We start from the raw sequence: 57,025 nt of genomic DNA, 5'->3' as shown, positions 1-57,025 counted from the left end.
TGGTCAACAAACCGCGCGGCCTCGTCGTTCATCCTGCACCCGGCCATCTGTCCGGGACGCTCGTGAACGCGTTGATGTACCACTGCAAGGACTTGTCAGGCATTAACGGCGAGCTTCGTCCCGGAATCGTGCATCGGATCGACAAAGACACATCGGGACTGCTCATGGCGGCCAAAAACGATCGTGCGCATGCTTCCCTGGCTGCACAGCTAAAGGAACACAGCGTAAATCGGCGTTACATTGCGCTTGTGCACGGCCATCTCAGCCACGATCAAGGCACGATTGATGCCCCGATTGGCCGTGACCCTCATGATCGGAAAATGTATACCGTCACGGAACGAAACAGCAAGCATGCAGTGACTCACTTCACTGTTACAGAGCGCATCAATGATTATACGTTGCTTGAACTGAAGCTGGAAACGGGACGTACGCATCAGATCCGGGTGCACATGAAATTCATCGGGCATCCGCTGGTCGGCGATCCGGTATACGGTCGCAACAAAGGTATTAAAATGCAAGGACAGGCATTGCATGCGGCAGTGCTTGGATTCGTGCATCCGACGAGCGGGGAATATATGGAATTCACGGCTCCGCTGCCGCAGGACATGGAGGATGTTCTCGCCTCATTGCGCAGCCGTTAGGACGCTGAAAGTACAAATGTTCGGGTGTTTTGTCCATGGATAAGACCATGTAAATGCTTCATAGTGGAATAGAAACTTGCGTCAAAACGAGGAGATGAATATCGCTATGAGTATCGACAAATATCAAGAAACCTACATCCAGACCAACTTCGCTGACCGCATCGGTGGCGCTAACTATGGCAAAGACACGAACATCTATAAATTCGAAAAAATCAAACGCGCCAAAGCTTCCGCCAAAAAGGATTTTCCGGATGTTGAACTGATTGACCTCGGCGTTGGCGAGCCTGACGAGATGGCAGATGCAGGCATCGTTGCCGCATTGGCTGAAGAAGCAGCCAAACCGGAGAACCGCGGTTATGCAGACAACGGTATTCCTGAATTCAAGGAAGCCGCTGCGGCCTACCTGAAAAACGTTTTTAACGTGGACGGCATCGATGCCGCAACGGAAATCGTGCACTCGATCGGTTCCAAGCCGGCTTTGGCCATGATGCCTTCCTGCTTTATTAATCCTGGCGACGTGACCATCATGACGGTTCCGGGCTATCCGGTTATGGGTACACACACGAAGTACCTCGGGGGAGAAGTGTATAACGTTCAATTGACGAAAGAGAACAACTTCCTGCCTGACCTGTCCTCCATTCCGGAAGATATCGCTAAACGCGCGAAACTGCTTTACTTGAACTATCCAAACAATCCTACGGGTGCAGCCGCAACGGTTGAGTTTTTTACTGAAGTGGTCGAGTGGGCCAAAAAATACAGCGTTGTCGTCGTACATGATGCTCCGTATGCAGCATTGACTTACGACGGAAACAAACCGTTCAGCTTCCTGTCCGTACCTGGAGCGAAGGATGTTGGCGTGGAGCTGCATTCCTTGTCCAAATCCTACAACATGACAGGCTGGAGAATCGGGTTTGTGGCAGGCAATCCGCTTGTTGTCAAAGCGTTCAGCGACGTAAAAGACAACAACGATTCCGGTCAGTTCATCGCGATCCAAAAGGCTGCGGCCTATGGCTTGAGCCATCCGGAAATTACCGAGAAAATCGCGGAGAAATATTCCCGCCGTCACGATTTGCTCGTGTCCGCGTTGAACGAACTTGGCTTCAAAGCAGAGAAACCGAAAGGCTCCTTCTTCCTGTATGTCGAAGCTCCTAAGGGTGTTGTTGGCGGACGCCGTTTCGAATCCGGCGAGGATTTCTCCCAGTTCCTGATTCGCGAAAAACTGATTTCGTCGGTGCCTTGGGATGATGCCGGCAACTTCGTGCGTTTCTCGGTTACCTTCATCGCTCAAGGCGAAGAAGAAGAGAAGCGTGTCATTGCTGAAATCAAACGCCGCCTGAGCGACGTGCAGTTCGAATTTTAAAATGTCAAATCATTCGTTGATATGAAAAGAGACCGAAAAGGTCTCTTTTTTGTTTTGTCTCGCAATTTCTTAGTTTTGTCTTTACAAAAAGTACCAAGTGATTTATTATTTATTTTTCGTTTATTATTTGTGTAGTAAAATGAATGTTAATGGAGTTTTTTGGGAAGGGAGACGATGAGGTTGTTATCATCACGTCCAAATATTTCATCATCTGCAAGCAAAACGGACGAAAGCGTGGTGGCGGGGTATATCCGCCTGCTGCGCCCAAAGCAATGGACGAAAAATTTGCTGCTTTTTGCCGCTTTGGTTTTTTCTTTTGAGGAAATCCGAACAGAAACGGTCATCGCCACACTCGTCGGTTTTTTCCTATTCAGTCTGGTGGCAGGCTGCGTATATATTTTGAACGATTACGTGGACCGCGAACGGGATCGCCAGCATCCCGTGAAAAGAAACCGCCCGATCGCATCGGGACAAGTGAGCCCCCGTCAGGCGCTTGGGTTTGGAATCGGGTTGCTGGTCTTGTCCGTAGGCTCGGCAATGATGTTAAACCCATTATTCGGCGTGTTGTGCATCGTCTATTTTGCGCTTAATGTATCGTATTCGTTTGTGCTCAAACATATAGTGATCATGGATGTCATGACGATTGCCGCCGGGTTTGTGCTGCGTGCGATTCCCGGGGGTGTGCTGATTCATGTTCCTTTTACGCCATGGTTTCTGATCTGTACGATGCTGTTGTCGCTATTTTTGGCTATCGGTAAACGGCGTCACGAACTCGTACTGCTGGAAGGCAATACGGGATCGCATCGTAAGGTTTTGGATCATTATTCTGTTACGCTGCTCGATCAATTCAACACGATTGTGACTACGGCGACCATTATCAGTTATTCGCTGTTTACGTTCACGTCCAACCGGACGATTCATTTGATGTGGACGATCCCGCTTGTCATTTACGGCATGTTCCGTTATCTATATTTGGTTCATATGAAGAACAAAGGCGGCTCTCCCGACCGTGTTTTGTTTGAGGATAAGCCTATATTGATCACCGTCATTCTGTATGTGGCTGCGGTTATCGTTATATTTTCCATTTTTGAATAACCATCCGTAACAAGGAGGAACAAGGTTGAGTTTGAAAAGCACGAAAATTGCCATTTTCGATATTGATAAAACGATTATACGCAGCGATTCCATGTTTCAGTTTGTAAGTTATGGCATTCGCCGTTTTCCGGCACTGGCGTTGCAGCTTCCGATGATCGGACTACATACTATGCTCTACAAAGCGGGATTGATGAAAGTGGAGCGGGTCAAGCGCTCTTATTTTAAAGGAATTGAACGGATGTCCGAGGCTGATCTGGAGCATTTCTTTGAAAGTCGGCTCCGCACAGCGATGTTTGCTGAGGCCAATATGGAGATGATGCAGCGCAAGAAAGAAGGGTACCATGTGCTGCTCGTGACGGCATCTCCCCATGCCTACATGAAGTATTTTCAGACCTTATCTTGGGTCGATCATGTGATCGGTACCGAACTTGCGCGCCGGCCCGATGGGACAGGGTACAAATGTTCTATCGAGGGAAGCAATTGCAAGGGAGAAGAGAAAGTGCGCCGCATCCTGTCCTATCTGGAGGAACAAGGGATGACCATTGATTATGAACATTCATGCTCCTATTCTGATTCACTTTCAGACCTGCCTGTGATGAATTTGGTGGCTCGGCGATATTTCATCAACAGGAGCGTGCCAGATATGGAGGAACTATCATGGGGAAAATGACAGGACGCCATACAGGCAAAATGTTCATGCTGTTTTCGGCGTTCCTTACGGCAACGGGCCAGCTCTTCTGGAAGTGGGGGCTGGAGGAGTGGATCTACCTTGGGTTTGGATTCGCGTGTTACGGATTGGGAGCGGTGCTGATGATCAAGGCTTTCTCGCTGGAAAAACTGTCGGTCGCCTATCCCCTGATGTGTACGAGTTATGTATTCGCACTGCTGTACGGCCATTTTTTGCTGGGGGAGGACATTACGCTGCAGAAACTTGCTGCCGTCCTGCTGCTTGGAATCGGGGTGACGTTAACCAGTGTGGAACGATAGCTGGATGGCGGTTGTGCTTGTTGTCATGACGCTTTGCGGAGCGATTGGCGGAGCCGGGCTCAAAGCATACGCCGACAGTCGCAAACGGCTGCATGTGTTAGGAGGACTTGGATTTTACGGGGTTGGGGCGTTGCTTAACATTTTGCTGCTGCGCTTCCTTCCGCTGACCGTAGTTCTTCCGGCTAATGCGCTGACGTATGTATGGACACTCTTGATTGCCCGATGGGTGTTCAAAGAAAATGTAGGACCGCTGCGCTGGGTGGGTGTCGCTTGCATCATGGGCGGGTTGTGCTTTTTGGTGTTTTAAAGACCAGACGAAAAAACAGGATGTGAAATAATGAATTTTCTGGATTACATATTTTCCGACCGCAGGGCGAACCGTGCAGCGCTTCTGTTATTTATTGGTTTTGCTCTTTTTTACGGACTGATCAACATTCCTTACGTCAATTATATGGCCGAAAATGCCGGACTTCTTGGAGATCGGAGCCCGTTTAACACAAGGGATTTTCCGCTGAACCTGTTCAATTTTGATCCATCCATGTATTACGGCATGAACAGTTCGTCCGTCATTCATCCGTTGATTTCTTACTTAACGGTTGTATTGGGGGGAGGCGCAGCGCTGCTGGGCGGCAATGGATTCTTTCTTGTGCTGCAGTCGCTTGTCAATGCTTTGTCCGTCATGCTTGTGTTTTTGTTCCTTGCCCGCAAAGGGAAGGAATTAACGGTTCCGCTGCTTGTAGCGCTGATGTTCGGATTCAGCTCGTACCTCATGTTTACTGCATTGATTCCGGATTCTTATCCGTATGTGCAGCTTTTCATCTTGATTTCGGTAGTTTACTTGCAATATTCTCGAGAGCGGGAAGAGGTTAGCTACTCCGCGAATGCGGCGATGGCTGCCGTCAATTTTGGCCTGACGTCCACCAATATCGTTCCTTTTGCGGCCAGTTTGTTCGTTAATATGCGAGCTTGGCGGAATCGAGGGAGCTTCAAAAAATACGTTGGCATCATGGTTTTGGCTGTCGGCATGATTGCCGCGCTGACCGTCATCCAGTACGTGGCATTCGGCGGACGGAGCTGGGTTAGCAACTGGCTGCTCGGTATCCAGAACGGGGGAACCAGCTATGCAACGCCATTCCAGTTTGCTGCACATTGGAAGGCGCTTGGGCTTCTGACCATCAACCCGATGCTGTCCCCGAAAGTTCATTTATTGGACCCGGGCATGATGGCGTTTGTATCGGATTTGTCCCGACCAACGCCTCTGTATTCCCTGTTCGTCGGCGTGTTCATTCTGGTGCTTGCGCTTGCAGGCTTTATCGCGGGCGTTCGGAAGAGAGAAGTGTGGACGCTGGTTCCGTACGTTTTGTTTGCATTTTTGCTGCACATCGTAGTGGGCTTTGGGCTTGCAGTATTCCAATACGATATGTACCTGTATGCAGGACATTACCTGTTTGCGTTTTTCTTGTTGGCCGGAGGATTCGTCATTGGTCTTCGTCCTGGCATAGGTAAATCCGCGCTTACCGTTTTGCTCGCCGTGTCCGTTCTGGTGATGGCCGCCAATAATGTGTACCGCCACTTCGAGACGTTGACGACGATTAAGCAATCTTACGAGCAGCTGGATTCAACTTCCGCGATGAACGAATTCATTTCGGCACCGAACCAATTGTGAAAAAATGAATGAAGTTATATAAACCGCAAAAAACAAACACACGTTAACGGAGAGGCAGAACTAATCTGGAGAAGCAAAGCGTTCGCATTTATCACCGGATTTTCCCCTTAGAAAGGGGGATCCAAAAAATCTGGGGATAACAGCGATCGGAAGATGGTACTGCACTCGCAGTGCTCTAGTGTGAATGATTAGTGCGGTTTATATAGATTAAAAAAAGACCATGAATCCATGAAGGATTTATGGTCTTTGTTGTGGTTCTGCTTGATCGTCTCAAGCGATGATTTTCGTTTTTTTGGCATTCTCCGCAGATCGTCGGGTCAGGCTGCTTAGCGGCCGCTTCAACGCAAGAGCGATAACCAGGCTAATCGCGATGAATATGCATAACCACAGAATATCCTTCCACGCGGTCTCCCACAAAATGCCGCCTACAGCCTCGCGCAGCAAACTGATGGCATACGTGAACGGCATGAAAGGATTGAGGGCCTGAAAAAACGGAGAGGTCATGCTGATCGGGAACGTGCCGCCCGAACTGGAAAACTGGAATACCATGAAAATGATCGCAATGCCTTTCCCGATATTGCCGAAGACGGACAACAAGGTATACGTGATCGTGACGAAAACGGCGCTCACCAGCATGGCAAACAGCACAAACCACCATTTATCCGCCACATAGGTGCCGAGCAGCCAGATGTCGCCCAGCGTGACGCAAACGGCTTGAAGCAAACCTACCGTCAGGAACGTCGCCAGACGTCCCAGGTAGAGCTGATATCCCCTGAACTTTCCATCCGGATTTTCGGCTTCCGCCCGCAGCAGTGAAATAAGCAATGTAGATCCGACCCATAACGACAATACGCCGTAAAAAGGGGACATGGCCGAACCGTAGTTGGGAATCGGGTATAACTGGTTTTCCTTGATGTGTACCGGGCTCGCAAGAAAGGCGCTCTCTGCTTCAATGTCACCCCGCAGCAATTTCGCCAGCTCCGCAAAATGGTTGTCCCGTTCCACTTCCCTGAGCTTGTCGGCGGCCTGCCTGATGGCATGCTCCAATGCCGGCAGGTCGGTGCGAACCAGTTCGGCGGCGCGTTTCACGCCTGTTTGTACTTCGGGCAGCTGGTTTTTCACAAAGTCCGCTGCTCTGCCGATTTGTTTCTCCGCCTCGGGCAGATCGTTTTGCACAAAGCGGGCAGCTTCATCCAATTTGGCTTTGACTTTGGGCAAGTCATTCCGGATGATCGGGGCCACCGCATTCAAGGCGCGAATGAATGCATTGCTCTTGCTCTGCAAGGTTTGTGAGATCTCATGGACCTTGGCTTGAATTTCCGGCAAATTCTGCTGCAGTTTTCTCAATTCACTCTGGCCAAGCGTAATGCCTTCTTTGGCTGTTGCAAGTATGCCCGCAACATCTGGTAAGGCGTCCTGCGCGGTTTGAAGGGCAGCCGCGGATGAAGATAACATCGTTCTCAAATGATCCGACCCGGCGGCCAGTGCCGGCGCGATTACATTGTCATAAGCCTTCAACGCTTCGCCGATGCCGTTTCCGACATCCCTCGATAATTCGTGCAATTGGGCGACGACGTCGGCAGGCGGGGTAGCGTTGCGCCGCAATGCGTCACTCACGATTCCGGCCAGACGAATCTGCAGCTGCAGTTTGTCCGATACCGCGTTCAGTTTGGAAATCTGGTTACTCAACGGGTGAGAGGGCAGAAAATCATTGATTTTGCTGAGCAGTGCGGACGTATTGTCCGTCATTCTAAGCGCGATCCCCAATCTTGATGCGAGATGATCCAATTCATCGGCCGTGGGCAGCTTGCTCAGGTCCGTGCTTTGCAAGCGCTCGAACACATCTCCTGCCGCATCGCTAATCTGCTGCACCAGCAGCAGGTTTTGTCTGATGGCCGGGCCAATGCTGTTCATTGCTTTTTCGCTTGAAGCGATGAATTGGTTGACTCCTTCCGTTAATGCCTTTCCGTTTTCTGCAATTTGGGCAACGTTGTCCAAATTTTGCTCCGCTGTCGTTACGATATTCAGCGCCTTGTCCGATTGCTCCAACGCAGTCTGAATGATGCTCCCCACCTTATCGAAATGCTGGTCCACATCGTGCACGAAGCCAGCGGCTTTTTGAAGCTCGGGAATTCGTTCCTGGATGGCCAGAATTTCCGAGGCGGCGGATTGAATTTGAGGCCAATGCTGCTGAACCTTTACTACATATTGCGCAGCCTCGTTGATTTCCGGCAGCTTTTGCTGGAGATCGACGATTTTCTGCGCCTTCTGCACGATCTCGGGCATCGCTTGATCCACTTCGAGAATTTTCTGACCCGCATTTTCGATTTGCGGGAGGTTGTTCTCCAGCGTAAAAATGCCATTCTCCATTTTTCGCAGCGTTGGCAGCTGTTCATTGACCTGCACTCCGGCTTCTTTCAGCTTGGTGAGAACGGCCTCGCTGACGGCTTCGGTGAAATTTTCATTGATTTGAGTCGTGATTGCCGACACGCCTGAACCTGTAATTTTGGGCGCGATGGCGTTGACCTTTTCATTCACCGTATATATGACCTCCGGACGTTCAAGCTTTCCGTCGACAATGCTGGTTATTTTGGCGGAAAAGTCTTGGGGAATCAGCAGACTGGCGTAATATTCTCCGGTCTGTACGCCGTGAGAAGCCTTCTCCTCGTCAACAAACACCCACCCGAGTTTTTTGTTTTGCTTCAGGCTCGAAATGAGCTCGTCTCCGATATTGAGCGTTTGGCCTGCGACGGACGCACCGTGATCTTCGGAGGTAACGGCGATTTTGATCCCTTGGGTATTGCTGTAGGGGTCCCAGACGGATTTGACATTAACCCAATCGTACACGCCGGGAAGCAATATGATGGCCACAATCAGAAAGATGCCGGTGGGCACCTTGAGGATGTGAAGCCAGTCTGTTTTGTAAATGTGCCAAATATTTCGCATAATGCCCTCCTGAACGTAAGTATGCAGCAAACATGAAGCAGTTCCTGTATTGGATGGAAGAATGATTGTACCATCCATCATTGTACCCGGGAAGCGTTGAAAGGGAATGATGCATATGGCGTACTTACATGTTTTACATACCCTCTTATATCGGATTCCATTCATGAGAAGTAAAGGAGTCGTGCAGCTTACCCGACTATATCCTGCCCGTTTTTCTTTTTTCGCCTGCGATGAGGAGGAATAAGAAAAGGAAACGGATTATTTTGCCTGAAAGTCTTTCCACATTTCCTATGGATAAATATGCAGGATTATTGTATAATTATTAATGATATGAGATGTGCTGTGCACGGATGTTATTCAGCCAGATTGCTGATGATAAGGGGAACGCAGCAGAATCTTTTCGCCTGCGATGGTGAGGTGTTGACAGGAGGTTTCCTTTCTGTCATAATTCATGAAGATCGACGGACATACGGTACGAAAGTGCACTGTGAGGCGCTTTACCGTATGGACGACATGAATAGCACCTTTAAATCAGTCCCGTGAGACTGGCAAGGTAACGTGAACGATACATCGTCTTTTTGCTGCGGCAAAATAGGACGGTGCATCCCGAGAGTAAACTTTCTTCAGCGCGCGCTGAAGTTCGGAGACTCCTTGCCAACGACACGGCAAGGAGTCTTTTTTGTTCTCCTCGTCACGGGGCCATGATCTGAAGGGAAATCCTGAGGAGGCTGAACGCATGAGCACAGAAACGCATGTCATTATGGATGAAACGGCGATCCGCCGCGCTTTGACACGGATTGCCCATGAGATTTTGGAAAAAAACAAAGGAATCGAAGGTTGTGTAGTTGTAGGCATTCGGACTCGCGGGGTATACCTCGCTGAACGCATTGCTGCCAAGATTGAGGAGATTGAGGGAACGAAGGTCCCCTGGGGAGAACTGGATGTGACCCCTTACCGCGATGACCGCTCGGATGAGAATAGAGCGCAGCGCAAGGAGGTCTTGAAGATGATTCCGGAGTCTCTGTCCATCCATGACAAAAAGGTCATTTTGTTCGACGATGTGCTGTATACCGGCCGCACCATTCGCGCAGCGATGGACGCCCTGATGGATTGCGGAAGGCCGCAGAACATCCAGCTGGCCGTACTCGCTGACCGCGGGCACCGGGAGCTTCCGATCCGCCCTGATTTCATCGGCAAAAACGTGCCGACGTCCAAATCGGAGGAGATCGAAGTGGCGTTGAAGGAAACGGATGGGCAGGACGAGGTCAAAATCATTCAGAACCGGGGGGAGCAAGCATGACGATTACGCAGCCAGCATTGAAGGACCGGAGTTTGCTTGGACTGAAGGATCTTGACCGGAGCGAGATCGAGTCGATTCTGAACCGGGCGGCGCACTGGGAGTCGCAGACGAACAAACTGGTGCCCGTACTGGAATCCCGATTCGTAGCCAACATGTTTTTCGAGAACAGCACGCGTACCCGCTTCTCGTTCGAAATGGCCGAGAAACGCTTGGGCGCCCAGGTGATGAACTTCACCGCAGCGGCATCCAGCGTGGAGAAGGGCGAATCGATCTACGATACGGTACGAACGCTGGAATCGATGGGCATCGACGCAGGCGTGATTCGGTTGAAACCGGCTGGCGTACTGCAGCAGCTGGCTCAAAAGGTAAATGTGCCGCTGGTTAATGCCGGAGACGGAAACAACGAACATCCGACGCAGGCGCTGCTGGATCTGTACACGATGCGCAAAACGTTCGGCGAGTTGAAAGGTTTGCGCGTATCGATTATCGGAGATATCCTTCACAGCCGGGTCGCCCGCTCAAACCTGTGGGCTTTGCAAAAATTCGGTGCGGACGTGCGCTTCTGCGCTCCGCAAACGATGCAGGCACCGGAACTGGCCGAGCACGCTCCATACGTAAGTCTGGAGGAAGCGCTGGATGCGGATGTCGTCATGATGCTGCGAGTGCAGCTGGAACGCCACCAACATGGTCTGATTACCTCGGCTGAGGATTATCGCGAACACTACGGATTGACGGAAGAACGGGCTGCCCGCCTGAAGCCGGGCACGATCATTATGCACCCTGCTCCTGTAAACCGGAACGTCGAAATCGACGATGCGGTGGTGGAGAGCGAGGCATCGCGGATTTTCCCGCAGATGGCCAATGGCGTACCGATCCGCATGGCGGTCATGGAACGCGCAATGAAGCTGTAACATCGGCAGGGGAATTGCCGGGAGGCGATGACGGACGTTCTTAGAGAGCAACGAGAGGGTACACGATAAAATATTCGCCTCGCTTGCCGAAAAGCGAGGCAGAATCGAAGCGGAGGAATATCATGATGCAAGTTATAAAAAACGCGAGCATGTTGAATCAACAAGGGGAATTGGAACGGAAAAGCATCATTATTAAAGAAGGAAAAATCGCGAAGATCGCTGATGTTGAAGATGCGGCGATCATGCAGGCGGAACGCGAAGCAGATGCAGTAACCGACGCTGCGGGCAAACTGGTCATTCCCGGCCTGATCGACATGCACGTCCATCTGCGCGAACCTGGATTCGAACATAAAGAGACGATCGAAACGGGAGCGCGCTCGGCGGCAAAAGGCGGATATACCACGATTGCTTGTATGCCGAACACCAAACCGGTTACCGATAATCCGGACACGGTGAAGCTGGTGTTGGATAAAGCGAAGGAAGCCGGATTGGTGAAGGTGCTGCCCTACGCTGCGATCACCAAAAACGAGCTCGGCCGCGAGCTTACCGATTTTGCTGCCCTGAAGGAAGCCGGAGCCATCGGATTTACCGATGATGGCGTAGGCGTGCAGAATGCCCAGATGATGAAGGACGCCATGACGCTTGCGGCAAGCATGGATATGCCTGTCATCGCTCACTGCGAAGACGACTCGCTGGTCGTGGGCGGATACGTTACGGAAGGCGAATTCTCGAAACGCCACGGCATCAAAGGCATTCCGAACGAGTCGGAAGCCATTCACGTCGGACGCGATATTTTGCTCGCTGAGGCAACCGGAGTACACTACCATGTCTGCCATGTCAGCACAGAGCAATCGGTAAGGCTGATTCGCCTGGCGAAGTCGATCGGCATTAACGTGACTGCGGAAGTATGCCCGCACCATCTGGTGCTGTCGGACGAAGATATCCCGGGCATGGACGCGAACTGGAAAATGAATCCGCCGCTGCGCTCGCCGCGCGACGTGCAAGCATGCATCGAAGGGCTGCTGGACGGCACGATCGACATGATCGTCACGGATCATGCGCCGCACAGCGAGGACGAGAAAGCCAAAGGCATGCAGCTTGCACCGTTCGGCATCGTTGGATTCGAGACGGCATTCCCGCTGCTGTACACCAAGTTTGTGGAGACGGGACTGTGGACCCTCGATTTCCTGGTGAAACGCATGACGGCCGATCCGGCACGGGTGTTCCGCTTGGATACGGGCAAACTGGAAGAGGGAGCTCCGGCGGATATCGCGATGATCGACCTGAGCGAAGAACAAGCGGTAGATCCCGCGACGTTTGCCACAAAGGGAAGAAACACGCCGTTTACGGGTTGGAAGCTGAAAGGCTGGCCGGTACAAACATGGGTAGACGGAAAAAGCGTGTGGAGCAGCGAAATTCAGCAATAACAAGCGGTTGAGTAACTCAAATCAAATCGAGGCTGATGTAAGCCGAGATTCGAATAGATAAGAGACAAAAAGCCGAAAGCATAAATTTGAATTTTGAGCGCCTGAAGTGGCACGCGGAATGGTCGAAAAAGACCTGGAGAAACGAAGTGTTCGCCTTTATCACCGGATTACAACCTCTGAGAAATAATTACAGTAATCCGGGGATAACAGCGATCGAAAGGTTTTTCGAACATGTAGCCCCCACGAAAGTAAGCTAAGTTCAACGGAAATGCATTTCGGCGGTATAACTAAAGAGGAGTGAAATGGGATGCAGGCACAGGCAAGATTATTGTTGGAAGACGGCACACTGTTCACCGGAAGAGCGTTCGGAGCTGAAGGGGAAACAACGGGTGAAGTCGTTTTTAATACGGGAATTACAGGCTACCAAGAGGTGCTGTCGGATCCTTCGTATTGCGGTCAAATTGTAACGATGACATATCCGCTGATCGGAAACTACGGCATTACGCGCGATGACTTCGAGTCGATTCGCCCGTTCGTGCACGGTTTTGTCGTGCGCCGTCATGAGCCGGTGCCTAGCAACTGGCGCGCGGAATACAGCCTGGACGATCTGTTGAAAGAGTACGGAATCGTAGGCATCAGCGACATCGATACACGCATGTTGACTCGCCGGATTCGCCACCAAGGCACGATGAAAGGAATTCTCACAACAGGATCGAAGCCTGTGGAAGAGTTGCTGGAAATGATGAAAGACACAAGCATCGCCGAACTGCGTAACCAAGTTCCCATGACCTCTACCAAACATGTTTACAGCAGCCCGGGCACGGCAGAACGGATCGTGCTGGTAGACTACGGCGCCAAAACGGGCATTCTGCGCGAGCTGAGCAAGCGCAACTGCGATGTGGTCGTTGTACCGCATGACGTGACTGCAGACGAGATTCGCCGTTTGAATCCGGACGGCATCCAGCTTTCCAACGGCCCTGGGGACCCGAAAGACGTGCCTCACGCCGTGAAAATGATTAGCGAACTGCTTGGCGAATATCCGATCTTCGGCATCTGCCTGGGTCACCAACTCTTCGCACTGGCAGCCGGGGCGGATACCGAGAAACTGAAATTCGGCCACCGCGGCGGAAACCATCCGGTCAAAGAGCTGGAAAGCGGACGCTGCTTCATCACCTCCCAGAACCATGGTTATACCGTGAATGAAGAGTCCGTCAAGAATACCGAGCTTGAAGTGACACATATCAACAACAATGACAAAACGATTGAAGGCCTGAAACATAAAACATTCCCGGCGTTCTCGGTTCAATACCATCCGGAGGCAGCGCCAGGACCTTACGATAACAGCTATCTGTTCGACCGTTTTATTGAAATGATCCGCGAACACAAAATCAACCATCCGCAGAAACCGCGTCAAGCTGTTTTGGCAGCCGCAGTGAAAGGAGCACAATAACATGCCACTTAACAAGGACCTCAAAAAAATTCTGGTGATCGGATCCGGTCCAATCGTCATCGGGCAAGCCGCCGAGTTCGACTATGCCGGCACGCAGGCTTGCCAGGCGCTGAAAGAAGAAGGCGTGGAAGTTGTACTCATCAACAGCAACCCGGCAACGATCATGACGGATACCAACATGGCGGATAAAGTATACATCGAGCCAATCACGTTGGATTTCGTTACGCAAATCATTCGCCAAGAGCGTCCCGACGGATTGCTGCCAACGCTGGGCGGCCAAACGGGCCTGAACATGGCGGTTGAGCTGGCGCGCGCAGGCGTGCTGGAACGCGAAAACGTGAAATTGCTCGGCACGCAGCTGACTTCCATCGAAAAAGCGGAAGACCGCGACCTGTTCCGCGATCTGATGCGCGAACTGGAGCAGCCCGTGCCGGAAAGCACTATCGTTACGACATTGCAGGAGTCGCTCGACTTTGCCAACGAAATCGGATATCCGATCATCGTGCGTCCGGCATATACGCTGGGCGGAACGGGCGGCGGCATCTGCGCCACGGAAGAAGAATTGCGCGAAACGGTGGCGGCAGGTCTGCGCTACAGTCCGATTGGACAGTGTCTGGTCGAGAAAAGCATCGCCGGCATGAAAGAAGTCGAGTATGAAGTTATGCGCGACCGCAACGATAACTGCATCGTGGTCTGCAACATGGAAAACTTCGACCCGGTAGGCGTGCATACGGGCGACAGCATCGTCGTGGCGCCAAGCCAAACGTTGTCGGACCGTGAATATCAAATGCTGCGTTCCGCTTCCCTGAAAATCATCCGTGCCTTGAACATCGAAGGCGGATGTAACGTACAGTTTGCCCTTGATCCGCATAGCTTCCAATACTATGTCATCGAGGTTAACCCGCGGGTAAGCCGTTCTTCGGCCCTGGCTTCCAAAGCAACCGGTTATCCAATCGCCAAAATGGCAGCCAAAATCGCCCTTGGATACACGCTGGACGAAATCGTTAACCCGGTAACGGGCCAAACCTATGCATGCTTCGAGCCGACGCTGGACTATATCGTCAGCAAAATTCCGCGCTGGCCGTTCGATAAATTCACTTCGGCGAACCGCAAACTGGGGACCCAAATGAAAGCGACCGGTGAAGTTATGGCCATCGGCCGGACTTTTGAAGAGTCGATGCACAAAGCGATCCGTTCCCTGGAAATCGGGGTGCACCGCATTTACTTGAAGGATGCAGAGACGTTGGACGACGAAACGTTGAAAACGCGTTTGGTCAAAGCCGACGATGAGCGCATGTTCCTCATTGCCGAAGCATTCCGCAGAGGATACAGCCTGCAGGAGCTGCAAGATCTGACCAAAATCGACTGGTGGTTCCTCGATAAGCTCGAAGGGCTTGTAAAATTCGAAGACCGCATCCGCGAAGAAGCCGAGTTGACTTCCGAAACGCTGTACCAAGCGAAACGTCTGGGCTTCACGGACCGCGCCATCGCCGAGCTGCGCGCACAAGGACAACCGGGAGGCTCCCTGACGGTTGAATCCGAAGTGAGAACGCGCCGCTTGGAAGAAAACCTGCGTCCGGTCTACAAAATGGTAGATACTTGCGCAGCCGAATTCGAAGCGACGACGCCATACTACTACTCCACGTACGAGACCGAAAATGAAGTGCTGCCTTCGGACAAGAAAAAAGTGGTGGTGCTCGGTTCCGGTCCAATCCGGATCGGTCAAGGCATCGAATTCGATTACTCGACGGTACACGCCGTATGGGCGCTGCAAAAAGCAGGTTACGAGGCAGTCATCATCAATAACAATCCGGAGACCGTATCGACGGATTTCAATACATCCGACCGTCTCTACTTCGAACCGCTGTTCTTCGAAGACGTCATGAACGTGATCGAGCAGGAGCAGCCGGTGGGCGTTATCGTGCAGTTCGGCGGCCAAACGGCGATCAACCTGGCGGCACCGCTGCGTGCAGCAGGCGTGACCATCCTTGGAACCGATCTGGAAAGCATCGACGAAGCGGAAGACCGCAAAAAATTCGAGCGTCTCTTGTCCCGTCTGGACATTGCTCAGCCTAAAGGAACGACGGTTACTTCGGTGGGTGAAGCCGTTGAAGCTGCCAAAGGCCTCGGATATCCGGTATTGGTGCGTCCATCTTATGTACTGGGCGGCCGCGCGATGGAGATCGTATACTCCGATACGGAACTGCTGACTTACATGGAGCAAGCGGTGAAAATCAATCCGGAGCATCCGGTGCTGATCGACCGTTACATGCTGGGCAAAGAGGTTGAGGTGGACGCCATTTGCGACGGAGAAACGGTGCTTGTACCGGGAATCATGGAGCACATCGAACGCGCAGGCGTTCACTCCGGCGACTCCATTGCGGTATATCCTCCGCAGCATCTGTCCGACGAGCTGAAAGCCAGCATCGTGGACATCACGATCAAAATCGCCAAAGAACTGAAAACGGTCGGTCTGGTCAATATTCAGTTTGTCATCCATGATGGCCAAGTATACGTGATCGAGGTAAACCCGCGTTCCTCCCGTACCGTGCCTTTCTTGAGCAAAGTAACGAACATTCCGATGGCGAACCTGGCAACGCAAGCCATCCTGGGCGTGAAATTGAAGGACCTCGGTTACCAAGACGGACTGTGGCCTGAGTCGGACCACGTATCGGTTAAAGTTCCGGTCTTCTCCTTTGCGAAACTGCGCCGCGTGGAGCCGACGCTCGGACCGGAAATGAAATCGACGGGCGAAGTCATGGGACGCGATCCGCAATATGCCAAAGCACTGTTCAAAGGACTGATCGGAGCGGGCATGAAAATCCCGGCGACCGGTGCCATCGTTGTAACGGTGTCGGACAAAGACAAGGACGAAGCGGTGTCCCTGATGAGCGGCTTCTACCGCCTCGGTTACAAAATCATTGCTACCGGAGGGACTGCCGCTGCGCTTGAAGCGGCGAATATTCCGGTAACGACCGTCAAAAAATTGAGCGAAGGATCGCCGAACATTCTCGACATGATCCGCAGCGGCGAAGCGAACTTTGTGTTCAACACGCTGACCAAAGGCAAAACGCCTGAGCGCGACGGATTCCGCATCCGCCGCGAAGCGGTAGAGAATGGCATCGTATGTATGACATCGCTGGATACGATTCGTGCCCTGCTGAGAATGCTGGAAACGATCAACTTCTCCTCCGAAGCCATGCCGGTTTTCGCCGATTAATTGAAGAACCTGCTGATGAAGGACATCAGCCAGCCTGCGGGCTGGCGGGATGTCCTTTATATCGGGCAAAAATCGATAAAATCAACGATGCGGAAGGAGCGGGATCAATGAATCACCCGAATTACGAAACGATGGCCGGCCGCCTGATGGTGGCACTGGATTATCCCGGGCCGGAACAAGCGAAGGGCTTGATCAAGGCACTGGAAGGCATTCCGTGTTATTTGAAGGTAGGCATGCAGCTGTTCTATGCGGCAGGACCGGAATTCATCCGGGAACTGAAGGCAAAAGGATACAAAGTATTTCTGGACGTCAAAATGCACGATATTCCGAATACCGTTCGCGGAGGTGCGGAAAGCATCACGCGCCTGGGCGTAGACATGTTCAACGTTCATGCTGCCGGAGGCGCAAGCATGATGCGCGCAGCGCGTGAAGGTGCGGAAGCCGCGCTGGCTGCGGACCCTGCCCTGCGCAGACCGGAAATCATTGCCGTGACCCAGCTGACGAGCACGAGCCAGACCGTCATGAATGATGAGATCGGCATTCCGGGTACCGTGGAAGGCACCGTGGTTCGTTATGCCGGACTGGCCAGCGAAGCAGGGCTTGACGGCGTAGTGGCATCGCCGCTCGAGGTGCCGGCCATTCGGGCGGCCTGCGGACCCGATTTCCATACCGTAACCCCTGGCATTCGCCCCGCGGGAAGCAGCCTGGGAGACCAGACGCGTGTGCTTACTCCGGGCGAGGCCATCGGGCGAGGCAGCCATTACATCGTTGTGGGCAGGCCGATTACGGGTGCTGCCGACCCGCGCGAAGCGGCAGAAACCATTTTGAAGGAGATGTTGAACGCATGATCGCACTATCCGAAATCCCGAACCATATTGCAGCACAGCTGTTGAAAATCAAAGCCGTGGCGCTGCGTCCGCAGCAGCCGTTTACTTGGACATCCGGCATCAAATCGCCGATCTATTGCGATAACCGCTTGACCATGTCTTATCCGGAGATTCGCGACGATATCGCGGAAGGTTTTGCGGCGATCATCCGCGAGCAGTATCCGGACGCTGAAGTGATCGCCGGAACGGCAACCGCAGGCATTCCGCATGCGGCATGGGTCGCGCAGAAGCTGAATCTGCCGATGGCTTACATTCGCGACAAAGCGAAAGGGCACGGCAAGGAAAACCTGATCGAAGGATTGATCTCCGAAGGGCAGAAGGTCGTTGTCATTGAAGACCTGATCTCCACGGGCGGAAGCTCTCTGAAAGCCGCCCAGGCTGTGAAGGAAGCAGGGGCGGAACCGCTGGCCGTGCTCGCCATTTTCAGCTATCAGCTGGATAAGGGCATCAAGGCGTTCGAAGAAGCGGGCGTTCCGCTTCAGACCCTGTCCAACTACACGGCGCTGATGGACGTGGCTTTGGCTCAGGGCACCATTCAGGAGAGCGACTTCGAGCTGCTCAAGGCATGGCGTGAAGATCCTACTTCATTTGGAAAATAATGAAACGTAAGTTCGGGAACGTTTTTCCCGCGCAACGGTTTCAAAATTGTAATAGTTGCAGCGCTGCAGCCGTTTTTGCGCTAAATTCACCAGGCATCTCCTTTAAGGGGATGCTTTTTTCGTTTTCGCATCAAAATATTAACTTTTTCGGCGAAACGTTGTAAAAAGCTTGTAACTTTTAGCCGATAGCAGTCGTTTATAATGCAGTGTAGTATGGAATAGATTTCTAGTTCAGGTTCTTACTGAAACAGGGACAGAGAGGATGAGCGTGATTGCTGGCATGAAGAAATTATTTTCCAAGATCAAACCAGCCAAAAGCCAATCAGGCGAAAAGAGTGCACTGAAGGGGGAAGAGCAGCATGATCAGGCCGAGTCGGGAGGCCAGGCATACATAACGGATTTACAGAAACCGACGGATCGTTCCGAATTCAATGGAGAGGACATAACTTCCGCTGAAGCCGAAGCTGAAGCTGCGGCGACTGCCGCTGTCTCTGAACCGAAAAAAACCAAGCCTGCCAAGAAAGCGCTGCTGCCTCCCTATGACGGCCCGGTGCTTGAGGTTCGCAACGTGCATCGCAGCTTCCAGACGGGAAGCCGCATCATTCACGTGCTTAAAGGCATTGACATGGAAGTCAGACCTCAGCAGCTCGTCATGCTGAAGGGACGTTCGGGTTCCGGCAAAACTACGCTGCTGAACATGCTGGGCGGACTGGATCAGCCATCGAGCGGGGAGATTTTGTTTTCCGGGCAGCCGCTGCAGGACTGGGGGGACCGAAGAAGGACCGCATTGCGGCGCAGGGAAATCGGTTTTATTTTTCAGGCTTATGCGCTGATGCCCTTGCTGTCGGCTTGGGAAAACGTGGAGTTATCGCTGCGCATGGCCGAAGTACCTCGTTCCGAATGGAAGGACCGGGTAGGCCATTGCTTGGATTTGGTTGGTTTGACCAAAAGGGCGAAGCATCGTCCTTTCGAAATGTCGGGAGGCGAGCAGCAGCGGGTGGCGATCGCAAAGGCGATTGCGCACAGGCCCAGGCTGCTGCTTGCGGATGAACCTACGGCCGAGCTGGATTCGAAGATGGGAGCACAGGTCATGGCCGTATTTCGCAACATTATAGAAGTAGAGCAGGTAACCATCTGCATGACAACACACGATCCTACAATTTTGGAGGTTGCGGACCATGTTTACGAAATGGCGGATGGCAGATTTCTCAAGTAAGGCTGCCGCTCCGAAAAAGGGGAAACGAACAGCGCTGATCCTGCTAGGGGCAATTGTCGCTGTATCCATGTCCGGCTGCTCTTTGCTGCCGGCCGAAAGCGAGGAGGAGGTGCTTCCTCCGATCACGCCGCCGACGATTTCCAAAAAGCCGGAATATGAGGTCCGGACGGAAACGCTGGAACGATCGGTGAGCGGCAGCGGCAAAATGATGAGCCAGCGCGAAGAAAAGGTATATTTCACGTTGGATGGCATGCATGTCAAGGAATTGAACGTCAAGCCCGGAGATAAGGTCAAGAAAGGGCAGCTGCTGGCCGAACTTGACGTTGCGAGCGTGGAGAAGGAAATTCGCTCGAAGAAGCTGCAGATCCGCAAAGCGGAAGTGCAGATGAAGGAAACGCTGCGCAAGAAGGACGAGATGGACCCGGTCGAGTTTGAGGAGGCCACCATTGCGTTCGAGGAACTTCGGCAGGAGCTGGCCGACCTGGAAGAACAGATCGGCAAAGCGACGCTGACCGCACCGTTTGCAGGCACGGTCATTGCGGTTCAGGTGGAAAAAGGGGCGGCCGTGAAGGCGTATGATCCGATTGCCACGATTGCGGATACGTCCAATCTCGTCGTGGCCGCGACGTTTGCGAAGGAAGACCTGGAGAAGATTTCGGTAGGCATGAAGTCCACGGTGGACATCAATGGCGCGGGCAAGGTGAACGGCAAGATCAAAGTGATGCCGGTAGCCCAAAGCGCCGACTCCGGAAACAACAACTCCGGCTCGGGCGAGGGCGGAACGCCGCCGGCCAAGGAAACGCTCGACAAGTACGTCATCGTTTCGCTCGCCAAAATGCCCAAAGGGGTTGAACGCGGAACGCCGCTGACCGTATCGATTGTGACAGAGCGGACCGAGAACGCCATCGTCATCCCGATATCTGCCCTGCGGTCCATCGGTTCACGAACCTACGTGCAGGTTGTGGAAAGTGACGGCAGCAAACGCGAGGTGGATGTTGAAGTCGGGCAGCAGACCTCCACGGACGTACAGATCGTCAAAGGGCTCACCGTAGGACAGAAAGTAGTGGGACGCTAATGGGGCTGCCATTGTTACGACTGTTGTTCCGCAAAATGTGGAATACCCGCTGGATGACGTTCAGCACGCTCGTTGGTTTGATCGTGGCGGTTGCGTTCACCGTCAGCATTCCGATGTATGCCGACGGGGCGCTGAAGCGGGTCGTAGCCCAAACGCTGCAGGATAACAGCGAAGGATTGCCTGCTGGTTCCTTGCTGATGAGTTATCAGGCGCCAGGGGGAACCAAGACGGACACCCTTGGGCTGGAGGAAGTGGATCGCTACATACGCGAGGATGTGCCTCGTGATGTCGGATTTCCGTTCAACACTTACGTGAACATTCGTTCCATTCGCGGTACGGAAGTGAGTCCCGAGGATCCGACGAAAGTGGATGCCAGCCGCTCGCGCAGCATGACAATCGGCACGATGAGCGGGCTGGACCAACAGGTGAATTATTCTGCCGGCATGAAGCCGGGCAATCAGGTCAAGGATGGCCTCATCGAAGCGGCGATGCTTGAAGAGGGCATGTACCGGAACGACCTTCACGTGGGAGACATACTCGAGTACCCGATATATAGCGGGCTCGATATTACGCTGCGCGTAAAAATTACGGGCTCCTTCAAACCGGATGACGAAACCAGCCCTTACTGGGTTCAGGGTTTCGACAGCATGATGAACGGGCTGTATGTGGACGAAGCCGCATTCAATGAAGTGTTGTTGAAGGAACAAGGCATCCCGCTTCAAAATTCGCGCTGGTATTATGCATTCGACCTGAAGGAAATCCAGACCAGCCAGCTGCCCGGTTTGACGTCCATGCTGGAACGGCTGGATATCGAGCTGTACCAACGCTTGAAGGACACCAAGGTTGACATTACCTTCGGCGATCTGCTCAAGCAGTTCCGCAGCCAAAGCCTGCAGCTGCAGACGATGCTGTTTACGCTTGCGGCACCGATGATCGCCATGGTGTTCTATTTTATCGCGATGAACGCCAGGCAGTCGCTGCAGAAGCAGGAAAGCGACATTGCCGTGCTGCGAAGCCGGGGGGCTTCTGCACGGCAAATCTTCTCGCTGTACCTGCTTGAAGGCATGTTCCTTGGCGTGATCGCGCTTGTGATCGGTCCCATGTTGGGATATTTCATGGCCAAAAGCATCGGGTCTGCCAGCGGATTCCTGTCTTTCGTGGACCGGAAATCCATCCCGATCGGCGTGTCCAAGGAAGCGATTTTGCTGGGCTTGGCAGCCGTGCTGGTTGCGATCATTGCTTCATTGATCCCGGCAATCACCTATGCCAGAGCAACGATCGTGTCAGCCAAACGCCGTCAGGCACGCACGGATCGTGCGCCGGTGTGGCAGCGATGGTTCCTGGACATTGCCCTGCTTGGGCTGGCGGGATACGGTTATTATTTGTTCTATGAACGGCAGATGCTTACGTTTCAAACAGGCATGACGACAGACCAGCTGCAGGTGCAGCCGTTTCTGTTCTTTGTGCCCGCACTGGCGATATTTGCCCTGGGGCTGTTCTTTCTGCGGTTGTTCCCGTGGATTCTCAAGCTGATTCAGCTGATCGGCCGCAAGCTGCTCCCGGTACCGTTGTACCTGACCCTGACTCAGCTCTCGCGTTCGTCGGCATCGTATTATCCGCTGATGATCCTGCTTGTGCTGACGCTGGGCCTCGGCGTGTACAACTCGGCTGCTGCCCGGACCATTGACCTGAACTCTACCGAACGGACGCTGTACCGCTATGGTACGGACGTGATCATGCAAACCGTATGGGAAGGAACGCCTGAAGTGAACCCTTCCGGCTCCGGTCCAAATGGAGGCGCCGGCGGCGGTGGAGGACAACAAGGCGGAGGCAGCGGAGGGCAGAACGGAGGCGGCGCTTCCGGCGGCAATGGTGCAGGAGGAGGCCAAGGCGGAGGAGGCGGTGGCGGTGGCGCTCAACAGCCGACCAAAGTGATATACTCCGAACCGCCATTTGAAGTGTTCCGCAGGCTGGATGGCGTTGAGGGCGCCGCCAGGGTGCTGCAAACGAAGGGCAATGTGATCGTTTCTGGCAAATCGGGAGGCCAGGGCATGCTGGTCGGCATCGACAACGTCGATTTTGCCAAGGTAGCCTGGTTCCGCAACGATCTCTTCCCGGCGCATCCGTACAAGTATCTCGATTTGCTCGGGAAGTATGAAGGCGCGGTTCTTGTATCCTCCAAGTTTGCGGACAAATACAAGCTCAAAACCGGGGACCTGGTATCGATCGGCGTTCAGGGGCAGGCCATCGAATTCGTTATTTTTGGCATTATCCCTTACTGGCCTGCCCAATACCCGGATCAGATGCCGTTCTTCATTGCGAATCTGGATTACATCTATGATCAGGTACCGCTGATTCCATATGAAGTTTGGCTGAAAATGGAACCTGATGCCAAGGTAGGCCCGTTGATGGAGAAGCTTGCAGCGGAAGGCATCGAATTGTCTTCTGTGCGCGACGTGCGCACCGAACTCGTAACCCAGGGCAAACATCCGTCCCGCGGCGGCGTTTTCGGCATTCTCAGTCTCGGTTTTCTCGTATCCGTCATCATATCCCTGATCGGATACATCCTGTATTGGTTCTTTAACCTGTCGGGACGCGTCGTGCAGTTCGGCGTCCTGCGGGCAATGGGGCTATCGCGGGCCCAGTTGAGCGGCATGCTGCTCCTGGAGCAGGTTTTCACCGCAGGGCTGTCCATCGCCCTAGGCATCGGCATCGGTCAAGTGGCGAGCCGATTGTTCCTGCCTTTCCTGCAAACGACCGACAACGTATCTGCGCAGGTTCCGCCTTTCCGCATCGTGTTTGAAGAGAGCGACATGCTCCAGCTGTATGGCGTGACGGTAGTCATGCTGATTATTGGAGCAAGCATGCTGCTCTGGCAGATTCGCAGGCTGCGCGTACATCAGGCGGTCAAAATGGGAGAGGAGAGGTAACGTGATCCAGTGTGAAGGACTTGTTAAAATTTTTAAATCCAGCGACGTGGAAGTCGTTGCCCTTCAAGGTCTGAATTTGACGGTGAACCCGGGAGAGATGATGGCGATCATCGGAAATAGCGGAAGCGGAAAATCGACGCTGCTCAACATTCTCGGCGGCCTTGACCGGCCGACAGCCGGTACGGCCATCGTCGGCGACTGGGATTTGCTGAAAATGACGGATGCGCAGCTCGTGGAATACAAAAGGCATACCGTCGGATTTATTTGGCAGAACAACGGCCGCAATCTGCTGCCGTATCTCACGGCCCTGGAAAACGTGGAAACGCCGATGATTCTAGGTGGAAAGCGGGATCGCGCATACGCCAAACAGCTGCTGGAATGGGTCGGGCTCAAGGATCGGATGCATAACAAGCTCCATCAATTGTCGGGTGGGGAGCAGCAGCGGGTTGCGATTGCGATTTCATTGTCCAATCGGCCGAAGCTGCTGCTCGCCGACGAGCCGACCGGTTCGGTCGATTCCGAGACATCGGATACGATCATGAATATTTTTCGCAAAATGAACAAGGAATTAGGCGTCACCATCGTGATCGTAACGCATGACCTGACGCTTGCGGGCAAGGTCGACCGGATCGTTGCCATTCGTGACGGATTAACGAGTACAGAATTTGTGAAACGCAACGAAAATCTGGATGACGAGCATAACTTGCCTGGTTCGGGAACGCCGAGCATTCATGAAGCTTTTGTCATTATTGACCGGGCCGGGCGGCTTCAGGTACCGAAGGAATACCTAGAGGCGTTATCAATCGACAACCGGGCGACGTTGGAATTTGACGGCGAGCGTATCGTGATTACGCCGCCAAGATAATCATGAGGGGGAATTGGGGAATGAAGATGTGGGGAAAACGTGTGCTGGGCATATTGGCTACAGCCAGTCTGGCATTGCCGCTGCTTGCAGGTTGCACGGCAAGCGAATCGAAGGACAACGAGCAGCGCGTATTGCGTGTGGCCACCTTGTGGGGCAATACAGACGATAGCTATTTTCGCCAGCAGTTTACGGATGCCTTTGAGCTGACACATCCGAATATTACGATTGAGGTTGTACCAGCCGTTGAGCAGGGCAGCATGTACGGTTACGGCAACACGGATGAGCAGCAGGAAGTTCCGGATACGATGGAGAGCATCAAAAAAATCATGACCGGAGACAATCCGGTGGACGTGGTTGTGGCCGATACGTCAACGATCAGGTCGTTGATCCAAGAGAACATGCTGAAACAACTTGATCCGCTTATGCAAGAGGATAAGTTCGACACGAGCGATATCGTACCGAGCGTGCTGGAAGGCATCAAAGACATCGGAGATCAGAGCATCTATGCGTTGACGCCAACGTTTTCCTCGTCCGCCCTCTTCTACAATAAGGCGATCTTCCAGAAGGCAGGCGTAGAGCCGCCGACGGATAACATGACTTGGGACGACATCTTTAACCTGGCGACTCGCGTTACCAGCGGCGAAGGCAAGGACCATGTGTTTGGATTTGCGTTCAGCACATGGCAAGGAGGATCGCCCTACTATTCGATGCAACAGTACTATAGCGCGCTTCAACTGAAAATTTTCGACGATAAGGCGGAGAAAATGACGGTCGATTCGCCTCAGTGGGAAAAAGTATGGAGCAAGATCAGCAAGCTCGCCATTGACAAGGTTACCCCGAAAGGGGATGAGCAGATGGACCAAAGCAGTGGCGAAAGATACAACCCGCTGCAGGGCGATCTGTTCCTCAGCAGCAAAACGGCCATGGCTTTAGGCGATTATAGTTACATCAACCAGTTGATCGATGCCAACAAAAACGCCGATAAAATGGAAGGGTTCACGAAAGTGGATTGGGAGGTCGTCACACCGCCCGTGCATCCCGAAGCGCCAGGAATCGGCGGCAACATCTATCTCAGCAATTTGATGGCGATCAACAGTTCGGCGCAAAATCCGGATGATGCCTGGGAACTGATCAAATACATGAACAGCGAGGATTGGGCAAAAATCAAAGCGCGCAGCGCCTATGAGATGGTTTCCCGCAAGAGCTTCATCAAGCCGAAGGATGGCATGGATTACAACATTCAGGCCTTCTATACGTTAAAACCGATTCCGCCGACCAATACGAATCTGGACAAAATGTACCAGAAGATGCCGAATCTGTGGCAAGTTAGCGATAAAGGCATGGAGTACTTCAACCAAGTGCTGGAGAACAAAAAAACACCGAAGGAAGCACTTGCCGAATGGGCTGCTAAGGGTAACGAAATGCTGGCAAAGTTGAAAAAGGACCCAAAAGCGACATTTAACCCATAAGAAGTCATGTTTTAATTTGCTTCATCCTGAAGCTGCCGGAGATTTGGTCTCCGGCAGCTTTTTTTGACTTTAAGCATGCAGGATATAAAATTGGAGCAAGCGGGGTATTCTACATATTGAGCAATGGATTGGAAAGGAGGGTGACCTATGCATTGGATATATTTTAGCAAGCTTTACGCCACCAAATTTCAAGCAGGCTGTTTGGCCAAGCGGCTTGAACATGATGGTTGGTTATATGGATACAGCGACCCGTCAGAGATCGAGATTTTCCGTTCCAAAAAAGGGAGATATGGTGTTCGATTTATTCCCTGACATTACCCCTTGACGTATAGGATATAAATGGTGTATATTAATTAAGTCGCTATTTTGATTTTTTACTGACGCGGGGTGGAGCAGCCCGGTAGCTCGTCGGGCTCATAACCCGAAGGCCGCAGGTTCAAATCCTGCCCCCGCAATCAAGTTTCACTCGATGTTTAAACAGCCATCATGTGAACGTTATACTTTTTTGGTGAGGGTCCTTAGCTCAGTTGGTTAGAGCGGTCGGCTCATAACCGATTGGTCACAGGTTCGAGTCCTGTAGGACCCATTTCCTCAAAGCCCTTGCGCAGCAAGGGTTTTTTTCTGTCTATTAACATATCTTCCTGGATCTGCTCTTCGTCATTATACCGAACGTTCCCTCACGCGATAGCCCTATTTTCCATATTCCATGATTGTCCATAGCTTTCTCGAATCTAGCATATATTATTATCATCCTAAGCAATTGCATGGAATGTGAAACTGATATGAAACTTATGTCGTATATATATAGAATAAAAATCCAAATAGGAAAGAGGCAGGGGCATCGTGAAAAAAATGTTAGCGATTATGATTTATCCTTTCGCCATGATTATGGGAGCATTGGCCGGAGGAACGGCTGAGCTCGGAAGCCCGGAAGGCATCCGGTTTATGCGGGACGTCACAACAGATCGGAGCTATGACGGACAAGAGATATATGATAGAATTGAGCATAGAAAAGCATAATTACATATCAACCTGAACTGTAAAGGCAATGGGATTGAGGCATTTTCTCGGCTTGCGGACCATTGCTCTTGAAGGAGTTGCAGTACGTGACCCAATCGGCGCGTGCTTGCCTTTAAGCCGGTTCGTACCTCTTTATGGGGTATGAACCGGCTTTTTAATGACGAAGAATGGGGGAGTTGGGCTTGAAAATTGTCATCGGTCAACCGAAGCTTGAGGATGGGCTTCTGCAGTTGGAAAAGGAGCTCATGGACAACGATGCGGATATTTTGCTGTTTCCGGAGGGGTATTTGAACCAGAACGTGGACCAAGCGCGTGAGCTGGCGGCAAGGTACGGAACCATGATCGTGTCCGGACATCGCAGGCTGAATGAACGTCCGAAGGATCGTTCCATCGTCATTGACCCAAAAGGCAAGATCGTGTTGGAAAAGGCGAAATATACGCCAGCTGAGGCCGTAGAGGAGCAAGGATGGAGGATCAGTACATTGCTATGCGATGAGCTGGTACTTCAGGGGTTTGAGAATGAAGAAATAGGGAAGGTGGACATCCTGATGCATTCCATCGGGGTGGGCATGTTCAGTGAAGAGCAGTATGAAGAATGGCTGGAAGCCGCTCGCGGCATTGCGGTGAAGAACAGATGCCTCGTTATGGGGTCAAGCCATGGAGACGGCTTCTATCGCGATTCTGAAGTGTCCATCCCGATCGCGTATTGCATTGCTCCGGATGGGACGGTGCTGTTGGCCGCTCGAAACGATACGCGTACTCGCACGGTCATTCTAAACAGCGATGGAGGAAGAGGTCGGATCCGGACGGGAACCGGCAAGCAAGCAGATGTCGCCGTGGAGTAGCGAGACAAACTCCTTGATTTTGGGCGCTGTAGATTGGGATATGGCCCGGTCATTCCAATTGAATTCGCATATCTTATGGCATACCTTGAAATTCAAAGGAGGCCAATCAAATGAGTCAAGTTGGATACGGTTGTGGAAATGGCGGAGTATGGACTTCCACAAGTGCAATTCTGGTGTTGTTCATCCTTCTCGTAATCATCACAAAATCCTTCTGGGTATAAGCTGGATACCCCTGAAATCCTTGTGATTCGGCTGGGCTCCGCCGCTTGACGGCGGAGCTTGGCGCGAAACATGGGGAATGAGCGGCATGCGGGTCATTTGACAACCGAAAAGAATGTGCTTAAAATCACATAAGAGACTATATCAGAGATTGAAGGGATTTGCATGCCGTTTATTCGCTTTAGAGGATTTACAGGTAATCAATTGGAGGAAGTCGTACCCCGAATTACCGAGCAGATGGCTTTTGTATTCAATATTCCGGAAGAGAGAGTAAAGGCGGAACGGTATGATGTACAAGCACTTACGCCTTCGCCGGCGTCCGTCGAAATTTTGATGTTTCAGCGGCATCAGGATGTTCACAACCGTATGGCATCCAGCATACATGGGATCCTGGCTGAGGCCGGAGTGCCTGATGCGCATATCTTTTTTAACATTTTATCTCCTTCGCTATATTACAAACAGGGTAAACCATTGTTGGACTATCCGTTGGACTAAGCTGAAGCGGTCAACCGTGGAGGCGCGAACATAGGGCTTCAGCATGTATGGACGAGCAGCGCAAGCTGCTCGTCTTTTGGTGTGGTGGATATGACAAGAGTTCATTAAAACTGCCGTCTGTCTTCCTGTTTGATCTCGAACCGGGATGCCCTCGATGCACGTTTCGCATAGATGTTTTCCTTTTCCTGGATCAAAAGCACAAACGCGATCGCAAAGACAAGCGTGGTCCACGATAATGCGGCCGAACTCCATAATGTGGACGCGGCCCCCCAATGTACCGTTGCCAAAAAGGTGATAGGCAATCCGACAACGGTGGCGGTATGACTGGAAAAAGAGAGCAGGCTGTTCGCCTTGGCGATTTCGGTTTCCAAAGCATGACCTGCCGACCATGGCAGAGCATGAAGCAATGCGGATTCCCACCCTTCCAGCAGGGATAACAGAAAGGCAGCGGCGAACAGGATGGGAAGATGCTGCTTCAAGTAGGGGAGGCTGGCTGCAATTGCAGACAGCAGCAATGTTTTGGTTGCAAGCATACCGATCAAGAGTCGTGAAGAAGCAAAGTGCTTGATTCGCGATGAAACAGACAAGCCTGCGAAACTCCGTACTGCCACCTGCATAATGGGAAACAAAAAAGCCCAGAGCAAGGAGTCTGTCAGTCCATAAATCATGATGGTGATGACTGTAATGTATATTACATGAACAAAAGAAAGTAGTGTTTTCGCCGCCCAATAAGGATAAAATGCAATGTTCATAAGAATAAGACCCTTTCTCAGATACCGGATGTCGGCAACAAGCCCGTCATTTTATAATAAGATGCCATGTAGCGCCATTCCACAAATAAAATTATCATTTTTTGCTCATTGAACGGCAAAAAGCAGCGATTCCTGGAGGAATGCTGCTTCATCGTTTTATTTTCAGCCGACGGAAAGGGTAAAAGCCACAATCAGCATAACCAAACTTGTCATTCGGACAAAAATCATATGTGAGCTTTCGGGCTCCGATTCCCCTCGCGTGATCCAGCCATAACGCAAATACCAGCCCACTTTAGGGAAACAGAAATTAATGATGCATAATGTCATAAAGATAAAAAAGAGGGTTCGCATACCGTTCATCCTTCCTCATGGGCATGATCCGATTCCCTTAATGACTAGGCGTCAGTATTCGATAGAATAGCCAGGATCGTGCTGTCGGTAACGAGTAAGATGTTTGTGTTGTCTAACGTAATGATATGTTACCACATCGAGCCGGGTTTTGAATCGGTTGGAATAAACGAATTCGCTTGAATGATACATATTAAGGATTGTTTGGCGAACGGACGTTCTGTTATAATGCAAAGGGAATGAGAGGAGGCAGCATGAGCAGAACGCACAGAAAAAAACGAAGAAACAAAGGATTCGGCAGCTTAAAAAAGAAGGGTTTGACGCTTCTTACTTTGATGGTGGTGCTGTTCTTTGCCTGGTTTAAGGGAGAGATCCCGCTGGATTTGCCTGCATGGCTTGATCAGGGCACCACTCAGGGTGTGGATCACACGATTACGTTTCCGTCCGAACGCTACCCCGAGACTGCAGCGCATATTAAATCCGCCATTAAAGCAGGGCATTCCGATGTCTGCACCATCGATCGGGACGGAGCCGAAGCCAATCGGGAATTGTCGCTTAAGGGCGTGCCGGTCAAAAAAGGGTATGATCGCGACGAATGGCCGATGGCCATGTGCGCCGAAGGCGGCGCGAATGCGGATATCCAATATATTACGCCAAAGGATAACCGTGGAGCAGGATCTTGGGTCGGGAATCAACTCAGTACATATCCGGACGGGACCCGGGTTCGATTCGTAGTCAAATAATATTCAAAAGAGCTGATTTCAAGGAGACAAGCCCCTTGCGAATCAGCTTTTTTCCTGAAATTTTTGGATGAAGAAAAAAACGTCCCGAAAGTGCCGGAGTGTTCTGGTCCATCGTTACAGGTCGGCAGCTGTCATCTGCAGGCCGTTCAGATGGTGTGACCGGATGCTCAATATCCGGGTAACCTGTTCCACTTCGTCAAAGGGAATCCACAGGTTTCCCTGCACAGTTCTAAGGGTCAATATGGATGAGTCGGCCGAACGCTCGGGAGTTCCGGTAACGGTTTGCCCGCTCGTATTGCGAACCACGATTTGCTGTTTGCGGCGAATGGCAATATCTACCTCTTTTTTCATAAGACATTACTCCTGAACATGGGATATGAAAACATATTCTTTAATATCAATGGTTAATTGGGCTTCTTTATGTAGTCTATCAGAACTAGGTATCGATTTCCAGAAATGCATGCCGTGAATTCACCGGAAAATGAAAGACATGAAGCGCAAAACGGGTAAATGAACATAAAGAACTCATAATGAGATAGCGGTCCGAGGAGGAATGGATATGACTCAATTGCTGATTGGCATGGCAAGCACAGAAAATGAAGCGATACTGATGCTCAACAGGTTAAAGCTTGTCGGGATCGCGAAGGATCGTCTTGGCGTCGTGGCGAAGGAACAACTGGATTTGGAACGGGTAAGCGAGCAAACCGAATTGCCTAAGCCTTTGAAAGGAGGCGGCACAGACGGTGCGTTTGGAGCGCTCAAAGGAGTATTGGCCGCGTTGGATGAGCGCAAGGACCAGATTCAGACGGTGGGGCAAGCTGTCCGGCGTTTGGCAGGCAATCAAATTGGCGAAGGCACGGACGATCTGGTGCTGATGCTGACCGAAGCGGGCATATCCGAGACGAAAGCGCAGATGTATGAAACTTTTTTGCTTGACGGTGGCTTAATCGTTGTAGTGGAGTGTGATGACTCCGAGTTGGATGAAGTTATTCCGATTCTAAGTATGGAGGAAAAACCGCAGGCTTGAAAGCTTGTATTCTTTTTAGTTTAATTTAAGGCGCATTTTAGGTTCTTTTAATGTTGGCGATGTATTCTTTACTCACACCTCCCTTAATATAGATGGTTGATCTGAAAATTCGAGACCGCAACTCGGATTTTCCAGAGGGACTGCCGGCTTTGTCCGGCAGTCCCGTTTCCATGTCATGAGACAAATATGGGGCGATGGTTGTGCACTCACGTTTATTCATTACAATTATAAAAAATATGTTGCATAATGATTAATAACATGATATTATATTTCTTGTCGCCTCAAGTAATTAAAGAAGGACATACATATGCCGGGGTGGCGGAATTGGCAGACGCACAGGACTTAAAATCCTGCGGTAGGTGACTACCGTACCGGTTCGATCCCGGTCCTCGGCATCCATTAAAAAAAGGAAATCCCTTAATACATAAGGGATTTCCTTTTTTTGTATTTTGAATGAACTCTCCCGATTCAAAGGGAACGAGTGCATTATTTCTTCTTTGGGGGGCGGATTGGGGGCGAACTTTAGGATCGAAGCAAGCAGTATGCAAAATTGCCCGATGCAATAGCTGTACGGAAGGCTAATCTCATAATCGCAAAACTCCAAACATAGGATCTAAGACGGCGTTCTGTCGGGAAAAAACCTCGGTTAGGAAGACGGCGAGTGATCGTGTATAATGAGGAAATAGTCATTAATTACCTTTATCTTGCGGGATAAATTACAGAGATTTTTACAGGCACAAACCATTTCTGATGATGGAGGACTCGGTATATGTTGAAAAATCTTCAGGCTTACCAAGTATTGCAGGAGCGCAGGATTGAGGAACTCAAAGCGGACGCCTATCTGTTGGAACATACGAAGTCGGGCGCCAGAATTTTGCTGCTGTCCAACGAGGATGACAATAAGGTGTTTAATATCGGGTTCAGAACGCCGCCGAGCGACGATACGGGCGTACCGCACATTTTGGAGCATTCGGTGCTCTGCGGGTCGAAGAAATTTCCGGCCAAAGATTCCTTTGTAGAATTGTTGAAAGGCTCACTCAATACATTCTTGAACGCTATGACATATCCGGACAAAACGGTATATCCGATTGCGAGCCGAAACGCGCATGATTTTCACAATCTGATGGACATCTATCTGGATGCGGTACTGAACACCAACATTTATGAAAACGAAAAAATATTTTTGCAGGAAGGCTGGAATTACAACCTGGCTTCCCCCGAAGACGAGTTAACGTACAACGGGGTCGTATACAACGAAATGAAGGGTGCTTTCTCGTCGCCGGAACGCGTCGTGCGCCGTGCGGTGCTGAATTCCCTGTTCCCGGATACGACATACTCCAACGAGTCAGGCGGCATTCCCGATGCCATTCCGGACCTTACATACCAGGGTTTGCTGGATTTCCACACCAAGTACTACCATCCGTCCAACAGTTACATCTATTTGTATGGCGACATGGACATGGAGGAAAAGTTGAACTGGCTGGATGAAGCCTATCTGAGCCATTATGATCGGACAGAGCCGGATTCGGCCATCGGCCTGCAATCCCCTTTTGCAGAACGCGTGGACGTCGTGACGAGTTATTCTGCCGGCAGCACCGAATCGGAAACCGACAACAGCTTCCTGACGTACAATGCGGTCATTGGAACGACGTTGGACAAAGAATTGAACATTTCGCTCGAAATTTTGTTGTACGCACTCCTTAACGCGCCAGGCGCTGTTCTCAAGCAGGCCCTTCTGGACAAGGGCATCGCGAAGGATGCATACGGTTCATACGATGACAGCTTGTACCAGCCTGTGCTGACGATTGGACTCAAAAAGAGTAATCTGGAGAGCAAACAGGTGTTCCTCGATACGGTGCGCGAGGTGCTTGAAAGCGTTGTGCGGGACGGGATCGATCCAAAGGCACTGCTCGCGGGAATCAATTCCTATGAGTTCAACCATCGCGAGGCCGATTTCGGCAGAATGCCGAAAGGACTCATCTACGGTCTCCAGACATTGCAGAGCTGGTTGTACGATGATCAGGCGCCGTTCATGTACCTTGAAGCCAATGAGGTGTATGACGCACTGAGAACAAAGATGAAGGAAGGATACTTTGAACAACTGATTCAGCGCTATTTGCTGGACAATACGCATGTTTCTTTCGTTGCGGTGACACCCGACAAAGGGTTGAATTTGCGCAAGGAGGAGGCGCTCAAGGCGAAGCTGAAGGCGCTGCAGGCCGGACTGAGCGAGACGGAAGTTCAAGAGCTGGTACAGCGGACACAGGCGCTCGCAGACTACCAGAATGCACCGTCGACGAAAGAACAGCAGCAAGCGATCCCGACGTTGTCGATCGAGGATATTGAACCGAAAGCCTCTGTCCTGCATCAGACGCTGAAACAGGCAGACGGCACCACGATCGTTCACCATAATTTGTACACCAACGGGATCGGATACCTGAAACTGTTGTTCGACGTCAAATCGGTGCCGGAACGTCTCTTGCCCTACGTCGGCCTGCTGAAAAGCGTGCTTGGTTACGTCAATACGGCGAACCACACGTTTAGCGATCTGTCTAACGAAATCCATATTCATTCCGGCGGCATTTCGGCCAATGTAAGCGCGAGCGCCGATGCGAAGCAGTTTAACGCCTATAAGGCAAACTTTGAATTCAGCGCAAAGGTGCTGTACAGCAAATTGGGATTTGCCTTTGACATGATCGAGGAAATCATTCTGACCTCCAAGTTCGATGACTCCAAACGTCTGTACGAAATCATCTCCCAGTTGAAGGGCCAGCTGCAGCGCAGCTTGATCAACAGCGGCCATTCCGCCGCCATGGGCAGATCCTCGGCCAAACACTCTGCGGTAGCCTCGTTCCGGGAAGCCGTGGGCGGCATTTCTTTCTATCAGTGGCTGGAGGAGGTTCAGGCCCATTACGAGGAACGGAAAGAGGAGCTTGCCGACCGTTTCAGGGAACTGACCGGCATTATTTTCAGGCCGGAAAACCTGCTCGTGAGCTATACGGCGGATGACGAAGGTTATGCCGGACTGGAGCAGCGCGTGTCCCAACTGAAAGGAAAACTGTTCACCCATGATGTGCCCAAGGAAGATCCGTCGTTCAAGCCGGTGAATCATAAGGAGGGGTTCAAGTCTCCTTCGGAGGTGCAGTATGTGGTGCAGACGGGCAATTTCATCGCAAAAGGGTATCGGTACACCGGATCGCTGCGCGTGCTGCAGGGCATTCTTTCCCTGGATTATCTCTGGACGAATATCAGGGCCAAAGGCGGCGCTTACGGCTGCATGACGGGGTTCAGACGGAATGGCGACAGTTACATGGCCTCCTATCGTGACCCCAATCTGGAGAAAACGTTCAAGGTGTATGAGGAAATGCCGCAATACTTGCAGCAGTTCAAAGCGGATGAGCGCGAGATGACGCGGTACATTATCGGTGCTATTCAGGACCTGGATACGCCGCGTACGCCTCATGGCGAAGGCGTGTTCTCCCTGGAGTGTTATTTGTCCAACGTGACGGAAGAAGACCTTCAGCGGGAACGCGACGAAGTGCTGGGCACAACGGAAAGCGACATCGTCGGTTTTGCGCCGCTCGTATCGGCGATCCTGGCAGACGAGTATCGCTGTGTCATCGGCAATGAGAATAAAATTGAAGAACAGCGCGGGTTATTTGATGAAACGCTGGATCTGATACGATATTAAGCTTCAGCAGGCTTTTGCACGGTGGAGCTAAAGGACGGATCAAGTCAAGGGATTTCTCGGGGTGGATTTATTTCGCTTCGGGGAATCCCTTTTTTCATTGATTTTTCGGGGGGAATACACGATGCATACGTCAACAATCCGATGCTGTATCCTTCTTTCTGGCTAGCTGTCTTCCATTATGTTAAAATGGTGGATAGTTTATGTGCCGTTGGATCAAACAAACGGCTGCGCAGGCAGCAGGACCCGGTGTGGACTGCACGGATATGCATTCATCAAGGAAAGGAGTCCATGCAATGTTTGGAAACGATTGGGATACGGTGCTTCAACAAGAGATTGAGGCGGACTATTTCAACGATATTCGTTACGCGCTTGCGGCGGAGTATAAGACACAGACCGTTTACCCGTCCAAGGAAAACCTGTTTTCCGCGCTAAAACTGACCCCGTACCATAAGGTCAAAGCGGTCATTATTGGCCAGGATCCGTATCATGGGGCGGGTCAGGCTCACGGATTAAGCTTTTCGGTCATGCCGGATGTGCGCATCCCGCCGTCTTTGCAGAACATTTACAAAGAACTTCACGCCGATCTCGGCTTGCCCATTCCGAAGCATGGGTATTTGGTGCACTGGGCGGAGCAAGGCGTATTACTGCTCAATGCGGTGCTTACGGTGCGTGAAGGTCAACCCAACTCCCACCAAGGTCTTGGATGGCAGCGTTTCACGGATGCGGTAATTCGTGCCTTGAACGAGCGTTCAGAGCCTATGGTATTCATGCTGTGGGGCAGTCATGCCCAAAAAAAAGGAGCTTTCATCAACCGTGACCGGCATTTGGTGCTGCAATCCGCACATCCTAGCCCGCTTGCCGCCCACCGCGGCTTTTTCGGGAGCAGGCCGTTCTCCAAGGCAAATGAGTTCTTAAGCTCCCATGGCGTCGCGCCGATCGACTGGAGCATACCGCAAATATAGAACGACAGAGAGGTGAGGGCATTGCGGCATTGGGAGGGACGGAAGGTAGCAGTATATCGCGCATCCGGCATACGCGAGCCACTGAAAGGAACGCTGGTGGAATGGGATGAAGAAGCGGAGTGTGTTCGAATTGGACCCAAGCGAATCAAGGTATCGTTCGATAACATCGCCATGATCAGGCCGCTGCCCGAAGAAAGCCTTCCTTTGAAAAAAGCCCGTTCCGACTTGCATAAAGTCGGCTATGTGATGAAGAAGGCATTGCAGTTCGACAATGCCATTTATTTCAAATCACGGGTCATGATCTGGCATCGCGCCAAAATCGTCGCCTACTCGACAACGATCCTTCGCCATGACGAGGACCAGGTCGTCATTGCCGATGGACGGAAGCTTCGCAAGGACAAGCATCTTTTCGTTGTACGTTCAAGGCGGGGCATCCGCTAAATGGCATTACTTGGCGTGTTAGAAATTTAATATGTATTTCATGTAAAGATCATATGGATTTAATCTTCGGCCTTTATATTAAATGTAACAACCCCTTCTAAATGATGTGCAAAGACTGAAAGCCCGGCCGGCTGCAAACGGTCGGGTATTTTTTTGCCAGGAAAAGCCGAACGGAGATAACATGGGAATGACAATAAAGTTGTATACTAAAACAATGGAGAAGAAAAGGAGTGACATCCGTGAAGCGTATATGCGTATTTGCAGGGTCCAACCCTGGTAGACAACCGGAATATACCGAGCAGGCCGTGCAATTGGGCAAATTGATCGCAAGCAGGGGGTATGCGCTTGTTTATGGCGGATCACGAATGGGTTTGATGGGAGCCGTCGCGAATGCCGTGCTGGAACAAGGCGGAGAAGTCATCGGCGTCATGCCGACAGGTCTGTTTCGCGGTGAAATCGTACATAGCGGATTGACCGAGCTCGTTGAAGTAGGGACGATGCACGAACGGAAAGCGACGATGGCCGAACTGTCGGACGGCTTCATTGCGCTTCCGGGAGGCATGGGCACGTTCGAGGAACTGTTCGAGGTGTTGTGCTGGGCACAGATCGGCATTCATCGCAAACCTGTCGGACTGTTGAATGTGAACGGATATTACGAACCGCTGATGAAAATGGTGGAGCATAGCGTGCACGAAGGATTTTCGAATACGTCCCATTTGAGCTTGTGGAGCCTTGAATCGGATCCGGCCGACCTGCTTGCCCGCATGGAAGCTTACGTTCCCGCACCATTGACTCAGAAATGGTCGGAGCTTGGTGCCGATTAAATAAAGTCACCGTTTGTTCACGCCATAGCTTCCGCTTCGCCCAATCAAGTTCAGGACTGACACATAGACTATAGTGTACTTTCGAAGAGGGGAGTGTGTCACTCATGAGCGAAATCAAAGGTACGGACTATGGTTGCTGTGGCTACGGAGACTGGACGTCGACAGGAGCAATTCTCGTCCTGTTCATCCTGCTGGTCATCATTTGTCGCACCTTCATCTGTTAGGGATCACACATTTCGTCAGGGGTATGATCGCAGGCCCCATACATCAGCCTTTCCGTTGAGGCGCCGGTTCGCTGCCGGCTCTCAGGGAACGGTTTTTTTGTTGTTTCGCGAAAAATGGATCAAATCAATGGAAGGTTTCCTGCCCCCGGCTTTTACACGTTTGACGGAAGCAGGACAAATACAAGAGTCGTTCAGCCCGGCTGCATCGATTCATACCACAATGGCCGTTTGGCCGGGGTGGTATAAGGTTTTCCAAGCAATGTATAGACCGAGGATGGCCGCGAGCAGGGAGAGAATGGCGGCAACGACAGCGAGTTTATCCAGCGTATGGTCGGCTTCGGCCATTGTATTTGGCATGGTTGTCGTTGGAGCGGAATAGCTTTTGGTGCGTACGGTAGGTCTGGAGAGCCTGGACGCCGACTTTGACGGGGAGGCATGCGGGCGGGAAGGTGAGCTCCGATTTTTTGGGCTGGAGTACTTCAAAAGTCAACCTCCTTATGGCGGAGTGTACTGCTTTTCTATGGTTTATACCATGTTATGTGGATTTGCAGATTGAGTTCGCAAAAATGAGTGTTTCCCCAAGCCCGCTGAATGACTTCATTATACGTTCTGTTAATACCCGTGTGACAAATCGTCAGTATAGTAGCAATGGGGTGGCAAGGAATGAAAATTTCGAAGGAGCGATTGCGAAATGGTCGAGATTATTGCGCATAGGGGAGCATCTGCTGTATGTCCCGAAAATACGATGGTGGCGTTTGACCGGGCACTGCAACTTGGAGCGACAGGCATCGAGACAGATGTTCAGATGTCAAGCGACGGCAGGCTGGTGCTCATTCATGATGAGACGTTAAATCGGACGGCCGGGGCAGAGGGCTGGGTGAAGGACGCTGCATATGAGCATTTGCGTTCGCTTGATGCGGGCTCCTGGTTTGATGAGCAGTTTGCAGGGGAGCGGATTCCTTCGATTGAAGAGTTGCTCGACCTGATTCGGGGAAAAAATACGTTGCTCAACCTGGAGCTGAAAAACGGTATTGTCGGTTACCGGGGCATGGAGGAAAAGGTTGTGCATGCCGTCAGGGAATGGGGATTGGAAGAACAGGTCATTATCTCCAGTTTCAATCATGCTTCCTTGGTCAAATGCAAGCGTCTTGCGCCGGAGATTCGTACGGCCTTGCTTTACATGGAAAAATTGTACCGTCCGTACGATTACGCGGCCAAGCTGGAAGCTTCGGCCCTCCATCCGTACAAATGGGCCGTAACGCGGGAAGAGGTGGCTGCGGCTCTGGCGCACGGAATTACGGTTCATCCATTCACCGTAAATGACCCGGCCGAAATCCGGGCCATGATGGATATGGGTGTACAGGCCATCATTACGGATGTGCCGGACGTCATGGCTGCGCTGATGGGAACATATGCGCCTACACAATAATTTGGAAACTATGATGCATAAGAGAAGCACGGAACTGGAATTGTTCCGTGCTTTTACATGTGTTTGCTCATGGTTTGGAAACAATAAGCCGGAAGCGGCTTCTTTTTTTTGTACGCAATACTCATTTATACATCAAACTTGTCCGATTTATCCATTGCCAGAGTGGCATCGTTGACATACAATGATGTATGGGAATGAGAATCAATATCAATATCATTAAAAGTTCGGCATATGTAGAGAGGTGATTGTTATGTACATAAGGTCTGCAAGCTTCGCTCATAACAAGGGTGGACGAGCATGAGTACAAAAGCTTCAGTCGAAAGTCGCGGCACAAAGGATTCACCGACGGCAAAAATACACACTCGCCCGTGGACGGCCACGCTTATACTGACAGGGGGCATCCTGCTGCTTGTATTCGGCATGGCGTTATCCATTTCGTTCGGTGCAGCCGATATCAAACTCGGCATGGTGTGGCAGGCCATCTTTCATTTCAATCCCGACCTGACACCGCATCAGATCATATGGGAAATTCGATTTCCACGCATTCTCGGGGGTGCCATGGTTGGAGCCTGCTTCGCCGTAGCCGGCGCCATCATGCAGGGCATGACCCGCAACCCGCTCGCGGATTCGGGCTTGCTCGGCCTGAACGCCGGCGCAGGTTTCGCGCTGGCGATTTGTTTTGCTTTTTTTCCGGGACTGTCTTACATGTACATCATCATGTATTCGTTCATTGGTGCGGGGTTGGGCGTTCTGCTGGTGTATGGTTTCGGTGCTGCTTCAAAATCAGGACTTACGCCGATTCGCCTCGTTCTGGCAGGGGCGGCGGTAGCCGCCATGCTGTCCGCGCTGAGCGAAGGCATTGCGTTGTATTTCAAAATCGGGCAAGACTTGGCCTTCTGGACAGCGGGCGGCGTGGCCGGAACAAAGTGGTCCCATTTGCAGGTCATGCTGCCTTGGGTAGTGGCTGCCCTTATTGGTTCATTCCTCATTTCCCGGTCCATTACGCTGCTTAGCCTGGGGGAAGACATCGCGGTCGGACTTGGTCAGCGTACCGGTTTGGTCAAATTGATCGGCTTGATCATCGTGCTCATTCTCGCTGGCACAGCCGTATCCGTCGTGGGTGCCGTCGGTTTCGTAGGCTTGATCATTCCGCATCTCACGCGAAAGCTGGTCGGGGTCGATTATCGCTGGATTATCCCTTGTTCGGCCGTGTTGGGCAGCTTGCTGCTTGTGTTCGCCGATCTGGCTGCCCGCATGATCAACCCGCCTCACGAGACACCGATCGGTGCGCTTATTGCCTTGATCGGAGTTCCGTTCTTCCTGTATCTGGCACGCAATGAAAGGAGGTCTCTGTAAATGATGACTTCCTCAACCAGGGTAGGTGCAGAGCGCAGAAAGAAAACCAAGAATACGATCGTCATCATTGTGCTTGCTGCTTTGATTGTTGCTTCGTTCATAATCAGCATGAACACAGGGCATATCCGGTTAACGCCGTTTGAAGTGCTGCAAACCTTGTTCGGCGGCGGTACGGATAAACAAGAATTGATTTTGTTCGAATTCCGCTTGCCGCGAATCGTCATTGCTGTGCTGGTGGGTGCCGGGCTTGCGTTGTCCGGTGCCATTTTGCAGGGGGTGTCCCGCAATGCGCTGGCAGACCCGGGGATTCTTGGCATTAACGCCGGGGCCGGCCTGGTCGTCATGTTATTTGTTTCCTTTTTCCCGACAACGACGGCTGCTCCTATTTTCCTGCTGCCGGTTCTTGCCTTAATCGGCTCCGCTTTCTCTGCATTCCTGATTTACGTGCTTTCCTACAAAAAAGGAGAGGGCATCGTGCCGACCCGCATGCTGTTGACCGGGATTGGTGTTGCTGCAGGGATCAGCGCGGCAATGATCGTGCTTACACTTCGTTTGAGCCCGGAGAAATACCAATTTGTGGCTACATGGATGGCCGGCAGCATTTGGGGCTCCAACTGGAAGTTCGTCACGGCGCTGCTGCCGTTTATTCTCATTCTTGTGCCTGTCGTACTGTATAAGGCGCGGGTGTTGAATGTCCTGAATCTTGGCGATCAGACCGCGACCGGTTTGGGCGCACCCGTCGAACGAGAACGGCTGGTTCTGCTTGCTGCCGCAGTCGGTCTTGCCGGTTCGTGCGTATCCGTCAGCGGCGGGATCGGCTTCGTCGGTTTGATCGGACCGCATCTGGCTCGTCGTCTCGTCGGTCCCAAACACCAGTTTTTGCTGCCTGCCTCGGCACTGATCGGCTCATTGCTCGTCTTGGTGGCTGACACGCTGGGACGCGTCATGCTGGAGACGTCCGAAATTCCGGCGGGTATCCTGGTGGCTATTCTGGGTGCGCCGTATTTCCTGTATCTGCTCAGCAGAACGAGATAGGAGCGTCTACTGACGCGCATTTCAAGAAAACAAACTGCACATAGCAGAAGCTTTTCTTACAATGATCAGGAAGATCACGCTCTGAAAGTGCACTCTTTCCGAACGGATAAAAAATTCATCCATTGCCCTTGCGATGTGGTAGCGATAAGGAGGACCTTCGTCCATGCTACGCCGTTTCTTTGCCTATTACAGGCCCTATAAAAAGCTGTTTATACTGGATTTTACCTGCGCCATTCTCGTTGCTGCCCTTGAGCTGGCGTTTCCGCTAGCCGTGAACAAAGTGGTCGACGAGCTGCTGCCCGGCGGGCGCTGGGACTGGATTCTTTGGGCATGCTTAGGCTTGCTGGCCGTCTATCTGCTGAGCGCCTTCATGAACTATGTGGTGACGTATTGGGGGCACAAGCTCGGCATCAACATCGAGACCGACATGCGCAAAGCGTTGTTCAACCATGTACAAAAGCTGTCCTTCCGGTTTTTCGACAATACCAAAACAGGTCACCTCGTATCCCGCATGACCAACGATTTGATGGATATCGGAGAGATCGCCCATCACGGTCCTGAGGACGTATTCATCGCGATCATGACTCTGGTAGGAGCGTTCGGCATCATGTTCAGCATCAATGCGAAGCTTGCCGTGCTGACGTTTATCATCATTCCGCTCATCATTTATTTATCCATGTATTTCGGAAGCAAAATGTCGAAGGCGTTTCGCCGGATGTTCGGGGACATTGCGGATTTCAATGCGCGTGTAGAGAACAACGTTACGGGAATTCGCGTCGTTCAAGCGTTTGCCAACGAAGAGCATGAAATGGCGCAATTCGCCGTGAATAACGGCCGCTTCCGCCAAACGAAACTGCTCGCTTACAAAATCATGGCCTGGAACTCCTCCATCAGCTATGTGTTGATGAAGCTGGTATCGCTGTTCGTGCTTGTATGCGGTACATGGTTTGTATTGAACGACAGCATGAGTTATGGCGAATTCATCGCGTTTATCATGTTGTCCAACGTGTTCCTGACACCGATCCAGAAGATCAACTCCGTCATTGAGACGTACCCGAAAGGAATCGCTGGGTTCCGGCGTTACATGGAGCTGCTGGACACGGAGCCTGACGTTCAGGACCAACCGGGCGCGTCCAGCGTGCCGCATTTACAAGGAGATATCCGTTATGAAAATGTCACCTTCGGTTATTCCGATCAGGAGCCTGTGTTGAAAGGCATCGATCTCCGCATTCAAGCCGGAGAGACGGTAGCCCTCGTCGGCCCTTCGGGAGCAGGCAAAACCACGATGTGCAGTCTGCTGCCGCGTTTCTACGACGTGTTAGGCGGCCGTATTACGATCGATGGACACGATATCCGGCAAATGAAGCTCGAATCGTTGCGCAGCCATATCGGGATCGTGCAGCAGGATGTGTTCCTCTTTGACGGCACGATCCGTGAAAACATAGCCTACGGCAAACTGGACGCCACGGAGGAAGAAATTTGGGATGCGGCACGCCGTGCCCAAATGGAAGCATTGATCAGCTCCATGCCCGAAGGGCTGGATACATTGATTGGCGAACGCGGCGTGAAGCTGTCAGGGGGACAGAAGCAGCGACTGTCGATTGCCCGGATGTTCCTGAAAAATCCGCCGATCCTCATTCTGGATGAAGCGACATCCGCGCTCGATACCGAGACGGAAGCCGCCATTCAGCAGTCGCTTTCCGAGCTGTCCGAGGGACGCACCACGCTGGTCATTGCCCATAGGCTTGCTACGATCAAAAATGCGGACCGCATTATCGTCGTTGCCGAACAAGGCATTACCGAGCAGGGCCGTCACGATGAACTGCTTGCCGCAGGAGGCGTATACAGCCGCTTGCATTATGCGCAATTTGGCGCGTAAGCCCTTTGCTCTAGAGTCGTCCTGTGTTTCATCCTATGTTTTCAAACCAATACACCACAAAACGCCTTCAGCCGGTTCGGGAAGAACCGTGAAGGCGTTCTTAGCGTTTAGGCCATGTTGGGGGAGGCCGGCCCATACTTCCCGCGAAAGCGGATGTTTTATGAGTCTGGGCATGACAACGGCAGGCCCTCCCCGGTGATTGGATCATCGAAAATCCATTCACCGCACCCGTTTGTTTTGGATTGCAGGCATGCCGTTTCGAATGATTTCGGGAAAATCATGATCTACCCGTGGATATTCCCGGCGATTTTCAACCGGCGTGCGATTTCTTTGAAATCTTCCTCGGAGATGCCTGGCGCGAATTCCTCTTCGGCTGCGGGATATTCCTTGATGGGCACACCTTCGGGTGCGCCTTGAATGACCTCCAACGGCTGATCGTCCTCGGGATGCGTACCCTTCCAAATCTGTCCAAGGGTATTGAAATCCTGTTCGCTCCATGTGTACAGCTTGCGATGGACGCCTTTGTCCTCGAATTTTCGGGCTTCGGTGAAAGCTTTGTTGTTTAAGGAAGGGATCGGCACCAGTTTGGTCACGTTGACTCCTGTTGCCACTTCCAAAGCTTTGGCATATGCCACGACATGAACGCCGCCGCGGACCAGCAGGTAGCCGACCACTTCCCGTGCCGCGGGATGGTCGGTCATTTCATAAACTTTCATTTTGTGGGTTCGCGCCCCGCATTCGAGAAAAAAGTTGTGCAGCAGGTCTTCCACCAGATTGCCGCTGTTGAATACGTTTGCTCCGGTCCACGGATGGCCCATTGAATCTACGGGCATGGCTCCTTGTGCGCCGGCGAGGTAATGATAGGAAAGCCTTGCGTCTTTAACCGGGTCCAACGGCGTTTGATCCGGGGTTTTGTGTTCGGTGGAGCCGCGCAGGATTTTGTTGATGCCATGCGAGACCAGTTCAACATGGCCAAGCTCCTCGGCCGTAATGCTCATCACCAAATCATAAAAGGGTTTGAGTTTGTCTTTTGCGCGGAAATTAAAAGATTGGTAAAGGTAATTGTTCAAGGTGGACATTTCGCCGAACTTACCTCCCAGCAGCTCTTGCACGGCTGCTGCGGCGTTCGGGTCGGGCTTGTGGACGTCAGGAATTTCAATGGCGATTTCATCCATACGTTTGAACATACCGAGATAGCCTCCTCATCATCATTTTGCGAAATGAAGGATCGTTCCGACAAGGGCTATTACACTTGAAATGATGGGAATAAACCATTTATTGGAGGATTGAGTCGGGAGTCGCAGTCCTGAAGAACCTATGTTTGTTATTTCCAAGCCGGTTGAATTTTCGATACAATGAGATGAAATGCCTTATTGGCTTTAAAGGATTGAATGGATAGGGATGAGGGGGATTTCAGTGAGAAAACATAAATTATGGCGAGCTGCCATGATCCTTTGGACGGTACTTGTGATCCTTTTGGGGGCTGAGATTTCGAGCACAGAGGTGACGTTTGCGTTTGAACAAGGCGGTGTTGACCAGGAGACGGCAGATCGGCTTGCCGAAAAATACGGGCTGACCCAAGATACGGGAACATCCCCGTCCGCCATGTCGGTGGATTGGGGAATAAGTTTTGGAGACGAGCTTGTTTCATTGGGTGGAGCAGTAAGTATGGTCAGGGCATTCACGCATCCGATGGTGTTCTTGGTTCGTATGTGGCTATGAATTAAACAGCTTGGGCACGCTAATAGAAATGCGGTTATGGAGGGAAAATAATGAGGACACTCTTTATTACTCTTATTGCAGTATTGCTTGGCGCGACTAGCGGTGGGACAGGATCGGCTTCTCCGATTCCCGATTATGCGAAATGGGGATTGATTGCAGTCAAAGAGACGCAGGCCAAATATGATGTCGACATTTTGGATTACAAACATATCGGCCGTTCGCCGCTTGCGGGCGGTTTGTCCCAGGAACAGTTCAAGCTGTGGGTGAAAGACAAAAACGGAAAGGAATTTGCCGTAAATGTACGCGTCAATTTCAATCCGGATACGCAAATGTTGAAAAACGTGGAGTTTACGGTTGAAAATCAATAGTGTGAAACAGGCGGGATGGAAGCCGGTTACCCTAAGACGGGGGTTCCGGCTTTTTTATATGGCGTGAGCATCCTTTTTTTGGAGGTTGAATAAAGAACCTATGTTCGCATATAATAAAAGCAAACAAATGTTCTTATTGGAGGGAATGGCATGATTGACAAATATGTCGGTCAGATGATCGAACTCGTTTACATGGATCGGGCAGGACGCATCACGCAGCGCGAGATCCGGATCAATAGCGTCAAGAGCGGGAAAATCCGAGCATCTTCCGGGGCCGACGGTTCGCCGCGGACGTTTCTGGAGCAAGGCATATTGGCATGGCGTCCTATTTCCGGTAAGGACAAGGAGGCGGGAGTATGCTGAATGATTTTGAACGAAAAATATTGCGTATTATCGTGAATTACGCTGGACAGCGGCGCCGTATGCCAAGGATGGATGAACTGGAGAACAAAACGGGCAGAAGCAAGGCGTTGATTCGCGAGTCCTTGCTGGAGCTTGAACGCAGGCAGCATATTTTGTGGGAGGATAAATCCTCGTTGGAGGGCATTCGCATATTGCAAGCATGGGAGCAGCCGCCGCAGCCTGTACGTAAGAGCGAGCCTGCCGGCGACCTTGCGGTCAAGTATTTTATGGAATACTGAACGTCCTATCCATAAGAAAACAAGCACCGATCCAATATCCAAGAGGATGGAAGGGTGCTTGCCAGTGGAATGCATGACTGCATCCGGGCTTTAGAATGGGGGAAGTTGATCCAGGTTGTTGGTTGGATCGCCATCGGCGTCGCCGCGGATGTACATTTCTCCATCCCTGCCTTTAAAGACGTTCACGCCCGCAATGGCACCGGACTTCACCTCAGCCAATGCTTGTTGATAATCCAGCACGCGCCCGGTGGAAGTCTGGAAAGCGGTCAGGTCGCCATCGCCGTTTTTCTGCACGGCCACGAACGTTTCACGATTCGTTGCATCCATCTGTACACTCTCCTTGTCTGCTGCGAATGGAATACTTCCTTAGGTAGGTTGGCCCCATTGCATGAATAATATGCGTAAAGAGAGCGATTGGCGATCTGCTTGCATGGGGAGCAATGGTGCACCTCTGGCGGGAGCAAGCAAGTTGTTACAGGCTTTTTCTCATCCGCACGTGCAAAATGCCTGCATCGTAAAAAGGCTCCGCGGAGATTACTTCATATCCCAGTTTTTCGTAAAAAGCTTGTGCTTGGCACTGGGCATCCAGCACGGAATAAGCAAGGCCCAGCTCACGCGCCCGCTCTTCCATGGCCAGCAGAAGCACACGGCCGTAGCCGAACGAGCGATGGGATTTAAGCACGGCGATGCGCTGCATTTTGGCCGTATCGTCAGCATAATAGACCAAACGGCCCGTCGCAACGGCTTGTCCGTCCACATGAAGCAATGCGTGATGCACGTCGGCGCTAATGACGTCATAATCGTCGATCTCGATTTCAGCCGGGACCTGTTGTTCTACCACAAATACATCATGGCGAATGTCCAACGCTTGTTGAAGTTGTTCCTCTGTCTGTGCATAGCTAATCTCCGCTGCCAATTCCATTCCTTCTTTCTTTCAATTCTGGCATAACATATCCGACTGAAATTATACAAAAAACGGCGGATGCTGTATAGTTGAGGGAATATATGGGAAAGTGGTGAGGGCGGGGTATGGCGGGAGTTGTGGTCATTGCCATTTTGATGTCGCTTGGAATGATGGTTCTTATGTACTTTGTTACCAAGAAGGCCTATTCTCGAAAATGGGATGAGGAGGAGTGAAGCCTTCCGAATCGTTCATGATTATTGCCTGTTCAAGGCAGAGATTCGACATGTCCTTGCGGGGAGTAAACGTCATGCTGAACGGATTTGGAATAAACGTCCCGCCACACAGGTAGATCGTTCGTTTCGTTGGGCTGCATCAGCTGCTGGATTTGCACCGTGCGTTCATCCTTCTCCAGACTGCAGCCCGTAATAACAATGCACATCAGCAGGGAGATTGAACCGAAGCACAAACGGGCAATGATCGGATGGGAAGTGGTTTTGGATTCCGGCATATTATTCAAAGGTTGGACCTCCATTACTTAATTGGTAATCTTACCATAGTGTGCTCAAAATCAGCGAAAATATAACGTTAAAAAAAAGGATTGACAGTGTACGCGTTTACTTGGTATGATACTGATACTTGATCGATACAACATTTAATATTTGATCTGATCTGTTAGCTCAGCTGGGAGAGCACTATCTTGACAGGGTAGGGGTCAGTGGTTCGAGCCCACTACAGATCATACACAAGAAGCCTTGCGCAGCAAGGCTTCTTTTCTTTTGCCGATCCAGATAATAAGCTATGAATAAATGAAGTTGGGGGACGAATCAACAAGTTCGAACGAAAGCTCCGAAACCCCATGTCGACGTTTTCCTCCGCTTGGCTGACTTTTTGATGATTGAAATATACCCTATATGGGTATATTATGAAAAGTGATTCCAACTCTATTCATTAAAGGAGATTACTCATGAAAAAGACGGCCAGCATCGGACTTGCTATATTGCTTCTCAGCACGATTGTGTTCAGCGGATGCGGAAAAAACGAACCGCAGCCAGTTAGCAGTTCGAACCATGAAGGAAACATGGAGGAGATGCATCATTCCGGCTCGGGCGAGCTGCCCGCGAATCTGAAGGAGAAAAGCCATCCGACCTTTCCGATCGGGAGCAAGGCAACGATGAATGCAGATCACATGCCCGGTATGAAGGGGGCTAAAGCTACGATTGTCGGTGCATATGAAACCACTGCTTACGCTGTTACGTATAAACCGACAACGGGTGGCCATCCCGTAGAAAACCATAAATGGGTTATACACGAAGAAATAAAGGACTCTGCCGATCAGCCGTATAAGCCTGGCGACGAGGTCATTCTCCAAGCCGACCATATGCCAGGAATGAAGGGGGCCGCAGCGACGGTCGAGACCGCCGAACCAACGACCGTTTATATGGTTGATTACAAGTCGACAACAGATGGAGAGATGGTTCGCAACCATAAATGGGTGACCGAACAAGAGCTGGCTGTTGATTGAGTTTCGAATTATTCCAAATTTGAAGTGATCTGGTGTTTAGTAGAGATTCAAAAACGACTTAGTAAACAGGAGGAGAATGGATATGATGGACTTCAGTAAGCCACCCCATGGCTCCGAAAGTTACACGCACCAGCAGCGTCACGAGGAGAATGAGCAAAAGTTGCTAGCCGGAGGCACCAGCATTTGGACAGAAATCAGTAACTGGCTGATTGTTGCCGGGATTTTTGTGGGCATTTTCCTGTTGTTTATATATGTGTTCTAAGCACTAAACAACTAAACTGCATTTGCTGCGAAGCCTCTGGACAGAGGCTTTTTTTGCGCCTGAACGTCGAACCATGGTTCAATCCTCATACTAAGCGTTGTGATCGACTCGTATACCGACGCCCTGCTCGCCATCACATTTGATGCATGCACACCTCTAGGCGAATTTCCATATAATGCTGTACTTCAACAAGCAATATGGGAAGCGGGGGAATCGGAATGGCAAAAGCAAAAGGCAAAAAGGCTTCGGCAGCAAAGAGTGACAAGGTTCGCGTATCGATGAAGTTGGTCACTTCGGATGTATGCGAACGATGTAAAACCCCTTGTGCCCGAGGGACGGAGTATGCTGCCAGAATGAGACTGGGTGGAGCGGTTGGCAAAGGCGTGCCCTGCATCCTGACTCGTCATATCTCCTCATAACGCTTATTTATCTACGCGCAGCATACGTTCAATATGCGCCGAATGGATGTGAAACGATGATATGGATCAGTCGGGAAATTTCCGGTTGATCCTTTTTGTATGCGTTTTAGCCTATGGGCTCGCGATCAGCTCGGGTTCAGCATGGATATTCCCGTTCCAACTGAATCGAAATTGTGTCCTATGCTTGGATCAGAGCGCTGTCTTTGCCATTTTCGTGCAACTTCGAGATCATTGATGATTGATGGTGACAAAAAATAAAATTTGTCATTCGTCATTCGCTGTGGTATTCTATCTGCAACGGAGGTGAGCGAAGAAGGCTGGGGCCATCTTGCAAACAAATGACCAAACAGAAAGCAACTGAATTTTTGACCAAAGAGCAGATTATGGAGGCTACGCAGGATACGGTAAGGCGCTACGGAGCGGCCAAATCCTCAGTGACGGATGTCGCCAAACGTCTTGGCGTAAGCCACGGTACCATATACAGGCATTACGCGAGCAAACAAGAACTGTTTGAGGCCGTCACCGAGAAATGGCTTGAAGAGGAGATCATTGCCCGGTTGGATGAGATCGTTAACGACCGGGAGCTTTCGGGCCAAGGTATCCGTCACGTTCATGCCTATATTCAAACCTTGGTGCAGCGGAAGCGTCATTATGCCGAGACGGATGCCGAGTTGTTTGATTTGTACGCCAAAGTTACGGAACAATCGGCTGACATTATCCAAGCCCATGTGCGGAACATGATCGCGCAGATCCGGGAAATTCTTGAAAAGAACCACCTTTTTGACGCTGCCGATTCGGGGAATATCGCGGCCGCCGTGTTGCAATCCACTGCCCGTTTTCATCACCCGGCACATGCCTACGAATGGAAACAGGCTGCCATCGAAGCGGAATTCGGCCAGGTATGGAACTTGGTAGAGAAAGGGCTTATCCAATTACAAGCGGAGAGGAAGTAGACTTATGAACCATTTAAGCGGCAAAGTAGCGATCGTAACAGGCTCATCACGCGGCATCGGACGCGCCATTGCGGAGAAACTGGCAGACCAGGGCGCGGACATCGTAATCAACTATACAAGCAATGTTGTCCAGGCTGAGGCGGCGGCACAGGCCATTCGGCAAAAAGGCGTACGCGCAGCCGTTGTCCAAGCTAACCTTGCACGCAAGGAGGAGGTTGAACGGCTGTTTGAAGAGGCGATTGCCCAGTTAGGCAAAGTGGACATTCTGGTTAACAATGCAGGCATCATGAAAACAACGCCGCTTGCCGATGTCACGGAGCAGGAGTTTGACCAACAGTTTGCGATCAATGTGAAGGGGACGTTTTTTGCATGCCAGCAGGCGATGAAACATATGACGGAAGGCGGAAGCATCGTCAATTTCTCCACCTCGGTAGTGGGGCAAATGTTTCCGGCTTACAGCGTGTATGCTGGCACGAAAGGAGCCGTGGAGCAATTCACGCGCCAATTGGCGAAGGAATTCGGGTCCAGGCAAATCACGATTAACGCGGTGGCGCCGGGTCCGGTCCTTACTGAATTGTTTACTGAGGGAAAAACGGAGCAGCAGATAGAAGGCATGCGCAAATTGAATGCGTTTGGGCGGCTGGGGGAACCGGAAGACATTGCCGACGTCGTTTCTTTCCTAGTCGGGCCTGAATCCCGGTGGGTTACCGGGCAAACGCTCCGTGCCAATGGCGGCTTCATTTGAGCATGGGCATGTGAATTTGCTTCGGCTGAGAAGGGGTTGGCAACAACGAGATCATGGAGGTTTCCTGACACACAGGAAATCTCTTTTTTTCAATCCATGGAGTGGAAAAAATGTTGGATAAAAAATGAAAAATAATGAAAAACGGCGCAACTTTGTGAGCGAATCTGCAGTATAAATGTACAACAGCAGCAGCAGGGGAGGGAAATTGGCGCATGAAGTGGAAGAGGGTCTTGCTCTGTGTCAGCATATTTTCCTTGCTTGGCGGATCTCTACTGTTTGCAGATTCCGTGAACGAGAAGATTCGGGTACTCATCAATGGCAAGGAAGCGGCTGACGGCGGTTATTTGATTGATGGAACCACCTATGTTCCTGTGAGGGAAGCGGGCGGCATCGCCAAATGGGACAACAGTAGCAAGCGGGTGACGGTGATTAAGCCCAATGTACATATTTTTCTGTTCAAAGGAGACACTGTATTTGGCAACGTGAACGTGGGCAAGCTGAAGTTCAACGTGTTCTCACAAGTCGACAGTCTGACGACCGACGTGGCTGCCGTGAAGTTGACGATTACGAACCCGAGCGGGCAGGTGAAGGATATTCAGTCCCAGGAGCTGACAACCCAGAAAGATAACTTCTGGTTCCGCACGTATGATTTCACGTATGATTTCAGCCGCGCAGGCAAATATTCAATCGGTTTTCATATTAAGGAAAATGCAAACAGCAATTACGTGCAGGTCGCCGAGAAAGTCATTACCGCACTAAACGAATAAACCCGAATCACGCCCGCGGTCGAAATTGACCTGGCACTATGAACATGTTACGATATGCAAGGTTACACAATTTCAATCGATGAAGCGAGGTATATCAATGAGCGATCACACACATGAACACGGCGATGCCTGCGGCTGCGGTCACGATCATGACCACGACCACGAGCATGAAGAAGTTCTTCTGACGCTGACAGACGAGAACGGAAACGACGTGGAGATGGTTTTGGTGGAGACGTTTGACGTGGAAGACCATGTTTATGCGCTCCTGCTGGAACGTAACAATCCTGAAGCTGACGGTATCATTTTCCGCATGGAAGAAGAAAACGAGGAAATGGTACTCTACAATATCGAAGACGAAGCAGAGTGGAGCCGTGTTGAAGCGGCTTATAACGAACTCGTTGCAGGACAGGAATAAGTCAGGCTCCAACGACGAACAGACAGGCCCCTTTTGCAAGGGGCCTTTTGTGTTGCGCAAAAGTGCGAGATGAAAAAGACCAGGCCTGATGGCCTGGTCTTGAGCAGTCTTGTCGTGAGAGAAGCATGAGAATCGATTAGAAAATCGCGTCGGCTTCCACGATCACCTTAACATTCGTAACGCTGCGGTCCTCAGGTCCTTTTACGGGCAGGCCCACTTCGACGTGATCGACAATGTAGTCGATATTTTCCTGCGTGATGACCTCGCCCGGCAACAGAATCGGAATGCCCGGAGGATACACATAAATAAATTCCGCTATAATGCGTCCCGCAGACTCCTTGAACGGAATAACTTCCGTGTCGCCGTAGAAGGCATCACGCGGAGTGAGCATCAATTGCGGGATGTCAGGTACTTTGACGACCAGTTCATGCGCCGGGTTGACCTGGTAATACGTACGGGACAGATCCTGCAGCGCGTTCAGCAAAATGTCGACCGATTCGTCCGTATCACCCGGAGTGATGAGACACAAAATATTGTACATGTCGCTAAGCTCGACTTCGATATTGTAATGCTCACGCAGCCAATTTTCGGTCTCATAACCGGTAATGCCCAGATGACGAACATGGATCGTAAGCTTGGTCGGGTCCATGTTGAAGGTTGCTTCCGTTCCAAGCAATTCTGTGCCGAAACAGTGCAATCCGTCGATGTCGTTGATGGCTCTTCTGGCGAATTCAGCCAGATCGATGGCTTTCTGTGCCATAGCGTGGCCATTCAGTGCCAGATTGCGTCTGGACGTGTCCAATGAAGCCAGCAAAATATATGATGTTGAGGTTGAAGTCAGCATACTGAGGATCGTCTGTACACGCTGCGGGTTCACGAACCCGTTTTTGGTGTTCAGGTTCAATACAGAGCTCTGTGTCATGGAACCGCCCAGCTTGTGAACGCTCGTTGCGGACATATCGGCTCCGGCAGCCATCGCAGAAAGCGGCAGGTCCTCGTGAAAATGAATCAGCACGCCATGCGCCTCGTCGACAAGCACAGGAACCTGGTAGCTGTGCGCCAGCTCCACGATCTCCTTCAGATCTGTACATACGCCGAAATACGTCGGATTAATGACAAGCAATGCCTTGGCGTCTGGATGACGCTCAAGCGCACGCCTGACCGAACGAACGGTTACTCCGTGGTCGATGCCCAGATTTGCGTCTTGTGCGGGAGAGACGAATACCGGTTTGGCTCCCGAGAAAATAATGGCTGACATGACCGATTTATGCACGTTACGGGGTACAATAATTTTATCGCCCGGTTCGCATACTGACAAAATCATGGTCATGATGGCACTGCTTGTGCCCTGTACGCTGAAATAGGTATAATCGGCTCCGAAGGCATCCGCGGCCAGCATCTGCGCTTCCTGAATGACGCCTGTAGGCTGATGGAGATCATCCAATGGAGCGATATTGATCAAATCGATGGACAGGGCATTATCGCCGATAAATTCACGAAACTCGGTATCCGTTCCCAATCCTTTTTTATGTCCCGGAATATGAAATTGCACCGGATTGAGTGCCGCGTGATTGGTTAAAGCGGTAAACAGCGGCGTACGGCGGTGATCCATCAGTGCTGTCACAACCTTTCTTCATTAAAATGGGTTCAGTTTCATGAGGAAACTTTATATCAAACAAAAATGAGTATAGCAAATGTGGGACCGAATGCAAGCAATCCTTATGACAAAATTTCAAATTACAAGGATTTGGGCGAATTTGTTCGCCTGAGGCGGGTCCATAAGCCAACGAATGAACGCTGAAAGGGGAAAAACATGCAACCACAACCAGCAACCAAACCGACCAACATTTTGCGCACGCCTTTTTTTATCGCCATGTGGCTGACCTTGTTTTTGGTCGAGGTCATTAAAGGGGCGCTGCTCGTCGCCGTCCTTCCCGTATACATGGGGAGCGTCCTTGGATTGTCCGCCGGGATTATCGGCGTAGCCTTTGCTTTGCAATATTTGGGAGATAATTTGTTTCGTGCCCCGTCAGGATGGGCTGCCGAGCGAATCGGTTTTCGCCTAACGATGGTGACGGCATTAGTGTGCACTCTCCTTGCGCTCATCATGATTATTTTTTTCAAAAGCTCATTCGGCTTGTCGATGGCCTGCCTGATTCTCGGCATCGGCACGTCTCCGTTATGGCCGTGCGCCATGACAGGAGTAACGGCAATGTCCGGCCCCCAGAACAAAAACGGGACTGCGATGGGCGCGCTGGAGATGGCTGCGCTTGGCGGCACGGGGCTCGGCCCTGTTGGCATGAATTGGTTGCTTGAGCGGACGCATCACGATTACCGCACCATTTTTCTCGTGCTGTTGGGCTGTGCCGTCTTGGTCATTCTTGTCGCCATGATCTTGCCAGGACATGTAGTCGTGGAGGGAGAGCATTCAGAGGCTGCGAACAAAGGGAGACAGAAAAACGTGCCGGCGAAACCTCATCTGTTCACACCGCTGTTTCGGCTCAAGAAAAGTGTGCAGCAAACATTGCAGAGGGTGCGTGACACTTTAAACGTAAATCCGCTCGTCTATCCGGCCTTGTTCATGCAATCCTTCGTCATTGGATTGCTCAGCCCGGTCATTACGCTGTATACGCGTACGGACTTGCATATTTCGCCGAATCTGTACAGCCTGCTGCTGGTGGCGGGCGGAGGGATTACGGTGCTGGCCCTGCTGCCCGTCGGCAAAATGGTGGACAGGTTCGGTACATCCCTGTTTCTGAACATGGGCTTTTTGCTCGCTGCAGCCAGTTTGCTGGCATTTGCCTCCATCACTTCGATTCCGGTTGTATTCGGCATCGTCATGCTGGTTGGCGTTAGCTATGCCATGATTTTGCCGGCCTGGAACACCTTTGTGGCGACGCTGATTCCCAAGGGAGAGCGAGGGGCCATCTGGGGTTTCTTTCTTACCCTTCAAGGGTCGGGCATGGTGGTAGGCCCCATCGTATCCGGCTTGCTCTGGGACCACGTCGGTCACCCGGCTCCGTTTATCGCCAGCGCGGTGGTGATGGCTTCATTGGCGGCGGTGCATTTTGTGCTTTCGCGGAAGCCGTATCGAACCGTGCCGGCCAAATAAGGCAGGGGACAAACTGGATAAATCAAAAAAGCTTCCGGCCAGGTAAAGGCTCGGAAGCTTTTTTGATTATAAGCCGGCATGTCCGACAGCCGGCTAAAATGACATTTTATACAAAGGCAGCAACGTTTTGAACGTTTGACGCACGGTTTCAAGCAGCTTTTCGCCGTCTGCCGCCAGCGGATCATCGCGCTCAATACGCAGGCCGCACATCACCTCGGCTTTTTTCACCGTCTTCAGCTTGGTGATGATTTTATCGTAATCCTCATCCTGCATATTTTGCTGAAGGGTACCTGTGGGCGACATATGGTCCATGGACCAATAGTAACCCTGCGGCATGAACCGGCGTACTTCCCGCAACTGGCGCTCCAGCCCTTCGGCAAATGCCGCTTTGTTCGGACTCTCGTAGATGATGGCGAAAATGACGAACAGATGCGTGCCAAACAAACCCACTTCAAAGTGTGGCAATGCTTTATATCCACGTTTGGAGGAAGCCCAGGCCACCCATGTATCTATAGGCGGATTGACGGTTCTGCGCGCGTGTTTGGCCACATGCACGAACATTTCCTCCCCGCACAATTCCGTCAGGTACGGCGCAAGCTCTGCTCCGATCGTTTCCAGCTTCGGCCGTACCCGCTCGATCAGCATTTCCATACGCGGTTCCAGTCCAGGTATCTGGAAAACATCAAAATCGTTATCGTTAAACCCCGAAAAAGTCATCTGATTACCTCCGTTTCGCGTCCATTATATCATGAAATCCGGGGGATTGCCCCGGCTCGTCCAATGGATCCACTCCATTCGGGCCGATTGGGCGAAAAATAGTCAACTAACCAAGTACCCTTACATAAAATGAAGTATAAAATAGGGTAAGCCAACTTGAAGAAGGGATGCGGAAACGGCCGGAACAAACCGATATAGATGGAGGGGAATGCCGTGAACAAAAGTTACGAAGTTGAATATTGCAATGTGGAGCTGCGGTTCAACCGTCGGCATATCCAGAACTTGATCAAAGACCTGATCCGAGAAGGGTATTCACTATATTGGAGCGAGGACGAATCCTTCATCATTCTCTCTGTCCGCACAGGGCGCAAGCTCGTGAAGCTCCGTTTTCAACATACGCGCAGCGGCAATTACAAAATGACGGGCGATTACATCATCAAGGACGCCAAGCTGGCCGAGTGGCTGGAGAAGCTGATTGGCGACACGCGCGGGCATGCCGTGGTGAAACGGTTCAAGGACCATCAAATGACCGTGGAAAACATTTTGTTTGGCGAAGTGATCCGGCTTGTCGAGGTGACCGGCTTCAAGCAGCGCGTCATTTTCCAAAAGGGACCCGCCCCGACGGCGGAGGATATGGAGGAAATGTTTCTCTCTCATGAAGGCGAAGAGCGGTTAATGCTGCTGCGTATGGAGGTTGACGATGAACTGGAGCGGCTGCACGCCGCCCTGCTGACAGGCAATGCAGACAAAGCGGCTGCTTGTCGGGAAACGCTGGAACGTCTTTCCAGACAATTGCTGATGATGGAAGGTTAAATATACAATTATTGGATGTATGAGAGTGGCGGGAGGTTTCGATTTATGACTATACGATGAACACCTCAACGGATTGAGGTGTTTTCGCCTTGTCGGCAAGGGGGACAGGGTTCACTTCCATGCATAAAACCGTTAAAATGAGAGTGTTGTCGGGAGACAACTCCAAACCCAAAAATACAGTGGACTAAAGGATGGAGGACCAGATGGCTAAACAACAGATCGGCGTAATCGGACTTGCAGTCATGGGAAAAAATTTGGCCCTTAACATTGAAAGCAGAGGCTTTACGGTGTCGGTATTCAACCGTTCCCCGGAGAAAACGCATGACCTCTT

Annotated in this window: 59 protein-coding genes and 4 tRNA genes (1 of these 63 cut by a window edge); 52 read left to right on the top strand and 11 right to left on the bottom strand. The window is 51.4% G+C overall.

Features of this window, described 5'->3' with window-relative positions; all coding sequences use genetic code 11:
* The 7 genes from RSX24_RS21045 to RSX24_RS21015 form a co-directional block, all read left to right on the top strand.
* A protein-coding gene (locus RSX24_RS21045; protein ID WP_236416740.1) for an RluA family pseudouridine synthase crosses the window boundary here: on the top strand, positions 1–641 show its 3' portion. Its footprint begins 262 nt before the window's first position; 641 of the gene's 903 nt are visible here — the last part of the coding sequence; its start codon lies beyond the left edge, outside the window; it ends in the stop codon at positions 639–641.
* Positions 642–747: 106 nt separating this feature from the next.
* Positions 748–2,001: an LL-diaminopimelate aminotransferase gene (locus RSX24_RS21040; RefSeq protein ID WP_339273836.1), complete on the top strand. Its 1,254-nt coding sequence runs from the start codon at positions 748–750 to the stop codon at positions 1,999–2,001.
* Positions 2,002–2,202: 201 nt separating this feature from the next.
* On the top strand, positions 2,203–3,096 hold the full coding sequence (locus tag RSX24_RS21035) for a decaprenyl-phosphate phosphoribosyltransferase (protein ID WP_343261785.1): 894 nt from the start codon (positions 2,203–2,205) through the stop codon (positions 3,094–3,096).
* 25 nt (positions 3,097–3,121) lie between these two features.
* Entirely contained in the window at positions 3,122–3,766 is a 645-nt protein-coding gene (locus tag RSX24_RS21030) for an HAD family hydrolase (RefSeq protein WP_339273835.1), read from the top strand.
* Positions 3,754–4,083, top strand: coding sequence for an EamA family transporter (locus RSX24_RS21025; RefSeq protein WP_236416602.1), 330 nt, complete (start codon positions 3,754–3,756; stop codon positions 4,081–4,083). Before RSX24_RS21030 ends, RSX24_RS21025 begins: the two co-directional genes overlap by 13 nt.
* A complete protein-coding gene (locus RSX24_RS21020) occupies positions 4,070–4,390 on the top strand; it encodes a permease (RefSeq protein ID WP_236416601.1) in 321 nt (106 codons plus the stop codon). The genes RSX24_RS21025 and RSX24_RS21020 overlap by 14 nt, the downstream gene beginning before the upstream one ends.
* 30 nt (positions 4,391–4,420) lie before the next feature.
* Positions 4,421–5,749: a DUF6080 domain-containing protein gene (locus RSX24_RS21015; protein WP_343261705.1), complete on the top strand. Its 1,329-nt coding sequence runs from the start codon at positions 4,421–4,423 to the stop codon at positions 5,747–5,749.
* Between the two features lie 270 nt (positions 5,750–6,019).
* On the opposite strand, the gene RSX24_RS21010 is transcribed toward RSX24_RS21015, so the two are convergent.
* Positions 6,020–8,695, bottom strand: a complete 2,676-nt coding sequence (locus RSX24_RS21010) for a YhgE/Pip family protein (protein WP_343261704.1) — start codon at positions 8,693–8,695, stop codon at positions 6,020–6,022.
* A 736-nt stretch (positions 8,696–9,431) separates the two neighbouring features.
* Here RSX24_RS21010 and pyrR point away from each other — a divergent pair.
* From pyrR to RSX24_RS20915, 19 genes are all read left to right on the top strand, one after another.
* Positions 9,432–9,995 (top strand): bifunctional pyr operon transcriptional regulator/uracil phosphoribosyltransferase PyrR, encoded by a 564-nt coding sequence (gene pyrR / locus RSX24_RS21005; RefSeq protein ID WP_339273831.1) that lies wholly within the window; start codon positions 9,432–9,434, stop codon positions 9,993–9,995.
* Positions 9,992–10,906: an aspartate carbamoyltransferase catalytic subunit gene (locus RSX24_RS21000; RefSeq protein WP_236416597.1), complete on the top strand. Its 915-nt coding sequence runs from the start codon at positions 9,992–9,994 to the stop codon at positions 10,904–10,906. Before pyrR ends, RSX24_RS21000 begins: the two co-directional genes overlap by 4 nt.
* A 122-nt stretch (positions 10,907–11,028) precedes the next feature.
* Complete coding sequence (pyrC, locus tag RSX24_RS20995) at positions 11,029–12,333, top strand: dihydroorotase (protein WP_236416596.1); 1,305 nt, start codon at positions 11,029–11,031, stop codon at positions 12,331–12,333.
* Positions 12,334–12,640: 307 nt separating this feature from the next.
* A complete protein-coding gene (gene carA / locus RSX24_RS20990) occupies positions 12,641–13,783 on the top strand; it encodes a glutamine-hydrolyzing carbamoyl-phosphate synthase small subunit (protein ID WP_236416595.1) in 1,143 nt (380 codons plus the stop codon).
* Between the two features lies 1 nt (position 13,784).
* Positions 13,785–17,003, top strand: a complete 3,219-nt coding sequence (gene carB, locus RSX24_RS20985) for a carbamoyl-phosphate synthase large subunit (protein ID WP_343261703.1) — start codon at positions 13,785–13,787, stop codon at positions 17,001–17,003.
* Between the two features lie 107 nt (positions 17,004–17,110).
* The gene (gene pyrF, locus RSX24_RS20980) at positions 17,111–17,851 is read left to right on the top strand and encodes an orotidine-5'-phosphate decarboxylase (RefSeq protein WP_343261702.1); all 741 of its coding nucleotides are present in this window, start codon (positions 17,111–17,113) and stop codon (positions 17,849–17,851) included.
* Positions 17,848–18,489: an orotate phosphoribosyltransferase gene (gene pyrE, locus RSX24_RS20975; protein WP_236416593.1), complete on the top strand. Its 642-nt coding sequence runs from the start codon at positions 17,848–17,850 to the stop codon at positions 18,487–18,489. Before pyrF ends, pyrE begins: the two co-directional genes overlap by 4 nt.
* Positions 18,490–18,751: 262 nt before the next feature.
* Positions 18,752–19,705 (top strand): ABC transporter ATP-binding protein, encoded by a 954-nt coding sequence (locus RSX24_RS20970; protein WP_343261701.1) that lies wholly within the window; start codon positions 18,752–18,754, stop codon positions 19,703–19,705.
* On the top strand, positions 19,668–20,780 hold the full coding sequence (locus RSX24_RS20965) for an efflux RND transporter periplasmic adaptor subunit (protein WP_236416591.1): 1,113 nt from the start codon (positions 19,668–19,670) through the stop codon (positions 20,778–20,780). The genes RSX24_RS20970 and RSX24_RS20965 overlap by 38 nt, the downstream gene beginning before the upstream one ends.
* Complete coding sequence (locus RSX24_RS20960) at positions 20,780–23,710, top strand: ABC transporter permease (protein WP_339273825.1); 2,931 nt, start codon at positions 20,780–20,782, stop codon at positions 23,708–23,710. Before RSX24_RS20965 ends, RSX24_RS20960 begins: the two co-directional genes overlap by 1 nt.
* A gap of 1 nt (position 23,711) precedes the next feature.
* Positions 23,712–24,575 (top strand): ABC transporter ATP-binding protein, encoded by an 864-nt coding sequence (locus tag RSX24_RS20955; protein WP_236416587.1) that lies wholly within the window; start codon positions 23,712–23,714, stop codon positions 24,573–24,575.
* A gap of 20 nt (positions 24,576–24,595) precedes the next feature.
* Positions 24,596–26,044, top strand: coding sequence for an ABC transporter substrate-binding protein (locus RSX24_RS20950; protein WP_339273824.1), 1,449 nt, complete (start codon positions 24,596–24,598; stop codon positions 26,042–26,044).
* Positions 26,045–26,191: 147 nt separating this feature from the next.
* Positions 26,192–26,356: a hypothetical protein gene (locus tag RSX24_RS20945; protein WP_236416582.1), complete on the top strand. Its 165-nt coding sequence runs from the start codon at positions 26,192–26,194 to the stop codon at positions 26,354–26,356.
* 69 nt (positions 26,357–26,425) lie between these two features.
* Positions 26,426–26,499 (top strand) — tRNA-Met (locus tag RSX24_RS20940).
* Positions 26,500–26,556: 57 nt separating this feature from the next.
* Positions 26,557–26,630 (top strand) — tRNA-Ile (locus RSX24_RS20935).
* Between the two features lie 257 nt (positions 26,631–26,887).
* Positions 26,888–27,064, top strand: coding sequence for a hypothetical protein (locus RSX24_RS20930; RefSeq protein ID WP_236416580.1), 177 nt, complete (start codon positions 26,888–26,890; stop codon positions 27,062–27,064).
* A 182-nt stretch (positions 27,065–27,246) separates the two neighbouring features.
* Positions 27,247–27,909, top strand: a complete 663-nt coding sequence (locus tag RSX24_RS20925) for a hypothetical protein (protein ID WP_343261700.1) — start codon at positions 27,247–27,249, stop codon at positions 27,907–27,909.
* Between the two features lie 110 nt (positions 27,910–28,019).
* Positions 28,020–28,130 (top strand): YjcZ family sporulation protein, encoded by a 111-nt coding sequence (locus RSX24_RS20920; protein ID WP_236416574.1) that lies wholly within the window; start codon positions 28,020–28,022, stop codon positions 28,128–28,130.
* Between the two features lie 163 nt (positions 28,131–28,293).
* Positions 28,294–28,623, top strand: coding sequence for a DUF1904 family protein (locus RSX24_RS20915; RefSeq protein ID WP_236416573.1), 330 nt, complete (start codon positions 28,294–28,296; stop codon positions 28,621–28,623).
* A 104-nt stretch (positions 28,624–28,727) separates the two neighbouring features.
* On the opposite strand, the gene RSX24_RS20910 is transcribed toward RSX24_RS20915, so the two are convergent.
* Together RSX24_RS20910 and RSX24_RS32420 are read right to left on the bottom strand one after the other, a co-directional pair.
* On the bottom strand, positions 28,728–29,210 hold the full coding sequence (locus RSX24_RS20910; protein ID WP_343261699.1) for a hypothetical protein: 483 nt from the start codon (positions 29,208–29,210) through the stop codon (positions 28,728–28,730).
* Positions 29,211–29,537: 327 nt separating this feature from the next.
* Entirely contained in the window at positions 29,538–29,702 is a 165-nt protein-coding gene (locus tag RSX24_RS32420) for a DUF6199 family natural product biosynthesis protein (protein ID WP_486180157.1), read from the bottom strand.
* Positions 29,703–29,977: 275 nt separating this feature from the next.
* On the opposite strand from RSX24_RS32420, the gene RSX24_RS20905 reads away from it, so the two are divergent.
* Positions 29,978–30,466 carry a NucA/NucB deoxyribonuclease domain-containing protein gene (locus tag RSX24_RS20905; RefSeq protein WP_236416569.1) on the top strand — a complete coding sequence of 163 codons (489 nt, stop codon included), beginning with the start codon at positions 29,978–29,980 and terminating at the stop codon, positions 30,464–30,466.
* 114 nt (positions 30,467–30,580) lie between these two features.
* Here RSX24_RS20905 and RSX24_RS20900 read toward each other — a convergent pair whose 3' ends face one another.
* Entirely contained in the window at positions 30,581–30,817 is a 237-nt protein-coding gene (locus tag RSX24_RS20900) for a hypothetical protein (protein WP_236416567.1), read from the bottom strand.
* 208 nt (positions 30,818–31,025) lie between these two features.
* Here RSX24_RS20900 and RSX24_RS20895 point away from each other — a divergent pair, with 208 nt between their 5' ends.
* From RSX24_RS20895 to RSX24_RS20870, 6 genes are all read left to right on the top strand, one after another.
* Positions 31,026–31,493, top strand: a complete 468-nt coding sequence (locus tag RSX24_RS20895) for a general stress protein (protein ID WP_236416565.1) — start codon at positions 31,026–31,028, stop codon at positions 31,491–31,493.
* Positions 31,494–31,802: 309 nt separating this feature from the next.
* Positions 31,803–31,888, top strand: a tRNA-Leu gene (locus RSX24_RS20890).
* A gap of 374 nt (positions 31,889–32,262) precedes the next feature.
* A complete protein-coding gene (locus RSX24_RS20885; RefSeq protein ID WP_343261698.1) occupies positions 32,263–35,184 on the top strand; it encodes an insulinase family protein in 2,922 nt (973 codons plus the stop codon).
* Positions 35,185–35,477: 293 nt separating this feature from the next.
* On the top strand, positions 35,478–36,146 hold the full coding sequence (gene ung, locus RSX24_RS20880; protein ID WP_236416561.1) for a uracil-DNA glycosylase: 669 nt from the start codon (positions 35,478–35,480) through the stop codon (positions 36,144–36,146).
* A gap of 21 nt (positions 36,147–36,167) precedes the next feature.
* Complete coding sequence (locus tag RSX24_RS20875) at positions 36,168–36,587, top strand: hypothetical protein (protein WP_339273682.1); 420 nt, start codon at positions 36,168–36,170, stop codon at positions 36,585–36,587.
* A 239-nt stretch (positions 36,588–36,826) separates the two neighbouring features.
* A complete protein-coding gene (locus RSX24_RS20870; protein WP_339273680.1) occupies positions 36,827–37,411 on the top strand; it encodes an LOG family protein in 585 nt (194 codons plus the stop codon).
* A 434-nt stretch (positions 37,412–37,845) separates the two neighbouring features.
* On the opposite strand, the gene RSX24_RS20865 is transcribed toward RSX24_RS20870, so the two are convergent.
* A complete protein-coding gene (locus RSX24_RS20865; RefSeq protein ID WP_236416557.1) occupies positions 37,846–38,118 on the bottom strand; it encodes a hypothetical protein in 273 nt (90 codons plus the stop codon).
* 208 nt (positions 38,119–38,326) lie between these two features.
* On the opposite strand from RSX24_RS20865, the gene RSX24_RS20860 reads away from it, so the two are divergent.
* The 4 genes from RSX24_RS20860 (at position 38,327) to RSX24_RS20845 (ending at position 43,334) form a co-directional block, all read left to right on the top strand.
* Positions 38,327–39,064, top strand: a complete 738-nt coding sequence (locus tag RSX24_RS20860) for a glycerophosphodiester phosphodiesterase (RefSeq protein ID WP_236416555.1) — start codon at positions 38,327–38,329, stop codon at positions 39,062–39,064.
* 297 nt (positions 39,065–39,361) lie between these two features.
* The gene (locus tag RSX24_RS20855; protein WP_343261697.1) at positions 39,362–40,420 is read left to right on the top strand and encodes a FecCD family ABC transporter permease; all 1,059 of its coding nucleotides are present in this window, start codon (positions 39,362–39,364) and stop codon (positions 40,418–40,420) included.
* A 3-nt stretch (positions 40,421–40,423) separates the two neighbouring features.
* Entirely contained in the window at positions 40,424–41,455 is a 1,032-nt protein-coding gene (locus RSX24_RS20850; RefSeq protein ID WP_236416735.1) for a FecCD family ABC transporter permease, read from the top strand.
* Positions 41,456–41,618: 163 nt separating this feature from the next.
* Positions 41,619–43,334 (top strand): ABC transporter ATP-binding protein, encoded by a 1,716-nt coding sequence (locus tag RSX24_RS20845; RefSeq protein WP_236416552.1) that lies wholly within the window; start codon positions 41,619–41,621, stop codon positions 43,332–43,334.
* A gap of 284 nt (positions 43,335–43,618) precedes the next feature.
* Here RSX24_RS20845 and RSX24_RS20840 read toward each other — a convergent pair whose 3' ends face one another.
* Positions 43,619–44,521: a manganese catalase family protein gene (locus tag RSX24_RS20840; RefSeq protein WP_339273674.1), complete on the bottom strand. Its 903-nt coding sequence runs from the start codon at positions 44,519–44,521 to the stop codon at positions 43,619–43,621.
* A 229-nt stretch (positions 44,522–44,750) separates the two neighbouring features.
* Between RSX24_RS20840 and RSX24_RS20835 the strand changes: the two genes are divergently transcribed.
* From RSX24_RS20835 to RSX24_RS20820, 4 genes are all read left to right on the top strand, one after another.
* Positions 44,751–45,056, top strand: a complete 306-nt coding sequence (locus RSX24_RS20835) for a hypothetical protein (protein WP_343261696.1) — start codon at positions 44,751–44,753, stop codon at positions 45,054–45,056.
* A gap of 50 nt (positions 45,057–45,106) precedes the next feature.
* Positions 45,107–45,424 (top strand): DUF3889 domain-containing protein, encoded by a 318-nt coding sequence (locus RSX24_RS20830; protein ID WP_339273670.1) that lies wholly within the window; start codon positions 45,107–45,109, stop codon positions 45,422–45,424.
* Between the two features lie 150 nt (positions 45,425–45,574).
* Positions 45,575–45,787, top strand: coding sequence for a hypothetical protein (locus tag RSX24_RS20825; protein ID WP_236416545.1), 213 nt, complete (start codon positions 45,575–45,577; stop codon positions 45,785–45,787).
* On the top strand, positions 45,781–46,065 hold the full coding sequence (locus tag RSX24_RS20820) for a LexA family transcriptional regulator (protein WP_236416543.1): 285 nt from the start codon (positions 45,781–45,783) through the stop codon (positions 46,063–46,065). Before RSX24_RS20825 ends, RSX24_RS20820 begins: the two co-directional genes overlap by 7 nt.
* 90 nt (positions 46,066–46,155) lie before the next feature.
* Here the strand turns inward: RSX24_RS20820 and RSX24_RS20815 are convergent, their stop codons facing one another.
* The 3 genes from RSX24_RS20815 to RSX24_RS20805 all read right to left on the bottom strand — a co-directional run bounded on the left by RSX24_RS20815 (position 46,156) and on the right by RSX24_RS20805 (position 47,486).
* Complete coding sequence (locus RSX24_RS20815) at positions 46,156–46,392, bottom strand: DUF3892 domain-containing protein (RefSeq protein WP_339273668.1); 237 nt, start codon at positions 46,390–46,392, stop codon at positions 46,156–46,158.
* Positions 46,393–46,537: 145 nt separating this feature from the next.
* Positions 46,538–46,981 carry a GNAT family N-acetyltransferase gene (locus tag RSX24_RS20810; RefSeq protein WP_339273666.1) on the bottom strand — a complete coding sequence of 148 codons (444 nt, stop codon included), beginning with the start codon at positions 46,979–46,981 and terminating at the stop codon, positions 46,538–46,540.
* A 253-nt stretch (positions 46,982–47,234) separates the two neighbouring features.
* A complete protein-coding gene (locus RSX24_RS20805; protein ID WP_343261695.1) occupies positions 47,235–47,486 on the bottom strand; it encodes a hypothetical protein in 252 nt (83 codons plus the stop codon).
* Between the two features lie 149 nt (positions 47,487–47,635).
* Here RSX24_RS20805 and RSX24_RS20800 point away from each other — a divergent pair.
* From RSX24_RS20800 to RSX24_RS20765, 8 genes are all read left to right on the top strand, one after another.
* Positions 47,636–47,708 (top strand) — tRNA-Val (locus tag RSX24_RS20800).
* Positions 47,709–47,933: 225 nt separating this feature from the next.
* Positions 47,934–48,491 carry a YdhK family protein gene (locus RSX24_RS20795; protein WP_343261694.1) on the top strand — a complete coding sequence of 186 codons (558 nt, stop codon included), beginning with the start codon at positions 47,934–47,936 and terminating at the stop codon, positions 48,489–48,491.
* An 82-nt stretch (positions 48,492–48,573) separates the two neighbouring features.
* Positions 48,574–48,753 (top strand): hypothetical protein, encoded by a 180-nt coding sequence (locus RSX24_RS20790; RefSeq protein ID WP_236416528.1) that lies wholly within the window; start codon positions 48,574–48,576, stop codon positions 48,751–48,753.
* Between the two features lie 218 nt (positions 48,754–48,971).
* Complete coding sequence (locus RSX24_RS20785; RefSeq protein ID WP_343261693.1) at positions 48,972–49,172, top strand: hypothetical protein; 201 nt, start codon at positions 48,972–48,974, stop codon at positions 49,170–49,172.
* Between the two features lie 338 nt (positions 49,173–49,510).
* Complete coding sequence (locus tag RSX24_RS20780; protein ID WP_343261692.1) at positions 49,511–50,125, top strand: TetR/AcrR family transcriptional regulator; 615 nt, start codon at positions 49,511–49,513, stop codon at positions 50,123–50,125.
* Between the two features lie 4 nt (positions 50,126–50,129).
* On the top strand, positions 50,130–50,870 hold the full coding sequence (locus RSX24_RS20775) for an SDR family oxidoreductase (RefSeq protein ID WP_343261691.1): 741 nt from the start codon (positions 50,130–50,132) through the stop codon (positions 50,868–50,870).
* Positions 50,871–51,082: 212 nt separating this feature from the next.
* Complete coding sequence (locus RSX24_RS20770; protein ID WP_236416524.1) at positions 51,083–51,637, top strand: stalk domain-containing protein; 555 nt, start codon at positions 51,083–51,085, stop codon at positions 51,635–51,637.
* 97 nt (positions 51,638–51,734) lie between these two features.
* Positions 51,735–52,052 carry a DUF1292 domain-containing protein gene (locus tag RSX24_RS20765; RefSeq protein WP_236416523.1) on the top strand — a complete coding sequence of 106 codons (318 nt, stop codon included), beginning with the start codon at positions 51,735–51,737 and terminating at the stop codon, positions 52,050–52,052.
* A 136-nt stretch (positions 52,053–52,188) separates the two neighbouring features.
* Here RSX24_RS20765 and RSX24_RS20760 read toward each other — a convergent pair whose 3' ends face one another.
* On the bottom strand, positions 52,189–53,664 hold the full coding sequence (locus RSX24_RS20760) for an aminotransferase class I/II-fold pyridoxal phosphate-dependent enzyme (protein ID WP_236416734.1): 1,476 nt from the start codon (positions 53,662–53,664) through the stop codon (positions 52,189–52,191).
* Positions 53,665–53,865: 201 nt separating this feature from the next.
* Between RSX24_RS20760 and RSX24_RS20755 the strand changes: the two genes are divergently transcribed.
* Positions 53,866–55,164, top strand: a complete 1,299-nt coding sequence (locus RSX24_RS20755; RefSeq protein WP_343261690.1) for an MFS transporter — start codon at positions 53,866–53,868, stop codon at positions 55,162–55,164.
* Between the two features lie 93 nt (positions 55,165–55,257).
* On the opposite strand, the gene RSX24_RS20750 is transcribed toward RSX24_RS20755, so the two are convergent.
* A complete protein-coding gene (locus RSX24_RS20750) occupies positions 55,258–55,881 on the bottom strand; it encodes a YktB family protein (RefSeq protein ID WP_339273509.1) in 624 nt (207 codons plus the stop codon).
* 213 nt (positions 55,882–56,094) lie between these two features.
* Between RSX24_RS20750 and RSX24_RS20745 the strand changes: the two genes are divergently transcribed.
* Both RSX24_RS20745 and RSX24_RS20740 read left to right on the top strand, forming a co-directional pair.
* Positions 56,095–56,694 carry a YkzI domain-containing protein gene (locus tag RSX24_RS20745; RefSeq protein WP_236416508.1) on the top strand — a complete coding sequence of 200 codons (600 nt, stop codon included), beginning with the start codon at positions 56,095–56,097 and terminating at the stop codon, positions 56,692–56,694.
* A 203-nt stretch (positions 56,695–56,897) separates the two neighbouring features.
* On the top strand, positions 56,898–57,025 hold a 128-nt coding region (locus tag RSX24_RS20740), incomplete at its 3' end, for an NAD(P)-binding domain-containing protein (RefSeq protein WP_343261784.1).

Origin of the sequence: Paenibacillus hubeiensis (assembly GCF_032334105.1) — a bacterium.
Taxonomy (GTDB): domain Bacteria; phylum Bacillota; class Bacilli; order Paenibacillales; family Paenibacillaceae; genus Paenibacillus; species Paenibacillus hubeiensis.
This window is presented reverse-complemented; position numbering and strand designations above follow the sequence as displayed.

Bases quoted from the DNA above. Each gene is read 5' to 3' on its own strand.
- RSX24_RS21040 (WP_339273836.1), top strand. From the start codon at position 748: ATGAGTATCGACAAATATCAAGAAACCTACATCCAGACCAACTTCGCT.
- RSX24_RS21025 (WP_236416602.1), top strand. From the start codon at position 3,754: ATGGGGAAAATGACAGGACGCCATACAGGCAAAATGTTCATGCTGTTT.
- RSX24_RS21015 (WP_343261705.1), top strand. From the start codon at position 4,421: ATGAATTTTCTGGATTACATATTTTCCGACCGCAGGGCGAACCGTGCA.
- RSX24_RS21010 (WP_343261704.1), bottom strand. From the start codon at position 8,695: ATGCGAAATATTTGGCACATTTACAAAACAGACTGGCTTCACATCCTC.
- pyrR (WP_339273831.1), top strand. From the start codon at position 9,432: ATGAGCACAGAAACGCATGTCATTATGGATGAAACGGCGATCCGCCGC.
- RSX24_RS21000 (WP_236416597.1), top strand. From the start codon at position 9,992: ATGACGATTACGCAGCCAGCATTGAAGGACCGGAGTTTGCTTGGACTG.
- pyrC (WP_236416596.1), top strand. From the start codon at position 11,029: ATGATGCAAGTTATAAAAAACGCGAGCATGTTGAATCAACAAGGGGAA.
- carA (WP_236416595.1), top strand. From the start codon at position 12,641: ATGCAGGCACAGGCAAGATTATTGTTGGAAGACGGCACACTGTTCACC.
- carB (WP_343261703.1), top strand. From the start codon at position 13,785: ATGCCACTTAACAAGGACCTCAAAAAAATTCTGGTGATCGGATCCGGT.
- pyrF (WP_343261702.1), top strand. From the start codon at position 17,111: ATGAATCACCCGAATTACGAAACGATGGCCGGCCGCCTGATGGTGGCA.
- pyrE (WP_236416593.1), top strand. From the start codon at position 17,848: ATGATCGCACTATCCGAAATCCCGAACCATATTGCAGCACAGCTGTTG.
- RSX24_RS20970 (WP_343261701.1), top strand. From the start codon at position 18,752: ATGAGCGTGATTGCTGGCATGAAGAAATTATTTTCCAAGATCAAACCA.
- RSX24_RS20965 (WP_236416591.1), top strand. From the start codon at position 19,668: ATGTTTACGAAATGGCGGATGGCAGATTTCTCAAGTAAGGCTGCCGCT.
- RSX24_RS20960 (WP_339273825.1), top strand. From the start codon at position 20,780: ATGGGGCTGCCATTGTTACGACTGTTGTTCCGCAAAATGTGGAATACC.
- RSX24_RS20950 (WP_339273824.1), top strand. From the start codon at position 24,596: ATGAAGATGTGGGGAAAACGTGTGCTGGGCATATTGGCTACAGCCAGT.
- RSX24_RS20945 (WP_236416582.1), top strand. From the start codon at position 26,192: ATGCATTGGATATATTTTAGCAAGCTTTACGCCACCAAATTTCAAGCA.
- RSX24_RS20920 (WP_236416574.1), top strand. From the start codon at position 28,020: ATGAGTCAAGTTGGATACGGTTGTGGAAATGGCGGAGTATGGACTTCC.
- RSX24_RS20915 (WP_236416573.1), top strand. From the start codon at position 28,294: ATGCCGTTTATTCGCTTTAGAGGATTTACAGGTAATCAATTGGAGGAA.
- RSX24_RS32420 (WP_486180157.1), bottom strand. From the start codon at position 29,702: ATGACATTATGCATCATTAATTTCTGTTTCCCTAAAGTGGGCTGGTAT.
- RSX24_RS20905 (WP_236416569.1), top strand. From the start codon at position 29,978: ATGAGCAGAACGCACAGAAAAAAACGAAGAAACAAAGGATTCGGCAGC.
- RSX24_RS20900 (WP_236416567.1), bottom strand. From the start codon at position 30,817: ATGAAAAAAGAGGTAGATATTGCCATTCGCCGCAAACAGCAAATCGTG.
- RSX24_RS20895 (WP_236416565.1), top strand. From the start codon at position 31,026: ATGACTCAATTGCTGATTGGCATGGCAAGCACAGAAAATGAAGCGATA.
- RSX24_RS20885 (WP_343261698.1), top strand. From the start codon at position 32,263: ATGTTGAAAAATCTTCAGGCTTACCAAGTATTGCAGGAGCGCAGGATT.
- ung (WP_236416561.1), top strand. From the start codon at position 35,478: ATGTTTGGAAACGATTGGGATACGGTGCTTCAACAAGAGATTGAGGCG.
- RSX24_RS20860 (WP_236416555.1), top strand. From the start codon at position 38,327: ATGGTCGAGATTATTGCGCATAGGGGAGCATCTGCTGTATGTCCCGAA.
- RSX24_RS20855 (WP_343261697.1), top strand. From the start codon at position 39,362: ATGAGTACAAAAGCTTCAGTCGAAAGTCGCGGCACAAAGGATTCACCG.
- RSX24_RS20850 (WP_236416735.1), top strand. From the start codon at position 40,424: ATGACTTCCTCAACCAGGGTAGGTGCAGAGCGCAGAAAGAAAACCAAG.
- RSX24_RS20845 (WP_236416552.1), top strand. From the start codon at position 41,619: ATGCTACGCCGTTTCTTTGCCTATTACAGGCCCTATAAAAAGCTGTTT.
- RSX24_RS20840 (WP_339273674.1), bottom strand. From the start codon at position 44,521: ATGTTCAAACGTATGGATGAAATCGCCATTGAAATTCCTGACGTCCAC.
- RSX24_RS20830 (WP_339273670.1), top strand. From the start codon at position 45,107: ATGAGGACACTCTTTATTACTCTTATTGCAGTATTGCTTGGCGCGACT.
- RSX24_RS20825 (WP_236416545.1), top strand. From the start codon at position 45,575: ATGATTGACAAATATGTCGGTCAGATGATCGAACTCGTTTACATGGAT.
- RSX24_RS20820 (WP_236416543.1), top strand. From the start codon at position 45,781: ATGCTGAATGATTTTGAACGAAAAATATTGCGTATTATCGTGAATTAC.
- RSX24_RS20815 (WP_339273668.1), bottom strand. From the start codon at position 46,392: ATGGATGCAACGAATCGTGAAACGTTCGTGGCCGTGCAGAAAAACGGC.
- RSX24_RS20795 (WP_343261694.1), top strand. From the start codon at position 47,934: ATGAAAAAGACGGCCAGCATCGGACTTGCTATATTGCTTCTCAGCACG.
- RSX24_RS20790 (WP_236416528.1), top strand. From the start codon at position 48,574: ATGATGGACTTCAGTAAGCCACCCCATGGCTCCGAAAGTTACACGCAC.
- RSX24_RS20785 (WP_343261693.1), top strand. From the start codon at position 48,972: ATGGCAAAAGCAAAAGGCAAAAAGGCTTCGGCAGCAAAGAGTGACAAG.
- RSX24_RS20780 (WP_343261692.1), top strand. From the start codon at position 49,511: ATGACCAAACAGAAAGCAACTGAATTTTTGACCAAAGAGCAGATTATG.
- RSX24_RS20775 (WP_343261691.1), top strand. From the start codon at position 50,130: ATGAACCATTTAAGCGGCAAAGTAGCGATCGTAACAGGCTCATCACGC.
- RSX24_RS20770 (WP_236416524.1), top strand. From the start codon at position 51,083: ATGAAGTGGAAGAGGGTCTTGCTCTGTGTCAGCATATTTTCCTTGCTT.
- RSX24_RS20765 (WP_236416523.1), top strand. From the start codon at position 51,735: ATGAGCGATCACACACATGAACACGGCGATGCCTGCGGCTGCGGTCAC.
- RSX24_RS20760 (WP_236416734.1), bottom strand. From the start codon at position 53,664: ATGGATCACCGCCGTACGCCGCTGTTTACCGCTTTAACCAATCACGCG.
- RSX24_RS20755 (WP_343261690.1), top strand. From the start codon at position 53,866: ATGCAACCACAACCAGCAACCAAACCGACCAACATTTTGCGCACGCCT.
- RSX24_RS20750 (WP_339273509.1), bottom strand. From the start codon at position 55,881: ATGACTTTTTCGGGGTTTAACGATAACGATTTTGATGTTTTCCAGATA.